The following is a 55,541-nucleotide window of genomic DNA, read 5'->3' as shown; positions in this document are numbered from 1 at the left end:
TTGAAGCGCTGGGTCACGCCCCGGCAGCTCTCCAGCTCCTCGATCAGGCCGATGTGCGGGTAACCGCGCAGGACGCCCTCGTACGGTGAGGCGAAGAAGGCCATGGCGCCGTGGTTGTCCACCGCGTACGGGGCGCCGGCCTCCTCGAGGAACCGCTCCGGGTCGGCGTACGCCTGCACGGTCCGCCCGATCTGCGACTCACCGGTCAGCAGTACGGCGTACCGGGCCACGTCCGCCCCGCACAGCCGCGCGCCGGCCTCGATCAGGCGCGGTCCGGCCCCGGTGAGCATGACCTCCAGGTGCACCGGGCCCCAGAGGATGCCGAGGGCGTCGAGGACTCGGTAGGAGTACTCGGCGACGGCGTGCCAGTCCGCGTCGTCGCGCGGGACCGACGTCATGCCGTTGATCCGATCGCGCACGCCGTTGACCGTGATCTTCTGGTAGCGCCAGACGTCCGTGATCCGGTGCCGGCCCCGGCAGCTGACGGTGTTCACCACGAACTCCACGCCCCGCAGGTACTCCTGGGCGACCACGCCCTCGTTGGGGACGTCGAAGACGCTGTCCCTGGACATGATCCGGTGGTAGGCGGCGACCGACTCCTCGGCGGTGTCGCAGAACGACACCCCGTCGTTGCGCGCGCTGCGCACGGGTTTCACGACAATGCGGCCACCGACGGACCGGTGCCACGCCGCCAGCTCGTGGGGGGAGCCGACGCGCTCCTGCCGGGTGGTCGGCACTCCGGCCGCCCGGAGCGCCTCGATCTGGACGTACTTGTCGCGCCGGGCCTCGCTCAGCGCCGTTCCGTTGCCGGGCAGCCCGAGTGCCTCGTTGAGCCGGTCGGTGAACTCCACCCCCAGCTCGCTGCCCACCACGACGGCCTCGGCGCCGGCCTCCGCCAGCCGCTCGACCATGTGCTCGAACGTTCCGTCGTGGACGAGGTTGTCCCGGTAGCCGGTGAGGTCCGCGGGCCCGTAGGAGGGCGGGACCTGCGGTGTGGACTGGACGCGGACGCAGTCGAGCCCTGCCTCGCGGAACGCCTGCCCCACCTTGTTGACGGCGCCGTAGGGATCGACGAGGGCGATCGTGCGCGGGTTACCCATGGTGTCCTTGCTCCACTTCGTAGAAGCCGTAACCGTCGAGGTAACAGACGGTCTGCAGGTCCTTCTCCACCGTCGCGGCCTCGGCGTGCGCCAAACCGATCACGAGGGGCTCGGTGCTGTCGTCGACGGTGCGGCGAAGCCGCTGTCCGGGGGCGACCCGCAGCGTCATGCCCTGGTAGCTGTCGAGCCGTTCCACCTCGCCGAGCAGTGGGTACGACCTGAGGCGCCCCTCCAGCGGCGAGGCGAGGAACGCCATCGCGGCGTGCCCGTCCCTGCGGTACGGGGTGTCGACGTCGGCGAGGAACGTCTCCGGGTCCGTGTACGCCTGTACGGTGCGGTCGATCTGCGACTCACCGGTGACGAGGGCGGCGTACCGGGCCACGTCCGAGCCGCACAGACGGGCGCCGAGCTCCACCAGGCGGGGACCGTCGGAGGTCATGATGATCTCGAGGTGGGCCGGCCCGTGGGCGATACCGAGGGCGTCGAGCACCCTGTGGGCGTAGTCCCGCAGCCGGCTCCAGCGCGGATCCGACGGCGGCAGCGAGAGGATGCCGTTGATGCGGTCCCGGACACCGTTGACATCGATCTTCCGGTAGCGCCAGGTGTCGGTGACCCGGTGGCGTCCGTCCCGGCTGACGGTGTTGACCACGAACTCCGTGCCCGACAGGTACCGCTGTGCCACCACGCCCTCGTTGCGCACACCGAAGTCGTTGACGGCGCGGCGGATCCGCTCGTAGGCGGCGACGGACTCGGCCGGGCTGTCGCAGACGCTCACTCCGTCGCTGCGGGCACTGCGGACGGGTTTGACCACGATCCGCCCGCCGAGCCGCGCGTGCCACGCCGCCAGCTGCGCGGCGTCCTCGACCGTCAGCTGACCGGCCGTGGGCAGGCCGGCCGCCGCCACGGTCCGGGTCTGCACGTCCTTCGTGCGCCGGGCGTCACTGAGCGCGGTGCCGTTGCCGGGCACACCCATGACCTCGCTCAGGGCGTCGGCGAGTTCGACGCCCTGCTCGGCTCCCGCGATCACCGCGACCGGCCGGTGGCCGGCCAGCAGCGCGGCCGTCGCCTCGACGTCGCCGGTGTGTACGACGTTGTCGGTGTACAGGCCGAGGGCCAGTTCGCTGCGGTAGTGCGCGGGCACGTCGACGGTGCTCTGCACCCGTACGCAGTCGTGACCGGCGGCGTCGAACGCCTTCGCCAGCCGGGCGGCCGACCCGTAGCCGTCGACGACCGCGACAGCGGGACGCCGGATCACGAGCCGTGCCCGGCGACGGTACGCAGGGCGCTCGTCAGCCGCTCCACCAGCTCGATGGCCTCCTCCTCCGCGAGCACGAGCGGGGGCATCAGCACGAGCGTGTTGTTGGTGCTGGTCAGCAGCAGACCGGCGGCCTTGCACGCGTCACGTATCCGCGCCATCTCGCGCTCGCCCGGGCGGCCCGACTCCCGGCGCAGCTCGACGCCGATCATCAGGCCCTCGCCGCGCACGTCGTGGATCAGCGGGATCTCCGCGGCCGCCGCGCGCAGTCGCCGGCGGATCTCCGCCCCGGTCGTCCGCACCCGTTCCAGCAGGACGCCGTCGGCCAGTTCCTCCAGGACGGCCAGGCCGGCGACCATGGCGGCGGGATGGCCGTCGGCGGTGCAGCCGTGCGGGAACGTGTACTCGGGACGGGAGACGGCCTCGTCGAAGACGGCGTCCGAGCAGGCCAGGGCCGCCAGCGGAAAGTACCCGGAGGTGATGCCCTTGCCGAGCACCAGCATGTCGGGCAGGACGCCCTGGGCGGCCATCACCGACATCGCGCCCGTGCGGCCGAACCCCGTGGTGACCTCGTCGGCGATCAAGTGGATGCCGTGCCGGTCGCACAGTTCCCGGATGCGGGCGAGAGCCCCTTCGGGGGCAGGCACGACGTCGGTCCCCATGATCGGCTCCACGATCACGGCGGTGATGTTCTCCGGCCCGCGCCGCTCCACGGCCCGTTCCAGGGCCTCGAGGTCCCAGGGCCGGACATGGTGCACCTCCGGGGCGAGCGGGGCCTGCAGCGCGTGCATCTGGCGTTCGCCGGTGAGCGCACCGGCCAGGCCCCCGGTGCCGTGGTAGCCGTTGGTGAAGGCGAGGACCTTGACGCGCTGCGTCTCGCCGCGGACCTTGCGCACGAAGCGCGACATGAGCACCGCGGCGCTGGTCATCTGCGAACCGGTGCTGCCGAAACGGACGTGGTTGAGAGGGTCGGGCAGTTCGGCGACCAGCCGGCGGGCATAGCGCAGGGAGACCTCGGCCGGCTCGTCGTAGCGGATGATCTGGGCCACCGGCAGCCGGCGGAGCTGTTCGGTGACGGCGTCCACGATCCGGTCGCAGCTGTAGCCGAGGGTCGTGTTCCACATCGCGGCCCGCGCGTCCAGGTACCAGTTGCCGGCGGCGTCCTGGAGGCGGCACCCCTTGCCGTGCACGACGGCGGTGGCGTCGAAACCGCCGTCCCGGACGGTCCGCGGCGTCAGCGAGTTGTGCCAGAGTGCGTCGTGTTCGTTCCTCAGCATGCCAGCGTCTCCAGCCTCTTGCGGTCGAGCTTGCCGTTGTCGTTGAGCGGGAAGCGGTCCACCCGCAGGAACCGTCCGGGGACCATGTAGGCGGGCAGCCGGCCCGCCACCCAGCCGGCCAGGTCCGCCACCGGCACCGCGTCGCCCACGTAGAGGGCCCTGAGGTCGGCACCGTCGAAGACGACCGCGGCGTCCTCGACACCGGGGTGGCTGCCGAGGGCCGCCTCGACCTCGCCCAGTTCCACGCGGTAGCCGTGGACCTGCACCTGGGAGTCCAGGCGGCCCAGGTGCGTCAGCACGCCGTCCTCCTCCACGACCCGGTCGCCGGTGCGGTACCACAGCCGCGCCGCCGGGGAGTCGTGCGTGTCGTGGACGCGGGCGCCGGTGCCGGGCTCCCAGTCGACGAAGCGGCCGGCGTTGTTCTCCGGGTCGAGGTAGCCGGCGAAGCGCTGCACGCCGCGTACGCACAGCTCTCCCTCGCCCGCGGGGCTGCCCGTGTCGTCCAGGACGACGTGCTCCAGGTGCGGCAGGCGGCGGCCGATCGGGACGGAGCCGTTGCGGGTCCTCGGCCAGTCGGCCGGGTCGGCCGGCAGGCGGTGGGCGGTGCAGGTCACGGTGAGCTCGGTGGGACCGTAGAGGTTCTCGACGACCGCCCGGGGTGCGGCCCGGTGCCAGGCGGCCGCCTGTTTGAGGGTCAGCTGCTCCCCCGCGAAGAGACCCCACCGGAGGTCGGGCAGGCACCCCTCCGGCAGTCTGCGCATGCGTGCGGCCAGCGAGACCACCGACGGCACGGAGAACCAGTGCGTGAGCCGGTTCGCCCGGGCGAAGGCGGCCGGGTCCGCGAGGTCCTCCCGCTGCGGCACGACCAGGGTGGCGCCGGCGGCCCACGTGACGAACATGTCGAACACGGACGGGTCGAAGGTCAGGTCGAAGGTCTGGCTCAGCCGGTCCCCCGGGGCGACCTCGTAGCGCTCCACCTGGTGGGCGATGTAGGGGAGCACGTTGCCGTGCGCGATGGGCAGGCCCTTGGGGACTCCGGTCGATCCGGAGGTGAAGAGGATGTACGCGGGGGCCTCGACGGGGTCGGCGGTCGTGGCCGTGGCTCCGCCGGCCGACGCCGTCGGGGCGCGGTGCCCCGACGGTGTGCCGTCCGCCGTCGCCAGGGTGAGCGGGACCGCGCTCTCGCGCGTCAGGTCCCGCAGCGCGGTGTCGGTGAGCACGGTGCGCAGGCCGGCCCGGGCGGCGATCGCGGCGTTGCGCTGCGCGGGGAAGACCGGGTTGAGCGGGACCACGGTCGCGCCGGTGCGCAGCACGGCCAGGTATCCGGCGTACGCCAGGGGCGAGCGGGAGGCCAGCAGCCCGATGCGGGCTCCCGGTGGGACCGGGCCGAGATGGGCGGCGAGGCGTGCGGCGGCCCGGTCCAGCTCCCGGTAGGTGAGGGTCGTGCCGGCCACGCTCAGGGCGGGCCGGTCCGGGTGTTGCCGTGCGCTTGCCGCGAACAGGTCGAACAGCGAGTCAGACATGGCGGACCTCCCGGTCCATGAGGGTCAGCACGCCGTCCGCCGCGTGCAGGCGGTCGTTGCTGTAGTTCAGCGGGGCGGACCGCAGGTCGCGCAGCGTCCGTTCGAGGCCGGTCGGCGAGTCGCGCAGGTAGCCGTGGCGCATGCCCACCAGGTCCGTCAGCTCCTCCGCCGCCGCCGGGCACAGCTCGGAGGCGGTCAGTTTCACGGCGTTGACGAGGAGTTGCACCGGCGCGCTCGTGACGTCCTCGGCCGAGTCGAGGACCGACGCGGCGTACCGGATCAGCGCGTGCACCGTGTCCAGGCGTTGGCGGGCCCGCGAGAGGCGGGTGAGCAGCAGCGGCGAGTCGAGGTCGCGGCGGTGCCGCTCGGCCCGCAGCAGCGTCACGACGCGCTGGAGTGCGCCGTCGGCCGCGCCCTGCCAGCACGCTGCCCAGCCGAGGTGGGCCAGTGGCGCGAAGGTGCGGACCGCGATGTCCCGGAACGCCCCGTGCTCACCGATGACCTGGTCGCGGGGGATCTCACCGGTCAGGTGCAGGGGCGCGCTGTGGGTCGCGCGCATGCCCATCGGGTTCCACTCCCCCCGTACCGTGACGGTGAGCTGGTCGCGCTCGGCGTACACCAGCGACAGCCGGGACGGGGACGCGGCGTCGGGTGCCAGGGCGGTGATGAGGAATCCGTCGGCGTGAGCGCCTCCGGTCACCACGGGGGCGAAGCGGTCCACGCGGAGGACGGTGTCGCCGGAGGCCGTCAGCGAGGACCCGGAGGACAGCAGGTGTCCGCCGGTGGCGGCCTCGGTGGTCACGGAGGCCAGGTAGAGCTCGCCGCGTACGATGCGGGGCAGCAACCGCTCCCGCAGGGGGCCGCCGTCCCGGACGACCGCGGCGACCTGCTGGCAGTGCATGGTGAAGATCATGCCGACGGACATGCAGGTGCGGGAGAGCCGGTTGCTCACGGCCAGCAGGTCGTCCGTGCCTCCGCCGGGGCCGCCGTCCTCGGTGGGCACGAGGAGACCGAGGAGGCCGGTGCGGCGCATGGCCTCCAGCGCCTCGGTGGGGAAGCGCGCCTCGCGGTCGCAGCTCTCGGCGTGGCGGGCGGCCTCCGTCTCGACCTCGGACACGGCGCGTTCGAGGTCGGCGGGCCGCCACGCCGTACGGGGGAGGTCGGTGACGGTCATCCGGGCACCCCGTCGGCGCGCAGGGTCCGCTCGAAGAGGGCGACGAGCGTGTCCAGACGGCTGAGGTTGTCCGGGGTGAGTTCGCTCGCCTCCACCTCGGTGTCGAGTTCCTCCTCGATTCGCTCGACGATCTCCACGATGCGGAAGGAGCTGAACGTGGGCAGGTCGGTCAGTGCGCCGGCGCTCGACAGGTCGGCGTGGTCGGTGCCGAGGACCTCGGCGGTGTGGGCGGTGACGACCGCGCGTACGTCGGGTGTCTCCATGATGTCTCCCGGATCTGGTCAGTCGCCGAGTTCGGCGAAGCCTTCTGCGACGCGGACGAGGGCGTCGGCGACGTGCGGCAGGGCGAGCGGGTCGGGAGCGGCGAGGGCGGCCTCCTGCTCCTCGTCGGTGTCGCCGTAGAGCATGCTGGTGGCGGCCTTGAAGCGCAGGGCGCCGGGGTCGTCGCCGAGATGGTGTCCCGCGAGGACGGCCAGGCCCCGCTCGTCCAGCAGGTGGCGGGCGAGCGCCGCCGATCCGTCGATCCCCCGCCGGGCCAGTGCTGCGCGCCGGGGCTCGAAGTCGGGGTAGACGTAGAACGCCCCGGTGGGCGGCCGGCAGGTGGCTCCCGCGGCCACCGCCGCGGCGTGCACGGCACGGGCCACGGCGCCGTGCAGCCGGGCGCTCGCCGCCAGCCGCTGCCGGATCTCGGGCGGGTCGCCGAAGGCGTACGCGGCGACCTGCTGCATCGGGCCCGACAACGTGGACCACAGGTCGCTGGCGACGGCGACCAGACGGTCGCGCAGGTCCCGCCCCCGTGCGCCGGGGGGCACCCGCAGTCCGCCGACGCGCCAGCCGCCGAGTGCCAGCGACTTGGACAGTCCGGTGGTCACCACGGTGCGGTCGGGCGCCACTTCGGCGGGGCTGAGGAAGGGTGCGTCCGGCCGGTGCATGACGTCGCGGTAGATCTCGTCCGAGACGACGACGAGGTCCTCCGCTTCGGCGATGCGGCACACCCGCTCGACCAGCGCGGCGGTGGCGAGCGTGCCGGTCGGGTTGTCGGGGAGCGTGAGCACGACGATGCGCGGGTCGCCCCCGGTCCGGCGGGCGCGTTCGATGGTCTCCGGCAGGGCGTCCGGGTCGGGGATGCCGCCGCACTCCGCGGGGATCGGGACGCCGTACACCCTCTTCCCCGCCATGCGGGCCTGCGGCTCGTAGGAGTTCCAGCTGGGACGCGGCAGGAGCACGTCCCCGGGCAGGACCAGGTTCAGTGCCATGAGCAGCGGCTTGCTGCCGGGCCCGAGCAGGACCTCGTGCGGCCCGGTGGGCAGGCCGCGGCGCTCGAAGTAGCCGGCGAGCGAGGCGAGCGCGTCCGGCGCTCCGGCCACGGGCCCGTAGGCGTTGCGGTGGGCGCCCGCGCGCAGTTGCTCCACCAGGGGGGCGAAGGCGGGCAGCCGGGACTCGCCGAAGCCGAGGTGAACGACGGACCGGCCTTCGGCCCGCAGCCGTGCGACCTCCTCGTTGAGGGCGAGGTTGGGCGACATCGAGGCGTTCACGGCCGCAGCGCCTCCCGGATGTCCTGGGGCGTGTCCGCCGCGATCTCCAGATCGCTCAGCCAGGTGGCGGTGGGGTCGTAGTGCGCCCGGAAGGGCCGGCCGACCAGGGCGGGGTTGCGGGCCTGCGCCAGCCGCAGCTGGAAGAACCGGCCGTCGCCGAAGGTCTCGACACCGTCCACCACGACCTTGCCGGGCGTGGTGGACATCACCGGGCCGCGTACGGTGCGGGCGAGTCCCGGCAGGGTGCGGTAGGCGGTGTGGAAGATCTCCGTCGCGCGGGCCAGCGGCACCTTGAAGTAGTCGTAGGGGCCGGTGTCGCGTTCGACGAACATGTAGTAGGGGACCGCGCCGAGCGCCAGTTCGGACTTCCACATGGAGGCCCAGGTATCGGCGTCGTCGTTGATGTGCGCGACCATCGGGGCCTGGCAGTAGACCACCGCTCCCGTGGCCCGGATCCGCCGCACGGCCTCGGTCACCCGGGCGGTGTGCAGCTCGCGGGGGTGGGTGAAGTGGGCCATGACGGCGACCTGTTTGCCCGCGGCCACGATCCGTTCGAAGAGACGCAGCAGCGAGTCGGCGTCCGCGTCGGTCACGAAGCGCTGCGGCCAGTAGGCCAGCGACTTGGTGCCGATGCGGACGGTGTCGACGCTGTCCACGCCGAGCAGCGGCTCCAGGTGCCCGGTGAGACGGTCGGTGCTCATCACCATCGGGTCGCCGCCCGTCACCAGCACGTCGCTGACCTCGGGATGCTGGTGCAGGTAGCGGACGAGTGGGTCCGGACCGGGGGCGGCGAATCGCAGGGACGGGTCGCCCACGAACTGCGCCCACCGGAAGCAGTAGGTGCAGAACGAGTGACAGGACTGTCCCTGCGTCGGGAAGTACAGCACCGTCTCGCGGTACTTGTGCTGCAGGCCGGCCAGCCGTTCGCCCTCGTGCACGGGCACGTTGTACTCGCGCTGTCCGGAGGGGTGGGGGTTGAGTCCGGCCCGGATCCGTGCGACCTCGGCGGCCAGCTCGCGCTTCGTCGCCCCGGCGCGCACGAGCGATTCCAGGGAGCGCTCGTCGTCCTCGGGGAGCATGCCCCGCTGCGGGAAGACCAGACGGAAGAGCGGGTCCTGTGCCGGATCCGTCCAGTCGATCAGTTCCTCGAGTACGTACTCGTTGACGCGGAACGGCAGGACGTGTGCCAGCAGTGCGATCCCGTCCCGCAGCTCCGGGGAAAGCCCGTGGCGCCGGACGATGTCATCGATCTGCCGCGGACCGAAGGCGCGGAAGCGGGTAGTGCCGACCGGCTGGTCGAGCATCAGTGTCATACGGGGTCCCTCTGAATTCGGCGGAATAACTGGGCGACGACGGGCCGACCCCAGTCGGCGGTCTTGGCGTCCAGCGCCGGTTACCCGTACGGGATTGGTTGATTCGAGTTCGTTCCCGAAGGCATAAAGACTCCGCATGGAACCGATAAGAGTGCCGAATTACGCCCCTTGACCTGCCTCCATAAATTCCTTGACCGAGGACGATAAGAGTTCTTTATGGCGCGCGAACGGAATTCGTTTGAAAGGCGGGTGGTGCGGCATTCGCTTCTCGTCGAAACCGTTGAGTGCGGAAGGAAAGATCATTGATGATCGGTTGCCCGCGTCGCGGACGCACACCATGAACCGCGCCGATGTCGCCCAGCCGGTGCTCATGCCGATGGGCCGGCCCCGGGCCGGCAGGTGCAGCGTCCTCGTCCACGCCGCCGGCGGTGGTGTCGGGGCCTACACGGGCGTGGGGTTCGCCCTGCGCCGGTCCGGCCCGGTCTTCGCCCTGCGCGGGTACGGACTGGCGCCGGGAGAGGAGCCGGACCGCAGCGTCACCGCCATGGCGGACCGCTACTGGTCACTGCTCACGGAACTCCCCGAGCCGCCGGGGCTGTTGTTCGGCTGGTCGCTCGGCGGCGTCCTCGCCTGGGAGCTGGCCGCACGGCTGGCCGGGGAGGGACGGCGGCCACGGGTGGTGATGGTCGACAGCCCCGCCGCCCGCATCGACCGGGACCCGGCGGCTGCGCGGCGGTGGCGCGAGCGGGTCCGCGCCTCCCTCGCCGCCGACGACAGCGGCGTCCCCGCCGACCGCGTCGCCGCGACCGCGGACGCCCACCTGGACGCCGTCGTCTCCTACCGGGCCGAGGTGCGCCACGACTGCCCCGCACTGCTGATGCCCTGCGCGGACGAGGACAACGACGCCCACCTGGCGGCCTGGCGCGAGGTGGCCACGGATCTGACCGTACGACCGCTGCCCGGCGACCACTTCACCGCCTTCGACGGTGAACGGCTGCCCCTTCTGCTGGACCACCTCAAGAACTTCCTGACGAGCACGGAGGAGCGGCATGCCTGACGGCATCCTGAGCCGGGCCCGCGCGGCGTTCGACGCGGCCCCGCCCGTGGGCGACCCCGCCTACGACCGGTACGCCCGGCTGCTCGGTGAGGAACTCGTGTCGCACTGGCCGCGGATCGCCAGGGCCAACGCGGCGGACGTCGCCGCGGCCCAGCGGCTCGGCATGTCGCCCACGCTGGTGCAGCGGCTGCGCCTGACCGACGTCCACCGGGACCGGATGGCCGAACTCACCGCACTGACCCGGGACGAGCTGCGGACGGTACGGGAGACCGAGGTGCCCGTCTCCGGTGCGGCGCGGCACGTCCACCGCGTCCCCCGGCCCCTCGGCGTCGTCCTGATGGTCTACGAGGCGCGGCCCACCGTCACCGTGGACGGCGCGCTCCTCCCGGTTGCCGTGGGAAACGCGGTGCTGCTGCGCGGCGGCAAGGAGACCGCCGCCACCAACGCCGCTCTCGAACGGGCCGTGCATGCCGCGCTGGTCGGAGCGGGGCTGCCCACCGGCCTCGTCACGGTGCTGGACGACCCGCACCGCCGGCAGCTGCGGGCCCTGCTGCAGCGGCCCGACCAGGTGGACGTGCTCATTCCGCGCGGCAGCCCGGCGCTGGTGGAGCACTGCCGCACCAGTGCCATCCCGCTGATCGCCGGCGGCGGCGGCGTCAACCACCTCTACGTCCACCGCAGCGCCGACCTGGACCTCGCCGTGCGTGCCACGCTGGACAGCAAGCTGCCCGAGCCGGCCGGGTGCACCTCGGTGGAGACCCTGCTGCTCGACCGCACCGTCGCCCGGGACTACCTCCAGGCGCTGGCTCGCGGGCTGGAGGGCCGGGAGACGGACCTGACCCTGCACACGGCTCCCGAACTGAGCGCTCTGGCCCCCTCCTCGCTCAAGACCGAACCCCTCGCCGCGCACGATCTGGGCCGGGAGTTCCTCGACCCGGTCGTGGCCGTCGTGCCGGTCGACGACGAGAACGCCGCGCTGGACCACATCCGCCGCCACGGCTCCGGGCACACGGAGGGGGTCATCGCCCGGGACCCGCACGTGATCGACGCCTTCCGCCGCCGCGCCGACGCCGCGATGGTCGTGGTCAACGGCTCGCTGCGGCTGCACGACGGCCCGACCCTCGGTCTGGGCACCGAGATCGCCATCGCGACCGGCCGTCTGCACGTGCGCGGTCCCGTGACGCTCGGCGCACTGGTCACCCACAGCTACGTCACCGACGGCGCCGGCGCGCTGCGCGGCTGACGTCCCGGCCTCCCGCCTCCCCGAAAGGTGTGCCATGCCCCATGAACTGTCCCTCGACCGGGACGCCGTTGCCACCGTCGTCAAGAAGGTGGTCATCGCCGAGTCCCGGCTGTCCCTCCCGCCCGACCGCGTCGCCGACGACGAACCGCTCGTCGGTGACCTGCTGAACGTCAACTCGCTCGGCTTCGTCGGCATGCTCGTGCGGATCGAGGACGAGCTCGACGTCATCCTCCCCGACGACCTGTTCGTGGGCCGCAGCTTCCGCACCGTCCGGGACCTGATCGACGTGGTGACGGCCGCGGAGGTGGGGCGGTGACGCACGGGATCCCCACGCGCTGGCGCAGCGTCCTCCCCCACCTGTCCCAGCCCCTGCCGCCGGACCGCACCCCGCCCCGCACCGCGGACGCCCCCGGCGAGATAAAGATCAACATCCCGACCGAACTGATCCGGCACAGCGTCTCCGCCCGCGAGTACTGGGACATTCCCGCCCCGGTCGCCGACCGCTACCGGCAGTACCGCCCGACCCCGCTGTGGCGCGCCCGCGGTTTCGAGGAGGCCGTCGGCGCCCGGGTCCCCGTGTACGTCAAGAACGAGGGCGTCAACATCTCGGGCAGTCACAAGCTCAACACGGCGCTGGCGCAGGCCCACTACTACCGCCAGGCCGGCGTCGAGGAGCTGGTCACGGGTACCGGCGCGGGCCAGTGGGGCACCGCCATGGCCGCGGCGTGCGCCCTGTTCGGCCTGCGCTGCCGGGTCTTCATGGTGGAATCCAGCCTTCGCCGAAAACCCTACCGCGGGGTCTTGATGCGCATGCTGGGCGCCGAGGTGCACTCCAGCCCCAGCGGCATGACGAAGGTCTCCGCCAAGGAGGACCTGGCCGCCGGCAACAGCCTCTCGCTCGCCATCGGGGAGGCCGTCGAGTACGCCGCCGACCACGACCGGGTGGCCTTCTGCATCGGCAGCGGCGAGACGTACAGCATCCTGCACCAGTCCGTGATCGGCCTGGAGGCGGAGGAACAACTCGCGGACCTGGGCGCCGAGATCGGCGCGGTCGTCGGATGCGTGGGCGCCGGGTCGAACTTCGGCGGCATCGCGCTGCCCTTCCACGCCACCGCCCGGGCCGCCGGCCGCGAGGGGCCCCGCCTGGTCGCCGCCGAGTCCAGCAGCACGCCGAAGCTGACCCGTGGCGTCTACGCCTACGACAAGACCGACGCCACCGGCAGCGGCCCGATGGAGGCCATGTACACCATCGGCAGCGATTACCGGATACCGGACGCGCACACCGCGGGTCTGCGCTTCCACGGAGCGGCGAAGCTCATCTCCGCGATGCGGCACAGCGGCGACATCGACGCCATGGCGGTCAGCCAGGCGGACGCCCTGGCCGCGGGCCGGCTGCTCGCCCGCCACGAGAGCGTCCTGCCGGCGCCCGAGTCCGGCCACGCCCTGGCGGCCGCCGCGCGCATCGCCGCCTCGCCCGACGCCACCGGCGGGGTCCTGGTGTGCGTCAGCGGACACGGCTACCTGGACCTCGGGGCCTACGAACACTTCCTCGACGGCGGGCTCGAGGACCAGTCCCCGCCCGACGAGGCGCTGGCCCGCGCGGTGGCCGGGCTGACACGGGTGGAGACCCGCCCGTGACCGCCCCCGCGGCCCCGTGCGTACGGACCGGGCTCCTGGACTGCGTACAGGTCAACCTGGCGGTCCTCGCGGACCGCCGGCACGGCCCCGGACGGCACCTCGCGCTGGGAGCGCGCCTGCGCTTCAGGCCGGAGCCCGGCCCCGACGGCCTGCCCACGGTGGATCCCCCGCCGGAGCGGCACCTGCGCGAAGGAGCCGCGCTCGTCGGCCTGCGGCCGGACCTCTTCGCCCACCGCGTTCCCGCCGGCGGACTGCGCGCCATGGCCGAAGGGGCATCCGCGGTCTACGCCGTGGCCGACTCCTACGACATGCCGTGGCTGCCCTATGCGGGCCGGGCGCACATGGAGCACGGCTTCCTGGCCGGCACCCACGGGGACGGAGCCGAGGTCGAGGACGCGTACGACAACGAGACGGCGTGGGGGCCGGCCAGGCCCGGCCGGTGGACCTTCCCGTGGGAGCGCCTGCCCACCGCCTCCTTCGCGTGCACGCTGTCCCCCGTGCCCGGATACCGCCCGCCCCGGCCGGAACTGTGCCTGGACGACGCGGCGGCCTACGTCGAGGCCTACACCGCCCACCCCGACCGGCTCGCCGCCCTGCGCCGGCTGACCGCGGAGACCTGGCTGCTGACACGGGCCCGCCACCTGCACGCCGCGTACCGCGCACACCTCGGCGAGCGGATGGACGCGGAGGACCACCTGCGCCGCTGGGACCGGCTCACCTCGACCGCGTTCATCGCCCAGCGGCGTGCCGAGCGGGGAAAGCCGGCCCCGGCGGCCCTGCTGCCCGAACTGGCGTCCCTGCTCACCGCAGACCGCGAGGTGTTCGCCGTCCGGCCCCACTGACCCCCACCCTGCCGATGCCCACCATCCGAGTGACGGAGACGTTGTGAACCAGCCCTTCATCGACCTGCTGACCCCCTTCCTGCCCCACCTCGGGGACCGCCCCCTCACCGAGGACAGCCGCCTGCACGACCTCGGGATGAACTCCATGAAGGCCATCGACCTGCTCTTCGCCATCGAGGACGGCCTCGGGGTCTCCCTTCCGGACGAGGACCTCAACGACGCCACCTTCGCCACCGCCGGCAGTCTGTGGGCCGCGGTGCAGCGGGCGGGCGCCGCCGAGGGAGACCGCAGGGCGGCGGCATGAGCGTCTCCGCGGTGCGGGAGCCCACCACCGGGGCCGGCTCCCGGCTCGGCGCACTGCCCGCCGACGCGAGCGGCGCCGACCTGTGGCGCGTCCTCGGCGCGGAGAACCGGCTCGCCGGGGTCTACCGCGGCAACGATCCACGCCGGGGCGTCGACACGGCGGCGCTGAGCGCACTGCTGACGGACCTCGACCGGCGCTTCGGCGTCGGTTCGACGCTCGCCGTGACCGTCCCGCTGGCCACGTGCCTGCCGCTGCTGGCCGCCGGGACCGGACCCGCCGCCCGGACGCTGGCCGACAGCCTCGACGGCCGCACCGTCGTGGCCCTCGCGGCCACCGACGAGAACTCCGGCTGCGACCTGGCGGGACTGGACACGTCCGTCTCGTTCGACGGGGAACACCTCCGGCTCGACGGCACCAAGCGCTGGATCACCAACGCCACGACGTGCGGTGCCGTTCTCGTCCTCGCCCGCCACCGGCCGGGCCCCCACTTCACCAACTTCACCTGGGTGCTCGTACCGGCCGACGCGCCCGGCGTACGCGCGGAACCTGCCGGGACGGAACTGTTCGACGGCTCCGGGACCGGTCATCTCACCTTCGACGGCGTCCGGCTCACCCGCGACCATGTCGTCGGGGGCACCGGTCGCGGACTGACCGCCTTCGCGGCCCACATCGCCACCGAGCGGCTGGCCGGCGCCCTGTGGGCGGGGGCGCTGTGCGAGCGGGTGCTGCGCGACACCGCCCGCCACCTGGGACGCCGCGGCGACGGGGACGGCGTCCTGTGGGAGAAGGAGGGGATACGCCAGCGCTGGGCGGGCGCGCTGCTGCGCTCCCGGCAGCACCGTGCCCTGACCGAGAGCCTCGCCGAAGCGGTCGCCGCCCGCCGCGACACCTCGGCCGCGGCGCTGCTCAAGGCGAGCGCCGGCGAGACCGTCGCGCACGTCCTCGACGTGTGTGCCCACCTCCAGGGCGCCCACGGTTTCCGGACCGGTGGCCCGCAGCAGCTGCGGGCGCAGGGCGCCCTGTTCGGGATCGGCGGGGGCACGACCGAGGTCGTTCTCGGCATCGTGGCCGAAACGGCTCCCGAGAGCGGTGCGGAGGAACGGCCATGAGCGTTCTGGAGATCAGCCGGGGAGTGTGGGTGGCCACCGGTGAGGCGCCCGCCGGCCGCCTCACCCCCGGCGACCTCGCCGCGGCACGCGGCCGGCCGGCCTGGCGCGCACACCAGATCCTGCAGGGGCGCGCACTCCTGCGCGGGCTGCTCGCCGAGGTGGCGCCCGGCAGTGCCGCGGAGCCGGTCGTGGCCGGTCACAACGGCAAACCGGTCCTGGCGGGCCGGTCCCGGCCCGGTATCAGCATCTCCCACGACGAGGAGCACACCGTCGTGGCCGTGGCGCACGGCCGCCGCGTCGGGGTGGACGTGCAGGTGCCGCCGAGGCGCGTCGGCCACTCCATGGTGCGGCGGTGCGCCGCACCGTACGCGAACCGTCTGTACCGCATGCCGGCGCACCTGCGGCACACCGTCTTCACCGAGATCTGGACGGTCCAGGAGGCATGCGTGAAGACCGACGGCAGCGGCATCGGCGGCTGCCCCTGGAGCATCGACGTGCCCCCGCACCTCGACCACGGTGACTGGCACGGACTGTGCTGGCGCAAGGTGCGAGACCTCATCGACGTACCCGTGGCCTGCGCCTGGGAGGCGACCCCATGACACCTGCCCTGTCCTGTTACTCCACCGCGCTGGTGGAGTACCTGGGAGGCGCGGCGGCCGAGGACCTGGCGGCGGCGGTGCACCTGTGGGTGCGCACCGACCGGCCGGACGGCGCGCTCGCCTTCTCCCACCACGACCGCGTCGACGGCGGGGTCCTGGTGCACGACCACCGCCCGGACTGGCCGTCGGCCCGTGCCGCGCTCGCCGGCCTGCTCGCCGGCGAGGGGCAGGTGATCGTGTCGGGCAACGCCTTCCACCTGCCCTGGTCGCCGCACCACGGGGTGCGGCGCGTCCCCCACTGGTTCCTGCTGCGGGCCCACGACGCGCAGGGATGGCTCGTGGCGGACCCGTTCCACGCCCTGATGCCCGGCGGTGAGCAACTGCCCTACGCCGGCGTGCTCGACGACGACGCGCTGCGCCGGGCGCTGACCCCGCTGGGGCGGATCGACCCGGCCGTCCGCAACCGGGAGGTGCACGCCCTGGGGGAACCGGTCGACATCGGCCCGACGGACGCCTACCGCTGGCTGCGCCGGGCCACCGCTCCGCCGGCCGGCCTCCCGGCGCCGTGGCCGGGCACCTGGCTGCGCGAGCCGCGGGAGGTGCTCGGGTACCTGCGGGACCGCCTCACTTCCGACGGGGCCCTCCTGGAGCGGCACGTCGACGACCTGTGGGCGGCGTCCCGGCACCAGCTCCACCGGCTGGGGCCGGACCCCGATCCGGACCTGGCGGACGCCTGGACCCAGCTGCCCAAGGCCCTGCGCTTCGCCGCCGACTCGGCGCGGCGCGGACGCCCCCGCACCGGTGTGGCCGAGCGGGCACTCGACGCCGTCGCCGGCCTCACGACCGGCAGGGAGGTGCACCGTGCTCGGGGTTGAGACGACGACGCCCCAGGTGGCCCCGCCGGGCGAGGCGACGGTGGACGGCACGCTCTTCCGCGCGGCGATGTCGGGGCTGGCGAAGTGCGTGTCGGTCACCACCGCCCTGGGACCGGGCGGGCCCGTGGGATGCACCACGACCTCGCTGATGTCGCTGTCCGTGGCACCGCCGAGCGTGCTGCTCGCCTTCGGCACGGGCGGACGCACCCTGAACGACCTGCTCGACGCCGGCCGCTTCGCCGTCAACGTGCTGTCCCGCACCCAGGGCCCGCTGGTCCGGCGCTTCGCCACCGGCACCCCCGCACAGCGTTTCCGGGACACGCCGTACGCCGTGGTCCGGGGCGTCCCGGTCCTGCACGACGCCAGCGTCGTGATGACGTGCGACGTCGCGGAGACGGCAACCGCCGCCGACCACGTCCTGGTCGTCGGCGTCGTGCGTCATCTCACCACCACCCCCGGTTCCCCGCTGGTGCTCGTCACCGGGGAACCGCACATCACCACTCCCCTGCCGGCCGCCCCGAGCGCGGCCGACGACCAGCGTTGACCTGGAGAGACCATGCCAGCGACTTCCGTCCCTGCGGTGACCCACCGGCCCGAGGAACGCTTCGACGAGTTCCTCCTGGCCGCCGCGGCCACGCACCCCGACCATCCCGCCGTGGTGGAGTACGCCGACGGCACGGAACAGGTGACGACCTTCGGCGCCCTGCGCGCGGCCGCCGAGCGGTACGCCGCCGAACTGGACCGTTTCGGCCTGCGGATCGGCGACCGCGTCATGATCGTCTCCGACACGTCCGCCGAGGCCCTCGCCCTCGTGCTGGCGTGTTCCTCGCGCGGTCTGCCCTTCGTCCCGGTCAGCCCGGAGACGCCGGCCGAACGGCGCGAGACGATCGAGCGGCTGGCGGAGCCCCTGCTGTGCCTGAGCGCCGCCGGGGGCCCCGCGGCGGCGGTGGGGCACGGCCGGTTCGGCGCGGGCCGCATCGAGGTGCCGCGTCCACCCCTGCGCCGTGAGCGGCTGCGGCACGCCGTGACGCCGGGCGACATCGCCTACATCATCTTCACCTCCGGCACCACCGGCCGGCCCAAGGGCGTCGTGATGAGCCACCGTGCCGTCGTCGCCTTCTACCGGGGCATGCTCGCCGAGGAGTTCGTGTCGGTGGGCGACCGGGTGGCGTCGACCTCTCCGCTCCAGTTCGACTTCTCACTGCTGGACATCGGCATGGCACTGGGCAGCGGGGCCGCGGTCGTCCCCGTCCCCCGGGCCCTGTTGCGCTGGCCGACGAGATTCCTCAAGGTGCTGCGTGCCACCCGCGCCACCCAGGTCAACGGGGTGCCGTCCATCTGGCGGCAGTCGCTGCGCCACATCCCCGACCAGCTCGCCGGCCTGCCCGATCTGCGGGGAGTGCTCTTCTGCGGGGAGGAGTTCCCGCTGGGGGAACTGCGCCACCTCCAGCGCCTGCGGCCCGGCATCCGTCTGGTCAACTGCTACGGAGCCACGGAATCCATGGCGGCCAGTTTCGCCGAGGTCCCCGATCCACTGCCCGGTGACGCCGCGCATCTGTCCATCGGCAACGGCCACCGGGGCACCGACATCCTCCTGCTGGACCCCGAGGGGGCTCCCGTAAGGGAAGAGGGCGTCGTCGGCGAGATGTACCTGCGCAGCCCGGCGCTGATGACCGGCTACTGGGGGGACGCCGAAGCCACGGACGCGGTCCTCGTCAGGGACCCGCTGGAGCCCCGCTCCGGGCAGCTCCTGTTGCGGACCGGCGACCTGGCCTTCCGGTCCGCCGACGGCGCGCTGCACTTCTGCGGGAGGCGGGACTCCCAGGTGCAGATCCGGGGCAACCGGGTGGAGCCGGCGGAGGTGCAGCGACGGCTGCTGGCCCATCCCCAGGTGCGGGAGGCGGCCGTCGTGGCGTACCAGGGGTCGGACGGCAGCACCGAGTTGAGCGCGTTCGTCGTGCCGGCCGACAGTGGGGCCGGCACGGCCGAGAGTGACCTGCTGGCGTTCTGTCTGCGGTCGATGCCCGCGTACATGGCACCCAGTGTGGTGCGCCTGGTGGCGGATCTCCCCGTCAACCAGCACGGCAAGACGGACCACCGGCGACTCCTCGCCCAGCTCCTCACGGACGCTGCCTGACCGGTGCACGGGCTCCGTGGCTCCGGCAGCGGGGCCCGGAGTCCGTTCAGTGCGCGCTGACCACGTCGGAGGCGGCCTTCAGCACGGCGTCGAGGACCGGGTGCCCGACGTCACCGCGCCGCCACAGGGCCCGGGTGTGGGTGGAGGTGGCGGGTAACCAGTCGACGACCTTGCGGAGCCGGCCGTCGGCGATGTCCTCGGCCACGGACACCTCGGGAAGCAGTCCCACGCCGATGCCGCTCTCCGCCATGCGCTTCACCGCGGTGATGGAATCGAGTTTCAGCGTCCTTCCCGCCTTCAGGGTCGCCTCGGCCTCGTTCAGCAGACCGCCGCAGTGACGGACATCGATGTCGGCCGTGACGAGCATCGACGACACCGCCGCACGGGTGCCCGGTCGTCCCCCGGCCACCAGGGCGAAGGGTTCGGGGCAGAGATCGCGGTGCTCCAGATCCTCGTCCTCGTCCGAGGGGCCGCTTCCTATCATGAACACGCAGTCCATCTGCCCGTTGCGCAGCATGGCGAGCGCTCCCTGCGGAGTGGACAGCCGCAGCGAGACATCCATGTCCGGATAACGCAGGAGCAAGTACTCGATCAACGGGAGCAGTCGGTGGTTGATGAGGCTTTCCGACGCCCCCACGCACAGTCTTCCCTGCGGCCGGAGCGAGGTCTCCGCGATGCGCCGGACACGTCCGCTGAGCCGCACGATCTCACGGGCCGGTGCGACGATGGAGTGGCCTGCCGTCGTCGGCCTGACACCGCCCGGCAGGCGTTCCAGCAGGGTCGCACCGAGCCACCGCTCCAACGCCTTGATGCGGTTGGTCACCGTGGGCTGGGTCACCTGCAGCAGGCTCGCCGCCCGTGTGACGCTGCCGGCGTCCACGGCGCCCAGAAATGCCTCGAGATGCCGCGTGTCCACATGGTCCCCCGTGGTGGTCAACCCATTGAAGAACGAGCCGGCGCCGACGCCGGTCCCTTTGCTGGCTGCGCCGTCCTGTCCTTGCGGTCACGGATTGCATACAAGTGATCGCGATGTCGGCGAGCGTAGCGGCCCCCTTGTCCCTCATCAATGTGTTTGGTATGCGCCTTCACGGGGAGGAGCCTTTTCGCCGACGGCGGATTTCACGCCATTCTGAGGGCAGTGAGCGCGGGGGCACGCAAGCACCGGATCACCGCCCTTCTCCGCGTCGCGGACCGGAATCCCGGACCTGGTCTGCGGAATCCGCGGCCCGGCCGGCAACCGGTGTGCGGGAGGCGGCGCCAATCAAGCCAGGCACTCGACAGGCCGGAGGCCGACGCGCCCTGCCCCCACGCCTCGCCGCCGCTCGGGACGGAGCAGGAGACGATCCGTGGCCCGCCCGGTGACGAGCGGGCAGGTGCCCGCTCCGGTCATCACTGTGGGCCGTGGGAGGCGGTGGCCTTGTCCTGACCCTTGACCGGACCGGCCGGGCCTGCCCGTCCTGAGCCGCGCACACCGGGTAGGTCACTGATACTGGACAAATGGGCAAGCTTCGGCAATACGTCCCGGTGGGCCGGCGGGACGAGCGGGTGCCGTCGGAAGCCGGCCCGAAGGGGCGTCGCGGCTCGGCCGGCCGGCGCGTCCTGTCGATGCTGAATCCGCGCAGCGTCGCGGGTCAGGTCTTCCTGCTGCAACTGGTGGTGGTGCTGCTGCTCATCGTCACGGCCGTGGTGGCCCTCGTGATCCAGGACCGCAACAGCGCGATCCAGGAGGCCGGTGACCGGTCGCTGGTGGCGGCGGAGTCGTTCGCGAAGGCGCCGGGCACGGCGGAGGCTATGCAGAGCGACGACCCGACCGCGGCGCTTCAGCCCCATGCCGAGGCAGTGCGCGAGAAGACCGGCGTCGACTATGTCGTGGCGCTGAGCCCTTACGGTTTCCGCTGGACCCACCCGGACCCGGACCAGATCGGGGAGCACGTCTCCGCCTCCTACGGCGAGGCGCTCGAAGGTGAGCCCCACCAGACCACGTTCGACAGCAGTCTGGGGAAGGCCGTCGATTCGACGGTGGCCGTCTTCGACGAGGAGGGCACCGCGGTCGGCCTCGTCACCGTGGGGGTCACGGTGGACAAGGTGACCAGTGTGGTGCAGCACCAGCTCCCGGTGCTGTTCGCGGCCGGCGGTGTCGCGCTGCTCCTGGCCGCAGGCGGGTCGGCGCTGGTCAGTGGGCGGCTGAGGCGCCAGACCCGCGGTCTGCTGCCGGTGGAGATGACCCGCATGTACGAGCATCACGACGCGGTGCTGCACGCGGTGCGCGAAGGCGTGATCATCACGGACGGCGACGGGAGGCTGCTGCTGGTCAACGACGAGGCGCGCCGGCTGCTCGCCCTGCCGCCGAAGGCCGAGGGCAAGCCGGTCACCGCGCTCGGGCTGAGCCCGGCCCTGTCCGGGCTGCTGGAGTCGGCCCGGGCGGTCACGGACAAGGTCTTCCTCGCCGGGGACCTGCTGCTCGCGGTCAGTCTGCGGCCGGTGGGGCCGAAGGGGGGTGTCGTCGCCACCCTGCGGGACACCACGGAGCTGCGCGCCCTCGCGGGGCGGGCGGAGGTGGCGGGCGGGCGCCTGCGGCTGCTGTACGAGGCGAGTACGCGGATCGGGACGACCCTGGACATGAAGCGCACCGCCGAGGAGCTGACCGAGGTGGCGGTTCCGCACTTCGCCGACTTCGCCACCGTGGAGTTGGTCGAGCCCGTCCTGCTCGGTGACGAGCCGACGGGGGCGCGTACGGAGATGCGCCGCGTCGCGGCCGCGGGCATCCGGGAGGAAGCGCCGCTCAATCCCGTCGGGACGCCCCTGCGCTACGTGTCCGACAACCCCGTGTCCGTGGGCATGACCACCGGCCGTCCGGTCCTGGTGCCGCATCTCGCCATGGCCGAGGGATGGCGCGCCCAGGACCCGGAGCAGACCAGGAAGGTCATCGACTACGGGATCCACTCCATGATCTCCGTGCCGCTCCGGGCCCGGGGGCAATTGCTCGGCGTCGTGGAGTTCTGGCGTTCGGAGCAGGACCCCTTCGAGCCGGACGACCTCTCGCCCGCCGAGGAGCTCGCCACGAGGGCGGCCGTGTGCATCGACAACGCGCGCCGCTACACCCGCGAGCACACCACGGCTGTCACCCTCCAGCGCAGCCTGCTGCCCAGGACGTTCCCCGAGCTGTCCGCCCTGGAGGTAGGGCATCGGTACCTTCCCGCCCAGGCGGGGGTGGGCGGCGACTGGTACGACGTCATCCCGCTGCCGGGGGCCAGGGTGGCCCTGGTGGTCGGCGACGTCGTCGGGCACGGACTGCACGCCGCCGCGACGATGGGCCGCCTGAGAACCGCGGTGCACAACTTCGCGTCACTGGACCTGTCCCCGGACGAGCTGCTCGCGCACCTGGACGATGTGATCACCCGGATCGACCAGGACGCGGCGGCCGAGGGGAACACCGAGACCGTCACCGGCGCCACCTGCCTCTACGCCGTCTACGATCCGGTCTCCGGCCGGTGTGTCCTCGCCCGGGCCGGCCACCCCGGCCCGGCGCTGGTCTCACCCGACGGCTCCGTGACCTTCCCCGACATCCCCGTCGCCCCGCCGCTCGGCGTGGGAGGAGGGCTGCCGGTCGAGACGGCCGAACTCCGGCTGGCCGCCGACAGCCGGCTGGTCCTGTACACCGACGGGCTGGTCGAGGCCCGGGGGCGTGACATCGACATCGGGCTCGGCATGCTGCGGGAGGCCCTGCTCCGTACGGACGGAGCCTCCCCGGACGGCACCTGCCGTGCGGTGCTCGACGCGATGCTGCGCGACGGGTCGACCGACGACATCGCCCTGCTCGTGGCACGGACCCGGCTGCTGGACCCGGACCGGGTCGCGGAGTGGGAGGTGCCCGACGACCCCGCCGCCGTCTCCCGGATCCGGGCCGAGGCCACCGGCAGGCTGGAGTCCTGGGGGCTCGGTGAGGCCGCCTTCACGACCGAGCTGATCCTCAGCGAACTGGTCACCAACGCCATCCGTTACGGGGCGAGCCCCATCAGCCTGCGGCTGCTGCGCGACGGCGACAGTCTGATCTGCGAGGTCGGCGACGGCACCAGCACCTCCCCGCACCTGCGCCGCGCGGCCAGCACCGACGAGGGGGGCCGTGGTCTGTTCCTCGTGGCGCAGCTGTCACGCCGCTGGGGCACCCGGTACACCGACCGGGGGAAGATCATCTGGGCTGAGCAGGCGCTGGACGCCGGGGCCGCCGGCGACCTGGGCGGTCTCCTGATGGCCGACCTGTGAGGGGTGCCTGCGGGGCCACGGGACCGGCGCCTGCCTCACAGGCGCGCCCGTCCGGGGGTGTTCAGGAGCCGTCATCGACGGTGAGGTACGGGATCTTGACGGGATCCTGGCCGAAGGCGGCCCCGAGGTAGACGGCCGACAGTTTGGCGAGCGTCCCGTCGTCGGTCAGCTGCTTGATGACGCGGTCCAGTTCCTCCTTGTCGGGTGCCCCCTTCGGGTACAGGGCGCCGTAGCTCTGACCGGTCCTGTACTGGCCCACGAGGCGCACCCGGTCCTCCTTCTTCTGGGGATACGCCAGCAGGATCGTCGTGTCGTGGACGACCGCGTCGATCCGCCCCTCCTCCAGCGCCGTGACCAGCTCCGGGTCGTTGGCGAACGCGGTCACGGGCTTGGTCGGCTCGATGCGGTTCTCGACGAACTCCTCGCCCGTGGTGCCCTCGGCCACGCCGATGCGGACGTCGCGGATGGTGTTCTCGTCGATCTGCTCGCCGTCCCTGATCAGCAGTCCCAGGGTCGAGGAGAGGTAGGGCGGGGAGAACGCGGCGACCCTGCTCCGTTCGGGGGTGATCGTGATCTGTGCCAGGGCGAGATCGAAGTCGGTGGTCCGGCCGGAGACGACCTCCGGGAAGGGGGCGTTCTTCACCGTCACCCGGTCGAGTCCGGACCGGTAGGCGATGTTGGCCGCCATGCAGTACTCGTATCCGCTCTTCACGGCGTCCGGCGTTTCGCCGTTCCACCAGCCGGGGGCGGGCAGGGTGGTCTTGACCGTGAGGGCGCCCGCCGTCTCGGGCGACAGGTCGAACTCCCCGTACTTTCCTGAGATCGGGCAGTCACCGTAACGGACGTTCTGCGGCTCCGACCCGCCCTGGTCGCACGCCGACGTCACGGCGATGAGCGCCACACTGACAGCCCCGGAGACGATCGCTGCCGCGGCGCGCATCATTGCACCTCCGGTAGGGACATGCTCCTGACGTCACCATAAATCACCCCGCGCGATGTGACCGCCTGAGTCCGGGGGCGGCCCGTGCCCCGGCGGGGTGGTCCGCTCCGGTGACAGTCGCGGGCCGCCGGGCGCGGCCACGCGACGGACCGCCCCGGGCCTGCTCTTGTGTTCATCGCCGCATAGGACGAACAGAGGAGTAGCGCCGTGCCCTCTCAGGGTTCCGACCTCGCGTACACCGTGCCGGGTCTGAGCGCGCAGGACAGCAGCCGGATCGTGACGATGCTGCAGTCGCGCCTGCACGCGCTGAACGATCTTCACCTGACGCTGAAGCACATCCACTGGAACGTGGTCGGCCCGCACTTCATCGCGGTCCATGAGATGCTCGACCCCCAGGTGGACGAGGTGCGGTCCATGACCGACGACATCGCCGAGCGGATCTCCACCCTCGGTGGTGAGCCCAAGGGGACCCCTGGTGCCCTGGTCGACGAGCGCACCTGGAACGACTACTCGATCGGGCGGGCGGAAGCCATCGAGCACCTCGGCGCCCTGGACCTCGTCTACACGGGTGTGATCAAGGACCACCGCGAGGTCATGCAGGCCACCGAGACGCTCGACCCGGTCACCCAGGACATGCTCATCGAGCAGTTGCGGGGCCTGGAGCTGTTCCAGTGGTTCGTCCGCGCCCACCTGGAGTCCAGCGGCGGCAGGCTCAGCACCCGGGGCGCCACCACGGAGAGCGGCGCCGCGGGACAGGCGGCGGACCAGGCGCGCGAGCAGCCCTGACCGGGACGGGACGGGCCGCGGCCCGTCCCCTGCCGTGGATGGTCAGCCGACGGCGCCGCTGACGTACTCGTTCAGCGCCTGGCCCGGCCGCAGGGTGGCGCGGTCCTGGTCGTCGAGATGGAAGGCACCGAAGCCGAGCACCGTGACGGTCTCGCCCCTCTTGAGCCCCTCGGCGATCACGCCGGGGTGCTCCACGGTGCCGAAGAGCGCGTCGACCACCCGCTCCACCTGCTCCGCCGCCAGTTGCCGATCCGCGTCCGCGGTTCGGCGTGCGGCGGCTTCGACCAGGGCGTTCTTGTCCATGGCTTCCCCTTCCGGGTCAGTGTGTGACGGCGTTCCCGTCACCGCGTTCCGCCGCTCGCCGCCCCGTCCGAGGGGCGGACGGCGCGGACGGCGACCGCTCCGGTCCCGGGAGGGCGGCGCCCCGGGCGGGAGCCGCGCCGAACACCTCGCGGAGAGGGTCAGCGGGCACATCGCCCACTCCATCCCGAGCACGACAGCCCCGCCAGCGGGCAGGTCCGCTCGGGGCACACCCGTGCTCCGGGTGCCGGTCGCGGTGCCGCCGGCGCTCGCGGGCCGGCGGCATCCGGCCCGCCTCCGTTCGCCGCGCTACCGCTCCGGAACACCGCTGTGCCGGTACCGCACGGCGAGGGCCGCGATGTCGTCGTCGAGCCTGCCGCGCGCGTAGTGGAACAGGTCCGCGTGGAGCCGGTCCAGCAGGTCGCGGGGCGGCGCCTGGTGGTGCCGGCGCGCCCAGTCCGCCAGCGGGAAGAACTCGCCCGCCCGGTCGCGGGTCTCCGTCACGCCGTCGGTGTAGAGCAGCATTTGGTCGCCCGGCGCGAAGGCGACGGTGTCCACGTGGTAGTGGTCTCCGAGGAGGGCGGAGAGGTTGAGGGGGGTCGAGGTGAGGGTGGGCTCGAGGACCTGGACCTCCTCGCCGCGCAGGAACACCGGGGGCGGATGCCCGCAGTTCAGGATGCTGATGTGTCTGCCGCCGTGCGGGATCTCGACGATCAGGGCGGTCGCGAAGTGCTCGATCTGATCGTCGGCGGGGACACTGGCGCTGTAACGGGACACGGTGCTCTGGATCCGCCGGATGACGGCCCTGAGGTCGGGCTGGTCGTACGCGTTCTCCCGGAAGCAGTTGATCACTGCCGAAGCGGCACCCACCGCCGACAGGCCCTTGCCGCGTACGTCGCCGATGAGCAGGCGGACGCCGTAGGGCGTGTCGGCCGCCTCGTAGAAGTCGCCACCGATCCGTGCCTGTTCCTGGGCCGCCAGGTACAGCGACTCGATCTCGATGCTGCGGATCAGGTGAGGCAGCGGCCGCAGCAGCACCTGCTGCGCCGCGTCGGCGACGAGCCGGACCGCGAAGAGCGTCTCCTCGCGCTGGAGTCGCAGATGGCTCGCGTACGCGGCCGCCAAGGTGACGGCGACGATCGCGGCGGCCGTGTACGGCGTCCCCAGATCGGAGTAGATGAAGCTGAGGCCGATCATGACCAGCAGGCAGAACGTCCCCAGCAGGACCGTCGGAAGCACGGGCCACAGCGCGGCGGCGAGGGCGGGTGCCGCGGGCAGCAGGCGGCTGAAGGCGATCTCCCTCGGTGTGGAGGCCGCAAGCCCGGTGACGAGGATGGTGACGAGCACGGGTGACAGCAGCACGGCTTCCCGCTGGCCGCCGCGGGGACGAGGGCGGCGCCGGAGCCTTCCTGACTGAATCACACACAGGATCTTATCCGGACAATACGGGCACCGGGTCGGTTGCCTAGCTCAGCAACCTGTTCCTGACCGCGGCGAGGACCTCGGCGCGACTGCGCGGGCCGTCGTCCGCGGCGATGAGGTGGTCGCCGATGCGCAGCGAGAAAGTGATCAGACAGCGGGCCTCGACGTCGTCCGCGTCGGGACAGAAGGCTCCGTAGAGCGCCCGCAGGTAGTCCATGCGCCGGTTGTCGGCCCGGCGGAGGCAGCGTGCGACGGCCTCGTCACGCCGCGCCCAGTCGCGGATCGCCAGTTCGACCCCGGCGTCGGTCACGGGGGTCGCGGCCGAGCCCACGTAGTCGAAGAGGCGCCCGAGCCGCTCGCGGGCGTCGCCCGGGTCGCGCTCGATCCGCTCGATGACGTCCTCGGTGACCCCGCGCTCCCAGGTGGCGAGCATCTCCTCCAGGAGGGCGGAGCGGTTGCGGAAGTAGCCGTAGAAGCCGCCCTTGCTGACGCCCAGCGCCTGGGCGAGGACTTCCACCCGGACGCCCTCAGGGCCGCCGGCGGCGAGCGCCCGCAGGCCTTCCTCGATCCACTTGTCCCGCGGGGTCCGGATCGCACCCATACCTCGACTCCCTCCATGCGCCAGGAGCCGAGTATACGGAACCGTATAGAAGGTCTATGCTCGATCTATACGCCACCGTATAGACAGGGGCCTGCCATGAGCGACCTGCGCCTTCCCGCCACCGACCACACCTCCCGCCCCTGGCGGATCCACGAGGTGGCCGACGACTTCCGGCTGGAGGATCTGTGGGCCCTGCCGACACCGGGCGGCCCCGACGACCTGCACCACCTGGTCCAGCAGATGGCGGACGGCAAGGACGGACCGGACGGCGGCAACCCGGTGGGCCGCTTCCTCTTCGCGGTGCGCTGGAAGCTGGGCGCGCTCCTCGGCTGGGACAAGCCGGACTCGGGGGTCGGCGGCCGGGTGGCGACGCTGCGCGATCGGCTGCCGGACGACCTGCGCGACGGCCCGCGGGGGCCCGACCTCGGCACCGCACCCTTCACGTCGGTCTTCCAGACACACGACGAGTGGGCCACCGAGTACGCCAACAAGACCATGCACGGGGTGATGCACATCGGCTGGGTCCCCGACGGGGACGGCGGCTACCGCGGCCAGATGGCCGTGCTGGTCAAGCCGAACGGCCGGCTCGGCTCGCTGTACATGCTGGGCATCAAACCGTTCCGCTACCTGGGCGTCTACCCGGCGCTGCTGCGGTCGATCGGCCGGGAGTGGCGGGAGAACGCCGCGCGCAGGGCGTCACGCGACTGACCGTGTGCGCGTCCCCTGTCGGTCACCGTCGCCCCCTGTTCCGGTTCTCACCGGGCGTCGCGGGCTTGCCGGGCGGTGCGTGGAACGCCCGAGGTCCGGTCTCGTTCCTCAGGTCGGCGGAATCCTTGGACGGGCCGCCCGGAGTGCCGCGCGAACCGGGGTGCGACGTCGGGACAGCGGTGCCACGTGCGGCCGCGTCGGTGGCCGGTTTCCGGCTCGGTTGCGCCGCGGCGGAGCCCGGATCACGCTCGGACGCCGCGTCACGGGGGGCCTCGGACGGGGCGCCGGGGAGGGACGAGGAGGGTGCCACCGGTGTGGTGTCCCTGCTCTCGGCGGCGGTCTGCGGCGGGTCGGCCGGCGCCGAGTGGCGGCCCGCGGCCTGCGGGGCCTTCGCGCCGGGCGCCTGGTGGGAGGAACTGTCGGAGACGGCGAGGGCCGTGGTCAGGACGGCAGCGAGCGCGGCGGCTCCGCCGGCCACCAGGGCGTGGCGCCGTGAGGCCGTGGTTCCCGGCCTGGCCGGGCCGGCCGCGGGCAGCGGGTTCCGGTGCGTGGGTTCGGCGTCCCGCGCCGGTCGCGGGCGCGGTGCTGCGTTCAGGATCCGCGCGGCGGACGGGACGGACATGGGCCTCGCCGCACCGGCCAGCGCGGCCAGTGCCCTGGCGCACTCATGTGCCGACGGGCGCTTCCCGTCGTCCAGCGCGGTCATGTTCCGCAGCAGGTCCGCGAAGTCCTCGGGCAGGGAGTCGGGCAGTTCGGGCCGACGGTGCAGCCGTGCGATCGCGGCCTCCAGGGGGCCACCGCCGTACTCGAGCCTGCCGGTGAGGCATTCGAGCAGGACGAGACCGAGGGCGTAGATGTCGACCGCCTGGCTGACGGGCTGGCCGAGTACCTGCTCGGGGGACAGATAGGCGGCCGTGCCGATGAGCGTGCCCGTGGCGGTGTGGGTGGTCGCACCGATCAGCTGGGATATGCCGAAGTCGGTGAGGTGGGGCTGCCCGGACGGATCCAGGATGATGTTGGACGGCTTCACGTCACGGTGAATGACGTCCGCCTCGTGTGCGTGGGCCAGTGCGTTGGCCAGTCCGGCGCCGAGCGCGGCCGTCTCCGCCGGAGACAGAGGGCCTTCGGCGATGCGGGCTCTGAGCGTGGGGCCCTCGATCAGCTGCATGACCAGATAGGCGCGGTTGTTGTGCTGTCCGGCGTCGTACACGGTGACGAGCCCCGGGTGCTGCAGCCTGGCCAGGATGAGCGCCTCGCCGCGGAAGCGCGCCTCCATGTCGCCGTCGGCGCCGGGCCGGAACATCTTGACGGCCACCGGTCGTCGCAGACGCAGGTCGAGACCCCGGTGGACGTCGGCGGCGCCACCCGAGCCGATGACCGCGTCCAGGCGGTACCGCCCGGCCACTACATCGGCATAACACCGGGTGGCCAGTGCCACGGCCGACTCGCGGAGCCTCATTTCATCTCCCACTGCTTCGAAGAGGAATCCGTACAGGCGCTCGTTCCCGACGGGTTGCCGGTCACGCGTACCCGGTTGAGGACGGGCGACGCCTGCGATCGCCGAGCCGGTCGCAGCCGCGGCCTGTGACACCGCCGCGCGAAGGACATCGCCCGGCGCACTTGAGTCACCGTCAGCGGCGTGCGGGCCAGCGGCTGCGGGACCACCGTGGGACGGGCCGACGGGGAGTACGCCGACCCAGGGCACGGTGGTGTCGGCGCGTCACCCGTGGACGGCCGCACCCGTGATCACTTCGGTGGGGCCGCTCCCCCACGGCCTGCCGCACCGGCCCACCTCAGACCGCCCGGCCGGGGCGCACGCCTCCCGGCCCGCGGGGAAACCCGTTGCGGACGCACCGCGTCGGACTGTCTGATGGGTCGGTCACCGACCAGGGAGGGACCATGAGGGCGTCGCTGCCCACCCCCTCGTTGCGCACCGCTCGTCTTCGGCTGCGCGCGTTCGACGACGCGGACGCGGACGACCTCTTCGCCCTGCACAGCAGCGCCCGCATCCTGCGCTACTGGGACTCGCCACCGTGGACCGAACGCTCGCGCGCCGAGCGGTTCATCGCCATATGCCGGCGGATGGAGCAGGAGGGCACCGGGGCGCGATGGGCCGTGGATCGTGTCTCCGACGGGGCGTTCATCGGCTGGTGCACCCTGAACAGCTGGAATCCGGACTTCCGCAGCGCCTCGCTCGGTTACTGCTACGACGACGCGACGTGGGGCCGGGGCTACGCGACCGAGGCCGCGCGCGCCCTGCTGGGGTGGGCGTTCGACACGCTGGACCTCAATCGCGTGCAGGCCGAGGCCGATACGCGCAACGCGGCTTCCGCCCGGGTGCTGGAGAAGCTCGGCTTCGTGCGGGAGGGGACGCTGCGCGAGGACTGCGTCGTCGACGGCGAGGTCTCCGACTCATGGGTCTACGGGCTGCTCAGGCGGGAGTGGCAGCCGTCGGCCGGGCCGGTTCCCACCCGGTGAGTGCCGTCGCCCGGCACCTCGTCAGCCCCGGAGGGTACCGAGCCAGTCGGTCAGCAGGCGGTTGACCTGGCCGGGGCGCTCCTGCTGCACCCAGTGGCCGCAGTCGTCCAGGAGGTGGGAGGCCGACAGGCCGGGGAGGGTGGTGGGGTAGGCGTCGATGGCGTCGGACATCCAGGTGGTGGAGGCGTCCAGGGCGCCGCCGATGAACAGGGACGGCTGCTTGATCGGGGCTCCCCGGTGCGGGGCGAGGTCTTCCCAGTCGCGGTCCATGTTGCGGTAGCGGTTGAGCGCGCCGGTCGTCCCGGTGCGCTCGAACTCCCCGGCGTAGACGTCGAGGTCCCGCTCCGTCAGCCAGGCCGGGAGAGTGCCCGCGGGGAAACGGTCGCGCATCCGGCCGCCGCGGGCCACGAAGTGCGGGTCCGGCTCGCCGTGGGCGGGCATGGTGTCGGCGGACAGGGCCGCGTAGAGGCCCGCGAGCCAGCCACGGACGTCGGGCTCGATCTCCGACTCGGCGCGGCCGGGCTCCTGGAAGTAGGAGACGTAGAACTCCTGCTCCGGGCCGCCGATCCGGTCGAAGACGTCGGTGGGGCGGGGGCCGCCGGGCGGCGCGTAGGGGACGCTGAGCAGGCCGACGGCGCGGAAGACGTCGGGGTGGAGCAGAGCGGAGGCGGCGGCGATGTTCGAACCCCAGTCGTGGCCGACCACCACCGCGCTGTCCTCACCCAGGGCGCGCACCACGGCGACGTTGTCCGCCACCAGGTCGAGCATCCGGTAGGCCTCGACCGCCGGAGGCTTGGAGGAGCGGCCGTAGCCGCGCACGTCGATCGCCGCCGCCCGGTAACCGGCGGCCGCGAGGGCGGGGAGCTGGTGACGCCAGGAGTACCAGGACTCGGGGAAGCCGTGCACGAGCAGGACCAGTGGTCCGGTGCCCTGCTCGACGAGGTGCAGGCGCCCGGCCGGGGCTTCGACGGTGCGGTGGCGCAGCTCGGTGTTCGTCTCGGTCCGCACGGGCCTCTCCTCGGTTCGCGGGGGACGCGGGTGTCCGTCGATCATGCAGTCCGGCTCCCGCCCCACGCGATGGGCTTTGCCGGTCCGGCAAAAACTCAGGAGAGGGCGGGGTGTGGCCGCGTTCCGGCCGTCGCCGTCGGCGCCGGGAGGCCCGGCGGCCTACTGTGCCGCGTTCCCGTTCCCGTTCCCGTTCCCGTTCACCGACAGTGAACTGGTGCATCTGAGATCACCCGTCGGTAGGCTCCAGCACCTCCAGGGCGCCGGTCTCCGTGTCGAAGCTGCGCAGGGTGGTGAGCCGGACCGACAGCGGCGGCGCCGGCAGCAGTTCGGGGACCCGGCGGCCGGCGAAGGCACCGGGCCGGCGGGTGCGGCCGAGGGTGACGTGAGGGCTCCAGCGCCCGGGGGCGTGGAAGGGGTTGAGGGTTCCGGGCGGGCTGTCCGAGGCCACCGCCTCCCACACCCGGCGGTGCAGACCGGCCAGCCCGGCGTCGAGCTCCAGCGACCAGGCCAGGACCGAGGTGGGCCGCTCGAAGCGGACGACGCCGGTGAAGCGCACCGGTAGCGGCAGAGCGGCGGCCACCTCGGCGAGTTCCCAGCGAATCGGGGCGGTCAGCTCCGGGCAGGTGGCCAGGGTCAGGTGCGGGCTGTTGGTCGGTGAACGGTGGCGTGCCTGACTGGGCAGCCCGGCGTCCGCGAGGCGCCGCCAGGCCTCCCGGACCGCCAGCTCCGCCGCTTCGTCCAACAGGAGCTCGACCGTGCGCACCGGCGCAGCCTACCGGCGCTCGGTGAGTGAGCAGGCGACGGCAGGGCGGCCGTGTCGTCGCGCAGTCCCCGGTACGTCCGGTGCTGCTGACCACGACTGCGGGCAGGGTCACTACGGAAACCCGTCCGCGTCGCACCGCTCCGGCAGGCCGCGGGCCAAGCGGCTCGTGGCGGCAGCCTTCCGGGCAACCGCCATGGGCACTCGCCTCTCGGCCCTGCGGGGCGCGGGCGGAGTGCGGTCGGGGTGCGACAAACCCTCAGATCACTCTCAAGCTCAGGTTTAGGGTGAGGCTCAGGCTCCCGCGCAGGACCAGGCCGACATGCCCTGGAGGTCCGCGAGACGCTCGGCGACCGCGATCTGCTCCGCGCGGGTGGCCAGGTCGGCGCGGGGCGCGTACTTGAGGCCACCGGCCGCCTTCCAGCTCGACTGGGTGAACTGCAGGCCGCCGTAGTGGCCGTTGCCGGTGTTCGCCTTCCAGTTGCCGCCGGACTCGCACTGGGCGATGGCGTCCCAGTCGGCTCTCGGGGCCAACGGCTGGGAAGCCACCGCCTGTTGCGTGGCGGTGCCGAGCGCGGCCACGGTGAACAGGACCACCAGGGCAGCACGGACCCGGCCACCGGACGCCTTGCCCCCGGTCTTCGCACATGCGCTTTCGCTGCTAGTCATGCAGACACTGTTACGGCACGACGGGGGGCGGCACCACGCAGGCGGTCGCCTCCCTCCACCAGACGGGGGACAGAAAACCGCTCACGGGTGCAGGACGATCTTGCCCACGTGTCTCCTGGTGGCGAGTTGTTCCTGCGCCCGCGCGGCCTGGTCCAGGGGGAACGCCGCCGCGATGACGGGCCGGACCTCGGCCCGGCGGGCCATGTCCATGAGCAGGGCGAAGTGTGCGGGGGTGTGCATCGAGGAGCCGATCACCTGCGTGTTGTGCAGGTAGAGGCGGCGCACGTCGAAGGCCACGTCGTGACCGCCGAGGGCGCCGGCGACGACCCAACGTCCCCCTTCCCGCAGCAGCGGCAGACCGTCGGCGACCGTTCTCCCGGCGACGACGTCGAGCACGACGTCGATCCCGCCGGGGGCGGCGGCGCGGACTTGCCCGATCAAGTCCCCCGTGCGGTCGAGGACTTCGTCCGCGCCCGCCGCGCGCACCGCGTCGGTCTTGGTGCCGCTGCTGATGGCCAGCACCCGCGCTCCCCGCGCACCGGCGATCTGCACCGACGCGAGGCCGACCCCGCCGGACGCTCCCGAGACGAGGACCGTCTCGCCCTTCCGCAGCCGGCCCCGCTCGATCATGCCCAGCGCCGTGCCGTAGGCCGTCGGCAGCGCGGCCAGTTGGTCGTCCGTGAGGGGGGAACGCGTCATGTCGTGCACGCGTTCCACCGGTGCGGTCACGTACTCGGCGTATCCTCCGTCGCGTTCGCTCCCCATCAGGCCCACCGGGTTCGCGTGCGGCCCTTCGGCGTCATAGATCGCGGGGTCCACGACCACGCGGCAGCCGAGAAGCCGCGGCTCCACACCGGCGCCGAGCGCCACGACGGTGCCGGCCACGTCGGCGCCCTGGATGCGCGGGAAGTCGACCGGCCCCCGCCAGCCCGACAGCGCCTGCGGATCGTCCGGACTGCCGTAGGCGCCCTCCCGGGTCCACAGGTCGGTGTTGTTCAGCGCCACGGCACTGACCTCGACCAGCACCTCGCCCGGCTGCGGCGCGGGCACGGCCACGTCGACCGACTCGAGGTTCTCCGGCCCGCCGTGCGCCCTGATCCGGACCGCACGCATCAACTCGGGTACAGCCGCCACTCGCGCCTCCTCACGGACGGGGTGCCCTCGCCCCGCGCGGCCGCCGACCGGGTCGTCGGCCGCGTCGCTGCGGGGTGGTTCCCGACCGTAGGGGTTTCTCCTACGGCTGGAAGTATTCCGACATCAGACGGCTGATCCAGTGCGGCTGCCTGATGTGCTCCGGGTGGAACTCCCTCATCGCCGGCTTGAGGTCGATGACCGGGGTGCCGGAGACGGCGTCGAGGCCCAGCACGGTCAGTTCGCGGCCGTGAACCGATTCGACGGCGCAGGTCGTCACGCCGATGCGGTTGGGTCTGCGGGGGCCGCGACCGGCGAAGACACCGACGGGTGGCAGGTCGGGACGACCGCGGTAAGGGCGGGGTTCGCGGTAGTCGTCCTGCTCCGGGAACTGGTCGAAGACGAAGAGGACCTCCACGTGGGAGAAGCCCTCCAGGCCCTGGAGGCAGGCCCCTCCGAAGCGCTCGTCGACGGTGATCGTGCTGCGGACGGCGCCCCAGTTGTCCGTGTGCCGGACATCCGTCCGATCGTTCCGGACCGTACCTATCGGCGTGATCTCGAAGCTCGGCATGGCCAGAGGCTATCCTCGCGCCCCTCCTCGGGGCCCTCCTCGCGGCGTCGGGTCGGCGTCATCGGGGGGTTTCGCCGGCGGGCTGCAGTGACGGGAGCGGTTCGGCACTCGGCTGACCGCCGTCGGCAGGCGTCGGCCGCACCGGCCGCTCACCGGCGGAGCGCGGATCGCGTCGGAGTGAGGGCAGCATCAGCTGCCACCAGTCGGAGAGGCGGCCGGTCAGAGCGGCGGGGCCCTCCAGTGCCTCCGTGAGGGTGCAGAATCCGAAGAAGGACCGGACCAGGGTGCGGGCGGTGGGGGCCGGACGGACGCCGGCGGCCAGCTGCCCCCCGGCCCGGGCTTCGGCGAGCAGACGGGTGGCCGCGGTCGTCCAGAGGACGAAGGGGTCGGGAAGATCCGCGTTGATGGTGTGGCGTTCCGCCCAGAGGCGGGCGCCCGCACGTGTCAGGGAGTCCTCGGCGAGGGCGCGGGCGATGTCGTAGCTCAGCGCGACGAGGCGCTCCAGTGGCGGCACGTTCCGGTCGGCGTAGCGCGTGAGGAGGCCCGGCCAGGTGGCGAAGCCGTCCTGGACGACGGCCAGGGCGATGCCTTCCTTGCTGGCGTAGTGGAAGTAGACGGATCCGCTGGTTCGTCCGGACCGGGCGCTTATGTCGTTGACGCTCGTGCCCGCGTAGCCGTGCTGGGCGAAGAGGCAGGCGGCTGCCTCCAGGAGGGATCGGCGGGTTGCTCTGGCCCGTTCCTGCAAGATCTCGTGCACCTCAGCTCGGCTCCGTAGTGAACGACCCAGAATGTAGTGCGCCCGCGTACGCCTGGAGCAATCGAAGGGCAGCCTCGCGCGGTAATTGAACATTTCTTTCGAGTCTGAACACCCGCGAGTGGTAATTGGCTTCTCAGGGGTCGTTACCGATTCGCCCGACGACGCCGTCACCGCAGGACGGCGTCCGGTTCTCTGCCGCGCACACATTCCACAACTCGGTTGCACGCAGCGGCCGGTGACACCACGTCTGAGGACTCACGAGCAGTTGTCCGCAGTGGCCGCTTACACCCTGACCGTCCGATGGTCGAGTACTCGATGTGGTGATTGCGTCCCTTTTCCGGGCCTAAATATCGTAGCCGTCGCAATGTTTTCTCTTTGCGGCTGATGCCCTGGAATGCGAGCCGCCTTGCCGGTGGAACCGTCGCGGGAACGGCGACTTTCCCCGCGGCCCGTCATCGGAGGCCACACCGCCTCACCCCGCCTTGCCACCGCGGTCCGGCCACGCACGTGACCGCGTCTTCTTCCCCCAGGAGGCCACCATGACGCCGACGCTCCGAACCCTGTCGAACTGGTCGCCCGAGGCCGTCGTCTTCGACTGTGACGGCACGCTGATGGACACGGAACGTCATTGGCAGGATGCGCGTAACCGTGCCTTCCGCGAGTTCGGGCTGCTGCCTCCGCCGGGATTCGCCGAGCGCGCCAAAGGCGTGCACTACGTCGACTGCGGCCGCCTGATGGCCGAGGAGACGAACAAGCCCGAGCTGGCCGTGGAACTCACCGCGGCGCTGCTCGGGCACTTCCTGGCCCTGGTGTCGGAGGACCCCCTGACGATGCCGGGCGCCTCCGAGTTCGTGCGCGCGCTCTCCGGACGGCTGCCGCTGGCCGTGGCCAGCAACTGCCCGCTGGAGGTGGTGGAGGAGAGCCTCGGCCGCGCCGGACTGCGCCGGCACTTCGGCCACGTCGTCGTGCCCACGGTGCCGCCGGAGGAGCCGGACGCACCACCACGGGACGGCGAGCGTCCGCAGGTGGTACGGCCCAAACCGTGGCCCGACGTGTACGCCACCGCGGCGCGTCTGTGCGGAGTCCTCCCCGGAGCCGCGCTGGCCGTCGAGGACTCCCTCACGGGGGTCGAGTCGGCATGGCGTGCCGGCCTGCGGGTGCTCGGCGTGGGGCCGCTGCCGGACGGTGACGACACCGGGCACGCCAATGCCTGGGTGACGGCGCTGGACGGCCCGGAGGTGCAGGAGTGGATGCGGGGCTGGCCGGCAGGCGCGTCGTCGGGCACCGTACCGGATCACCAACGCGGGGACTCACTCTAGGAGTTGCTGCCGTGCTTTCGCTCCGGAGCGACACCGGGGGGACTGCCCGCGGGTACCGGCGCTCAGGTGGGCGGCGTCTCCGGTCGGTCGGTATCCTGCTTCCCGTGGGACTGCGGTTCGAGACGCGCCGCTCCGACTCGCCCTGGGTCGACGCCGTGTGGACCTGCGCGAGCGAGCGGGTCACGGCGATGACCTCCGTCGCGGGGGTGCGCCTGGGCCTGGTGTTCTGGGAGCAGGACGGCAGGGCTCACGCGGACGTCACCGGTCCCGGGACGCGGGCCGGGACGGCACCGGTGCCGGAGGGCGCGACCTTCACGGGCATCGAGCTCGCCGTCGGGACGTCGTTGCGAGCCGTCCCCACAGCGGCGCTGGTCGACGGCGGCATCGTCCTCCCCGACACCACGCGACGGGCCTTCCGGCTGGACGGGGCGCGCTGGCCGACGCCCGGCCCCGACGACGCGGAAGCGCTGGTCGAGCGGCTCGTCCGGGCCGGGATCCTGGTCCGGGACCAGCTCGTCGCCGAGGTCCTGGGCGGTCACGGCCCGGCTGCGTCGGGGCGCACGGTCGAGCGGAGGTTCCGCGCCGCGACGGGCCTGACGCGGGGCGGCATCAGGCATACCGAGCGGGCCCGTACGGCGGCGGAGATGCTGGCCGCCGGCGACCGGGCCGCCGATGTCGCCGCCGGTCTGGGCTACTTCGACGAACCGCACCTGGCCCGGGCGTTGCGCCGCTACGTCGGACGCACCGCCGGGCAGCTGCGTGACGGCACCGGCGGCGCGATCGGGCTGGACGTGGCTCAGCAGGTGACGTCGTAGATCATCTTCATGATGCCGTTCGAGTAGCTCTCCGACTCCCGCAGGGTGAGCATCTGCTTGTCACGGTCGGCCCGGCCGAACAGGCTCTTGCCCGCGCCGAGCAGTACGGGGAAGACGAGCAGGTTGTACTGGTCGATCAGACCGGCGTCCGACAGCCGCCGGGCCAGTTCCGCGCTTCCGTGGATGAAGATCGCGCCGCCCTCGCCGTCCTTGAGCGCCGCGACGTCCTCGGTCGAGCGCAGGATCGTCGTCGGTCCCCACCCGTCGACGAGATCGTCGTCGCTCAGCGTGGTCGACACCACGTACTTGGGCAGTTCCTTGTAGCCGGCGTGGTCCTCCGATCCGGGCCACACCGGGGCGAAGGCCTCGTAGCTGCGGCGGCCGAACATCAGCGCCGTGGTGTCGGTGAGCTCCTCGCCCTTGAGCGACCATGCCTCCGGGACGAACTCGAGGTCCTTGAACACCCAGCCGCCGCTGCGGTGCTCCTCCCCCGGACCGCCGCCGGGCGAGTCCACGACGCCGTCGAGCGACATGAAACCGGTGTAGACCAGGTCACGCATGGTGCTGTCTCCTTGTGCCTTCGCGGACTGCCGGTCTCACCCTAGGCCGCGGCCGCGGCGGCCGTCTTGGACGAAAACGACAGCCGGCGCGGACGGACCCGCACGGGACCCCGCACCCCTCGCGGGGTCACGCCTCGGCGAGCAGGGGGTCGAAGGGTGTCGAGCGCCGACGCCCCGACATGAAGGACAGGAAGTCCCCGATGAAGGCACTGCGGGTGCAGGCGCCCCCGGAGACGGCGGTGTCGCGGTGGAACGCGGTGCGGAACAGCGTCCGGTACTCGTCCGCGTCGATGTGCTGGTCGCCGTCCCTGTCCGTGACGTCGAAGAGGACCTCGGCGACCCTGATCAGCGCGGGACCCGCCAGGGAGGGCACGGCGGCGGCGTACTCGGCCGCGCTGACGCGTCCGTCGCCGTCGGTGTCCAGCGCGGCCTGCAGCTCCCGCCACCAGTCGGCGTAGGCGTCGTAGAGCCGTGTCTCCTCGGCTTCCGCGAGATCGAGCCGGGTGGACATCTCACGCGCCATGGCGGCCAGGTCCGGCCAGTTCAGGTATCCGTCGCCGGTCTGGTCGAGCACCTCGCGGAAGAACTCCTCGGCGCTGCGTTCGGTGCCGGTCCGGGAGGCGGGGCGCGGTTCGGACGGCAGCGGGGTGACGAGCCGGATCAGGGCGCCGGCGCGACGCATCCGGTCGTGCAGGGCGGTGACGGCACGGGCCCGCGGGTCGTCGCTGTCGGGCGAGAGAGCCAGCACGTCGAGGACGGCGTCGGCCCGGAGCCAGCCGTCCGGCAGGAATCGGGCCAGACCGGCGGTCACATAGGCCCCCTGCATCAGGGTCCGGGCGCCGGGCATCTCCGGGAGACCGGCACGCCGGCGGAAGGGTTCCGGGAGCGAGGCGACGGTGACCGCCCCGATGAGCGGTCCGGCGACCGCCCGGCCGGTGGCCCACAGGGTGGGCAGTCCGCTCAGCAGCGCCGGAGCGGGCAGGTGGTCGAACAGCTTGTAGAGGATGATCCGCATCGCCTCCGTGTTCTCCAGTTCCTCGGCCACCACCCGGTCGTAGTAGAGCCAGAACGCGGAGAGGGTGGGCGGCAGGTGGCCGGCCTTGTCCCCCATCACGGCCAGGTACGCCTGGAACTCGGCGTACAGCCGTTCCATGGTGTGCTGTTCAAGCGGCTGTCCGCTCAGTCGGCACATGGTCACGGTGCTCTCGAACAGGGTGGCCACCACCCAGGCCCGTACCGCCGGGTCCATCGCGTCGTAGGGCCGGCCCCGCGGGTCGGTGCCGCTGAGCCGGGTGTGGAGGCGGTTCAGCCGCGCGGCCTCCCTGAGCCGCGTCGGTTCGTCGTCACCGAACATGCGGTGCAGACTGCGCAGGGTGTTGCGCAGCCGTCGCCACGGGTGCATGACGAACGTGGAGTTCTCGATCAGCGCGGCGCCGACCTGCGGATGCGCCGCCTCCAGCACGGTGGCCCGGATCAGGGCCGGCGCCCAGCGCGGATCGTCGAAGAACTCCCGGAACTGCGAGCCCTGTCCGGACGCCGGCTCCTGCTCGCCGGGGTGTCCGCCGTCTGCGGTGGTCACGTGGTGGGGTCTCCGTTCTGTTCGGGCAGCACGCCGCCGAAGCGGCGGTCGCGCTGTCGGTAGCGGTGCAGGCACGCGAGGAAGTGCGGGGCGCGGAAGTCGGGCCACAGCACGGCCGGGAAGATCCATTCCGCGTAGGCCACCTGCCAGAGCATGAAGTTGGAGATGCGGTGTTCACCCGAGGTACGGATGACCAGATCCACGTCCGGGGTGTCCGGGAAGGGCAGGTGCGCGGCGAAGCTCCGCTCGTCCACCGTCTCGGCCGGCACCCCCGCGCGGATCAGTGAACGCGCCGCCGCGACGATGTCCCCGCGCCCGCCGTGATCGAACGCGACGGTCAGTGTCATGCCCCGGTTGTCGCCGGTCAGTGTCGTCACGTCGGCGAAGTCGCGGGTCAGTTCCGGGGGCACTCTCGGGTCTCCCACCCCGAGGAACCGGCAGCGGATCCCCCGCGCGTGCAGCAGGGGCGCGTGCTTGCGCACCACGCTGCGCACCAACCGCATCAGATAGTCGACCTCGGTGTGCGGGCGGCTCCAGTTCTCGGTGGAGAAGGCGTACAGGCTGAGCCACCGCACGCCCGCGGACCGGGCCGCCTCGATGACGTCGATGACGGCCGCCTCCGCCGCCCGGTGGCCCGACGTGCGCGGCAGCGACCTCTCGACCGCCCACCGTCCGTTGCCGTCCATGACGCACGCCACGTGCCGGGGCACCTCGCGCGGACGGCCCCCCGCGGCGCACCGCGCCCCGGATGCGGGACCGGTCCCCGTCCCGCCCACCGTGTGCCCAGTCCCCACACGGGCCCCTTTCACCGCCGCCGTCCGGCACGACGGGCGTCGTGCCGGATGCAGGCTGCCCGCGCCCGAGCCCGGGTACGGCACCGGCGTCCCGCTTTCACCCTGGGAAACCTTGCCCGAATAGAGCCGTGTCGCCCGTGTATCCGGATGGCGGTCGTGCGGCGGGGGCCCGGCACGCGCGGAGCACGAACCGGCCGGCTCCCGCTGAACGCGAGGAGCCGGCCGGTTCGTGGTGGCCCGCGGAGGCGGGGCGGGTGTCAGTGCGCGGTGCCCGGGTCCTCCGGCCGGACGCGTCCCCGCCAGCCGCCGGTGGTGCCGCCGCCCTCCACGTAGTCCTTGAAGCGGCCCAGGTCTCCCTTGACCCGTCGGCCGATCAGGCCGAGGGCGTCGGCGCCCTTCTCGGCCACGCCGGTCGGCTCGACCTCCATCGTGAGCTCCACGCGGGTGTGCGTGTCGTCGAGGGGTTCGAACCTCACCGAGCCGCGCTGCCGGGTCTCGCCGTCGACGGTCCGCCAGGTGATCCGGTCGTCCACGAGCTGGTCAACGATTTCCGTGTCGAACTCGCGTCGCACCCCACCGATGCTGGTGATCCAGTGGTTGTGCCGCTCGTCGAGCTGCCTGACCTCCTCGACGCCCTCCATGAAGCGCGGGAAGTCCTCGAACTGCGTCCACTGGTCGTAGGCCCTGCGGAGCGGGACCTCCACGTCGACCGTGTCCTTGACCGTGCTCATCGATCCCTCCTGGTCCGTTCTTCGTGAGGCCGGCGGGCATGCGGCCGGCCTCGGATGCGTGTGCACGGCGTCGGGTACCCGCGATGTCCGGGGTGAAAGGTCCCTCCTCCCGCGACCCTGCGCGAACCGCCTCCCGCGCGGAGCGCTGTGCCGTGGCGTGGTCCGCCGGGCGGTGGGACGCTGGAAGTGGTGCTGTGGGCCGCTTCCCGATCTCGCCCGGAGGGATGGTCATGGCCAAGCGTCTGGTCGTCTGCTGCGACGGCACATGGAACTTCGCGGATCAGCCGAGCAAGACCAACGTCGCCAAGGTGGCTCTGTCCGTGCGCCCGGGAACCGCCGGCGGGAAGGAGCAGCGCGTCCACTACCACAGTGGCGTCGGCACCCGTCAGTGGGAGCGGCTGCGCGGCGGGGCCTTCGGAGTGGGGCTGTCCCGGAACGTCGTGGACACCTACCGGTTCCTGGTGGAGACGTACGAGCCCGACGACGAGTTGTTCCTCTTCGGCTTCAGCCGCGGTGCGTTCACCGCTCGCAGTCTGGCGGGACTGGTGCGCAACAGCGGCATCCTGCGCAGGGACCACGCCCACCGGATCCCGGAGGCCTGGGCCCTGTACCGGGACCGGATCGAGCAACCGAACGGCGCGGCGGCCACGTTGTTCCGCCGTTCGTACGCCAGGGACGCGGAGATCGCCTTCGTCGGGGTGTGGGACACGGTGGGCGCCCTGGGCATCCCGGTGCCCGACGCGACGTGGGCGCGTCCGGCGGTGGACCGGTTCAACCGCCGGTGGGCGTTCCACAACACCGAGCTGAGCAGCTGGGTCAGGGCGGCCTTCCACGCGCTGGCCGTCGACGAGCAGCGGTCGGCGTTCCGGCCCGCCCTGTGGCACCAGCTTCCGGGTGCCGCCGCGCGGGGCCAGGAGCTCAAGCAGGTGTGGTTCGCCGGTGTCCACTGCGACGTCGGCGGCGGCTACCAGGAGACGGGGCTGTCCGACATCGCCCTGCTGTGGATGGTCGATCAGGCCCGCAGGCACGGGCTGGAGTTCGACGACGAGGTGCTGGGCACGGAGGGGCCGGAGGTGATGAGGCCTCAGGAGAGTGGCGCGTTCCGCGTACGGCCGGACGCCGCGGGCGTCCTCCACACGTCGCGGGCGGGCATGTACCGACTGGCCGAACCGCTGCACCGGCCGCTCGGGGAGGCGGTCGACGGCAACGGCGACCCCGACGGCAACGAGTTCCTGGCCGTGCCGGCCAAGGAGCGCCACGACCGCGACGCGGAGTACCGGCCGGCGCAGCTGGAACGCTACCTGGCCCGGCAGGACCGGGTCCGGCTGGAGCCCGTCCTGCTTCCGGGCCTCTCCGCGGGACTGCCGCCGCTGCCTGCGGCGCCGTCCGGGAAGGGAGCGCCGGCCGACGCCCGCAGGCGTCACGGCGCGAGGTGACGCGCCGGCCCGGCGGGCTCCGTGTGCCGGGGCCGCATATTCCTTTGCGCGGCCTTCTCGCGGCGTGGTTGGCTCACGTCCATGACCTGGTTGCCCCCTGATTTCGTCCACCCGCCGCACGTCGGCATCCCCGACGGTGGAGGCCACCGGCTGCGGCCGATCAGTGGCGCGGACGCGCCGTTGGACTATCCGGCGGTGATGGGTTCGCGGGAGCGGCTGTGGTCGGTCTTCGGCCCCGCCTGGGCCTGGCCCCCGGCGACGATGTCGTACGAGGCGAACCTCGCCGATCTGGAGCGGCACGCGGCGGAGATCGAGGCCCACGAGTCCTTCAACTACACGATCGAGACCGCGGACCGCTCGGCCCTGCGCGGGTGTGTCTACATCGACCCTCCGGAGAAGGAGGGCGCCGACGCCGAGATCTCGTGGTGGGTGGTGGACGACGAGGTGGGCGGCCCGCTCGAGCGGGCTCTGGCCGCGTTCGTACCGCACTGGATCGCCGAGGACTGGCCCTTCGAGCGGCCGCGCTTCATCGGCCGGGACCTCTCCTGGGACGAGTGGCTGAAGCTGCCCGACCTTCCCTGAGCGGGAGTCCGTACACCCCCGGGCCGGCCCGGGTGTCGCGGCCCGGACGCGGGGCACGGGGCCACGCCCCTCATGCCCGGGCCGGGGCTGCCGGGCGGAGGGGGAACAGGACGAGCGGGGTCGCCAGCAGGAGCAGGCCCGCCAAAACGAGGGCCGGGCGAGGGCCGAACAAGCCTGCACGGGCCGAGCGGTACCGCCGCGGCCGCGCCCACGGCGGCTCCCGCGCCGGCGAGGGCGGCGACCTGGGCCGGACCCGCGTGCAGCACCTGGATGGCGATCAGGGGGAACCCGCCGAAGGCGAGCCACGCGCCCAGGGCGCTCGTGCCGTGCGCCGCCCAGAGCCACGCGAACTGCCGCTCCGGCCCTTGCCCGTCGCTCATGTGCGGCGTCCCCTCGGCCCTCGTCCGTCCGGCCCTTCTGCGACCGGAGCCATCCAACCCCCACCCGGCCGCGAGCGGGCGGGCGGGCGGGGGCGGGGGCGGGTCGCGGGAGCGGGGCGGGCGGGGGTCAGTGGCCGGACACGACTCCCGAGAGTTCGTTGGTGCTCTTGGGCAGGGTCACCGAGGCGACCTTCTCACCGGACTCGATGTCGACGGCGTGCAGCTTCCGCTTGCCGGGTTCCGAGACGTACGCGGTGTGGTCGCGGACGAACAGGGTGGGCCGGGGCTGCTGCCAGTCGAGGGGCTCCTGCCAGGCGCCGACGACACCGATCTTCTTCTCGACCTTGCCCGTCTCCGGGTCGATGACGTGGAGGGTGCCGTCGGTGCCGAGGACGAGTGCCTCACCGTGGGGACCGCGCCCGAGGGAGCGGAAGGAGTAGCTGGTGCCCAGGTCGACCAGGCGCAGCTTCGCCGTCTCGGTGTCGATGAGGGAGACGCGGGTGGGGCGTTCCAGTTCGGCGTCCGGATCGCTCTTGTAGTCGCCCAGCAGGACCGGCGACTCCTCGCTGCCGGCCTGGTTGCCGATGCGGCCGTAGTCGTCGGGTGCGTCGATCTTGGTGAACTCGCCGTCCTTGTAGAGGAGGACACCGTCCTCGCAGCCGACGGCGACGGCCTCGCCACGGGCGGCGGCCTCACCGTGCACGCCGGGGCACTTCTCGTTGCGGGTGATCTCCTTGTCGTTCTTGTCCAGGACGAGTGCGCCGGTGCGCTTCTCCTCGGTGCCCAGGGTGGTGAGGAGTTCGCCGTTGCTCAGTTCGAGGGCGACGCCGTGGTGGGCTTCGGCGGTGGTGTAGGTGCGGCCGGCCGGCTTGGTGCCGCGGCTCAGGGCGGCGGGGTCGAAGACGTTGACCTCGCCGGTGCCGTCGGTGAACAGGGTCGTCCTCCCGGCGTGACGGACGACGTGACCGGGTTTGGCGCCCTGGTAGGTGATGTCGGTGAGGGACTGCCCGGTGGCGTCGAGGACCCGGAAACCGCTGTCGGTGGAGACGATGACGTGGTCGTCGTCCCCGGCGGGGTTGACCCGGTTGAATCCCGGCAGCTCGATGGTTCCGGCGAGTTCGAGGCTGGTGCCGTCCAGGATGTACAGGCCGCCGTCGAAGGTGGCGACCAGCGGGTCCTTGACCGGGGCGGCGGGGGTGGCGCGCGGGCTGCCCTTCGCCGCCTTCGCGTCGGTGGAGGCACCGTCCCCTCCCCCGCAGGCGGTCAGGACGGCGGACACCGCCAGGGTGAGGGCGGTGGCGGTGACGACCCTGCTGCGTATCGGACTGTTCACTGTGGGTGATCCTCTCGGTGCGTGCGTACTGCGTACGTGGGTGGGTGGGGTCGGGCGGCCGGTCGTGCCGGTGGGGGCGTGCCGGCCCCGTTCAGCGGCCGGTGAGGCCGTCGGTCATCGCGGTAGTGTTGGCGCGCATCATCCGCAGGTAGGTGTCGGCGCCCTCACCCCGCGCGGTGAGGGATTCCGAGAACAGCGGGACGACCTCGACGCGGCCCCCGAGTTCGTCGCGCAGCACCTCGGCCAGGCGGGTGGGCTGGGAGGAGTCGGCGAACACCGTGCGCACTCCGGCCTCGCGCACCGCTTCGGTGAGCGAGCGCAGGTCGGAGGAGCTGGGGGAGGCCAGGGTGGTGCCGCTGGGGACGACCGCGCCGATCACCCGGAAGCCGAAGCGGTGGGCGAGGTAGCCGAAGACGTGGTGGTTGGTGACCAGGGCACGCCCGTCCTCGGGTATGCGGTCGAAGGACTTCTCCATCCACGCGGTGAGGGCCGCGAGTTGCCCGTCGTAGCGGGCGGCGTTGCGGCGCACCGTCTTCTCGTCCGCGCCGTCGACGTGCTCGACGACGGCGTCGGCGATGAGTCCGGCGGCTGTGCGCATGCGGTCCGGGTCGGTCCAGAAGTGCGGGTCCGGCTGCCCGGCCTCCTCCTCGGGGCCCCCGTCGGCGGGGGCCCGGAAGGTGAGCGGGTCGACGGCCCTGCCGACCTCGAGGGTGGTGACCCCGGCCTCGCCGGCCGCCGCCACGTGCCGCAGGACGTTCTCCTCCAGGCCCAGCCCGTTGAAGACCACCAGGTCGGCGTTCTCGAGTCCGGCGGCCTGGACGGCCGACAGGCCGAAGGAGTGCGGGTCGGCACCGGGCTGCATCAGCACGGTGACGTCGGCCTGGTCCCCGACAATCTCCCGGGTGACGTCGCCGAGAATGTTGGTCGTCACCACCACGTCGGGCCGGTCGTCGCCGCCGGTGCAGGCCGTGGCCGTACCGGCGCAGGCGAGGGCGACCAGGGCCCACAGCAGGCGGCGCAGGCGCACGGCGGTGCGCTTCCGTGTCGTCATCGTCCGGTCTCCACCATCAGCCGCGGTTCCAGGTCCAGGTCGAAGGTGCGGGCGACGCGCAGCCCGTCGTTGTAGTCGATCTCGTACACGCGTCTGCCGGCGGGGTCGTTGAGGTAGGCACGGCTGCGGTCGACCTCGAGCACGGGTCCGCTCGCGCCGTTGTCCGCCGCTCGTCGCGGGGCCAGGAGTCGTTCGGTGCGGGCGGTGCGCGCGCCGGTGGCGACGTCGTAGCCGTGCAGGGTGCCGTCGGTCTCCAGGACGAGCAGCGGCGCGCCCTCGCCCGCGGTGTTGGCGGCGACCACGGGTCCGGTCTCCACCCGCCTCCAGGTGCGGTCCGTGACGTCCAGTACCCACACGGCACGGTCCCCGGCCGGCGCGGTGAGGGTGTCGCTCCCTGCCCGGTGCCGGAAGGACACGGCCCGTTCCCGGGCGGGCACGTCACGGCCGTAGGGGATCCGCTCGGCGGTGAACCGGCCGTCGTCCTCGCGGACCAGCAGGGCCCCGTCGGCGCAGCCGAAGACGACACCGCGCCGGGTGACCGCGTCTCCCGCCGGGTCCTCGCAGGTGACGCGCAGGGACACGGAGCGCCCGCCGGCACGGTCGAGGACCACGGCCTCGGGAGCACTCGTGCCGTCACCGGCGAGGGTCAGCAGGTGTTCCGCGTACGGCACCACCGGCGCGGCGTACGTCCCGGGTAGCGTGCGGGGGGTCCCGACGCCGCCCTTCTCCAGGTCGGCCCGGGCGTGGAGGACGGCCCGGCCGTCCTCGCCCGTCACGGCGGTCAGGGCGGTGTCGCTGCGGACCCGCGCGCCGGCGCCGGCGGACATGCGGCCGACGTCGCGTATCGCGGCGCGGTAGTAGTGCACGTGATCGCCGTGGTCCACCATCCAGGCGCCGCCGTCGAGCACATGGGTGCCGTCGGCGGCGTGGAAGTAGCCGAACCGGCCGTCCGTGGTGAGCCGCGCGGTGCCCGGCCTCAAGGCGGTCCGGTGCGTCTTCCCGGTGATCAGGTCCAGTACCCGGGTCTGTCCGGTCCCCGGATCGCTGAGCAGCAGCCGGGACTGCTGCTCGGCGGACTCCTGTGCTCCCGCGACGTACCCGTGCGGCGTGGCGGACGCCGTGGTCGCGGCAGGCGGGCCGTCGTCGTTCCCCGCGCATCCGGCGGTGGTCAACAGGGCCAGGGCCACGAGCACGGCCGGGGTTCTGGCAGTGGGGTTCCTGCGGAGGGACAAGTTCATCGCCTCAGGTCCTTCTCAGTCGGTCGTCGCCGGACGGGCGCCGGGCGTGCGTACGGGGCGGTGGAGGAGGCCGGACACCAGGTGGGACAGGAAGAACTGGCATACGGCGAGGAAGGAGACCGTCGCCCCGGCGGCCGTGCCCAGGTGCCAGGAGAGGAGCAGGCCGGAGAACGTGGCGGTCACGCCGAGCAGCGCGGCCAGCGCCATCACGCCGCGCACGCTCCGCGCCCACGGCAGCGCGGCCGCCGGCGGGGCGATGAGCAGTCCGAGCACCAGGAGCGTGCCGACGATGTGGAACGACGCCACGATGGCCAGCGCCAGCAGTCCGAGCAGGACGGCGTGGGCCAGGCGGGGGCGCAGGCCCAGCGTGTGGGCCTTGCGCGCGTCGAACGCCAGGGCGGTGAAGGCCCGATGGCCGAGCACCGACACGGTCAGGGCGAGTACCAGCGCGCCGCCGAGCAGCATCAGGTCCGTCGCGCGGACGGCCAGGACGTCGCCGAAGAGGAAGCCGGTCAGATCGACGGCGAAGGACTGCGAGCGGGAGACGAGGACGACGCCGAGCGACAGCATGCCCACGAAGAGCAGGCCGATGGCGGTGTCCTGGGACAGGCGCGGTGTGCGGCCGAGCACGGTGACTCCGGCGGTGATGACGGCCGCGCTCAACAGCGCCCCCAGCAGCAGGTTGCCGCCCAGCAGCGCGGCCAGGGCGACCCCGGGCAGCAGTCCGTGGGACATGGCGTCACCGAGGAACGCCATCCCTCGGAGCACCACCCAGGTGCCCGCCAGGGCACAGATCGCCGACACCAGAATCCCGCCCCACAGGGCCCGTTGCACGAAGGCCGCCTCGAAAGGGCCTGTCAACCACTCCATGGTCGCACACACTACAATGACAATCATGTTCAATAAACCGCGCCCCTCCCCCGCCGCCATGGACCCGGGAACGGCGGTCCGTGCGACCGGGCTGTCCGCGGGCTACGCCGGCCATCCGGTGCTCCACCAACTGAACTTCGACATACCGGCGTTGGCGGTCACCGCGCTCGTCGGCCCGAACGGCAGCGGGAAGTCCACCCTGCTCGGCGCCCTGGCCGGTGTGATCCGGCCCACGGCAGGCGCGCTGCACCGGGCCGGCAACCGGCCGCCGGCGTTCGTGCCGCAGCGCGGGGCGGTCGGCGACGCCCTGCCGCTGACGGTCCGGCAGACCGTGGAGATGGGCCGCTGGAGCGACCGCGGCCCCTGGCGCCGGCTGACCCGGCGGGACCGCGCCGCGGTGGACACGGCCATGGACCGCCTGGGCGTCACCGGCCTTGCCACGCGTCAGCTGGGCGAACTGTCGGGCGGGCAGAGGCAGCGCGTCCTCATCGCCCAGGGGCTCGCCCAGGAGTCGGAGCTTGTCCTCCTCGACGAGCCGACCACGGGTCTGGACCCCGGAGCCAGGGAGCGCACGGCGGCGTTGCTGGCCGGCCTGGCCGCCGACGGCGTGACCGTCGTGCACGCCACGCACGACCTGGAGTCCGCGCGCTCGGCCGACTTCTGCATCGCGCTTCGCGAGGGGCGGCTGGCGGGAAACGGGCGCCCGGAGCGGGTACTGACGCCCTCGACGCTCGCCGGGCTCGGGCAGCCCGCCTGAGCCCCGGCCCGCCTCACCCGGCTCGGGCGGTCCGTCTGAGCCCCGGTTCGCCTAGCCGGGGCCGTGGGCGGGACGGTCAGGCGGGGGCGGCCTCGACGGGCACGCGCGCGCCGGCGAGCCTGAGCAGTCCGGCACCCCGGGCGTGCGCGGCGACGAGCAGGCGGCCCGCGGTCACGTCGCGGGGCGGGGTGACCCTGTGGCGCACGACGGCCGACGCACCGGCCGCGAGCGTCGCGGGAACCGTGCCGGTCCGGTCGACCGTCCAGCCGGACGGGGCGGTCAGTGCGGCGGCGAGGCCGTCGAGCGGGCCGCCGCTGTCGTTCCGCAGGGTGACGACGACATCGGCCGGGCCGCCCCGGACGAAGGTGGCGCCCGGAGGGGGCGGGGTGACGGTGGCGGTCAGCGCGGGGGGCGCGCCGGCCGCCGGGTCGGTGACACCGGGACGGCCATGGGGCGTGCGGCCGGTCATGCGGCGCAGGAACACCGGGTCGTCCCGGTCGACGACCGCTATGTCGTACCAGCCGTGGCGCGCCGTGCGCAGGGGCACGGTGCGGGACGCTCCGGGCCGCAGGGTGACGGCCAGCACCCGGTCGCGGGGACCAGCGGAGTACACCGACTCGCCGACGAGCAGCCTCCGGGTGGTGGAGGTCGGGTTGGAGCACACGATCCTCAGGTGCCCGGCGGCGGGGCCGGCCGCCAGATGGGCCTCGGCGCCGGTGCCGGTACCGCGCAGCTCCCACAGGGACCAGCCGGGGCCGTGCACCTGGAGGTCGTAGCCGTCGTCGCCGCGCGCGACCGTGTGGGCCGCTCTCCCGTGCGCGGGGACGGTCCAGGTGTGCGGGGAGGATCCGTCCCCGGGGTAGGCGGTGAAGCAGGCGCCGGTGGCTCCGTCGTTGGCAAGCCGGAGACGCACGCCGGTGCGGGTGAGGCCGGGCCGCAGGGACAGGCGGTACGGGGACGGGCGGGTGCGGCGGGTGCCGGGCTCCTGTCCGGGCAGCGACTGCTCCCTCGGCGGTGCGGGGTTCCAGCGGCCGACCGGCGCGGGTACGGGGCCGGGCCGCTCGACCTCGGGCCGCCGGTGGGTGCGGTGGAAGTCGAAGGCACCGGTGATGTCGCCGAACACGCTGCGGCGCCAGGCACTGATGTGGGGCTCCCGGACGCCGGTCCACCGCTCCAGGAACCGGATGACCGAGGTGTGGTCGAACGCCTCGGAGGTGACGAAGCCGCCCACCGTCCAGGGCGACACGATCGTCATCGGCACGCGCGGACCGGGCCCCACCGGACGACCTCCGTACCAGTCGTCGTCGTTGCCGGACGCGGGGCGCGGCGCGACCGGTGCCGGCACGTGGTCGAAGTAGCCGTCGTTCTCGTCGAAGGTGATGAACAGGACCGTCTTCGACCAGGTCTTCGGGTCGCCGGCTACGGCGTCGAGCAGGTCGTGGACCAGGCGGGCGCTGCCGGCCGGGGTGGAGGTGCTGGGATGCTCGGAGAGTGCCGCCGTCGGGACGATCCAGCTGACCTGCGGCAGGGTGCCGTTGTCGATGTCGGAGCGGATACGGCGGACGAGGGTGTCCGGTTCGGAGCGGTGGGCGCCGCGCAGGAAGAGCCGGCGTTCGGCAGCGGTGAGGGCGTCGACGCCCCGCTGGAACTCGGCCAGTTCGGCCGTGCGCTGCTCGGGCGTCTTGCGCAGCAGGCTGTCGTAGAACTGCTCGGTGGTGGCGTACCGGGCGGTGACGTGCGCGAGGATCTTGCGGCCGATCTCCTTCCAGGGCCGGAAGTACTCCACCGCGTTGTCGGTGAAGTTGTCCCACTCCTGGTAAATCTGCCAGGAGACACCGGCTGCCTCCAGGCGTTCGGGGTACGTCGTCCAGGTGTAGCCGGGGTGGTCATGGGCGTAGGCGGCGTTGGTGACGGCCCGCCCGCCCCCGCCCGGTTCATGGCCGGTGGTGCCGGTCCACAGGTAGTTGCGGTTGGGGTTGGTCGAGCCGTACACCGAGCAGAAGTAGGAGTCGCAGAGGGTGAAGCGGTCGGCCAGTTCGTACTGGAGCGGGATGTCCGCGCGGTCGTAGAAGGCCATGGTGCTCGGTGTCTTGGCGGCGACCCAGTCGTTCCACCAGCCGTCCGAACGGGCCTGGGTGGCGTCGTCGAAGCCGTGCGCGAGGGCACCGAGGTACTGGATGTCGCTCTCCGGGCGGCCCACGTCCACCGCCGCGCGCCGCGCCGAGAACGGCAGTACCGCACCGCCGCCGGGCCGCGGCTGCTCGAAGACCCCGGTCCCCGACGGGAGACGCAGGGACGTGCGGTCGGCGAACCCGCGCACTCCCCTCAGTGTGCCGAAGTAGTGGTCGAATGAGCGGTTCTCCTGCATCAGGACGATCACGTGCTCCACGGCGCGCAGTCCGCCGCGCGGCATCGGTGCGGCCATCGCCCGGTGCAGCGACGGGGGCAGGAAGGAGAGCGCGGCCCCACCGGTGAGGGTGCCGAGGACCGTACGGCGGGAGACATCGGACATGCGGGGGACGCTACGGCCGTCCGTCCCCGCCGCATAACCCCGCGGGACGGGTTTTCGCCGGCCGTTCACCGGACGGCACCGGCCGTTCCGCGGGGCGACCGCTGGGGGGCGGGTGGTGTCAGCGGCGTCCGGTGGCGCAGAGCTGCTGGTCGATCAGGGTGTTCACGGCCCGCATGGTGCCCAGGTCGGGGGCGGAGCCGTCCCCGGTCGCCTCCACGACGACCACGTGGCGGCCGTCCTCGCTGACGCCGTCACGGGTCATGTAGCCGGGGATGTCCCCGGCGTGGCCGTAGTAGCCGCCGCCACAGGTGAGGTCGACCCGCATGAGGCCGAGGCCGTAGCGCGCCCCGGGCCAGACGTCGTCCAGTTCCGCGGCCCGTACGGTCCGCTTCATCTCGGCCAGTTGGGCGGGACCGAGCAGCCTGCCCTTCATCAGCGCCGAGTAGAACCTGGTGAGGTCACCGGTGGTGCTGATCATGCCGCCGGCCGCGCCGGCACCGCTCGGGTTGAACAGGGTGACGTCGATCGGTGTGCTCCCGCCGAACGCCGAGTAGCCCTTCATGTGCCGGCCCGGGATGCCGGGGTGGGTGACGGGCGCGTAGGTGTCACGCAGGCCCAGGGGGCGGATGACGCGACGGGTCACCTCGTGCTGCCAACTGCGTCCGGTCGTCCGCTCGATGATCATGCCGGCGAGGGTGTAGTTGGTGTTGGAGTACTCCCACCTGGTGCCGGGGGCGGAGTTCGGCGCGTGCCGCATCGCCAGGGCCACGAGCCGGGTGTCCGTCCAGGTGTCGAAGCGTCCCGCGCGGAAGGCCGCGGCGTCGGAGAGCACGGGGAAGTCCGCGGTGTAGTTGAACAGGCCGCTGGTGTGGTTCAGCAGCTGCCGGACGGTGATGCGGCTGCCGTCGTTGCCGTTGCCGGACACCACTCCGGGCAACAGGTCCTCGACCGTGTCGTCCAGTGACAGGCGTCCCTCACCGGCCAGTTGCAGCACGACCGTGGACACGAACGTCTTGGTGGCGCTGGCGATGCGGAACTTGTCGTCGGGGTGTGGCGCGCGCCCCGTCCTCCGGTCGGAGACACCGGCGGTGGCGTGGCGGACGCCCTGCGGCGAGGTCGACCGGGCGAGCACGCCCACGGTGCCCGTCCGCTGGACGGCGTCGGCCTGCTGCCGCAGGGTGTCGGTGGCCGGCCCGGTCGCGGTCGTGGCCGCGCCGGCCGCCGGTGTCATCAGGCCGAGACCGGCGAGCGCGGTGGCCAGGGCGGTGGTCACGAGGCGGTGGAAGAGAGGACCGCGGGGGTGGGTCCTGGTGGCTGTGGACATGGTCGTCCGGCTCCTTGGAGGTCGGTGGCACACCGTCGGTCCGGTGTGCTCCCAACGTAGGAAGGAGCCCCGTACGGCACGATGGGGCAGGCGGGCCGGTCGGGGGTACAGCCTGCGCCACCCTGCCCCGGGCGGTCGCTAGTGGGGGAAGGTACGCGGGGGCCGGGTCACCGTGTCCTCGCGGAACTCCGCGATGCGGGAGTGGACCTGGCGCATCAGGTGGGTGTCCTCGATGCGGTCCAGGTAGAGACAGCGAGCGGCCAGACCCGGCAGGTCGAAGGCGAAGTACAGGGACATCAGCGGGTTCACGAACAACTCGCTGCCGCGGGTGCGGTCGGTGAAGCGGACGTCGCCGAACGAGCCGCGCACGGCTGCCGCGACGGAGCCGTTCACGATGCTGGGACGGTCCGGGGTGTGCTGCTGCGCGTGCGCCACGGCGTCGAGGTACAGCGCGCCTTCGCGGGTGGCGCGCGACAGCGAGAACGCGCCGAGGTAGGCGCCGTCGCGTTCCAGGGCGGCGATGTTCTCCAGTACCTGTACGTGGTTGACGCCGTGGTGGGCGTCCACTCCGAACCCGACCGACACCACGAGGCGGTGGGGTATGTCGTCCAGCCCGGCGAGGGCCGCCACACTGACGAGGTCCTCCTCCGGTGTGCCGAGGCCCGCTTCGTCCCCGCGCAGCAGGATGTCCGTGCCGCCGTCGACCAGGACCACGGCGTCGATGCCGTGCAGGTCGGTCAGTGCCCGGTATGCCGCACGCAGCGGGCGCACGCCGGTCTGCGGGAAGGCGTACACGGTCGACGGGTAGCCGAGTCGCCGCAGCCACTGGGCGAGGGTCCGCTCGGGGAAGTAGCTCTGGTGCGGGGCCGACCGGGGCGTGACGACGGCCAGGTCGTCGGCGGCCCAGTCCTCGGCGGGCAGTCCGGCCAGTGCGCTGAAGGACAGGTTCGCCAGGTGCACCTCCTTGCCCTGGTGCAGGAGGGAGAGCGCCAGCGGCAGCCCTGAATAGATGTCGAAGCCGCCGCCGGCGCCCGCCACGAGGATGCGACCGGAGCCGGCGAGCCGGTCGAAGAGCGGGTTGGTGTGGAGAGACGTCACGGCGTCATTGTCCTGCACGATCCGCGGCCGGACCGCCGTGTCCGCCCGGGCCCGCGGGAGCGGTGCCACGCGGGGCGCGAGGGTCAGAACGGCAGCTTGCCACGCGCCCGGCGGCCCGCCGAGCCGCTGCGGGAGACCGCGCGCGAGCTGGACCGGAAGGGCTTGCTGAACAGGCGGCCGAGCGGGCCCGGAGCCTTGGAGCCGGCCCGGGAGCCGACGCCGAGGGTCCGCTGCGTGCCGTTCTGGGGGTGTCGCGAGAACCGCGGGAGGAGGAAGGCGAGGACAGCGATGACCACGCAGACAGCGATGATGCCGACGACCATCATGGGGGTCTCCTGGTGAAGTCGGGGTGCCGTATCGGCACGTTCGTGTGGCACCTCGTTCCCCGTTCTTCCGGGAGCACGCGTCCGCGCCGCCGACTGCTTGGGCGGCGCCCGGTCCGGCGGCTCACCTCACGCCCGCCCGCTCCCGGCGGCGAGCGCCGAGCGCATGTGGCGGAGGCGGTCCAGCGAGCGCCTGCGCATCCACAGGACCCACACGCAGAGACCGGCCACCCCAAGCGCGGTGACCAGCGGAAGGACCAGCGTCCCGGTCACGATGCCGAGGACGAGCACGGCCACCGCGACGAAGCCCATGGCCGCGAACCAGTAGGGCATCCACCGGCGGGCCCCTTCCATCTGGCGCAGCTGCACGTCGACCAGGCGGCGCATCGCCTCCCGTTTCCCGGGTTCCGCGGGAACCTCACGGTGGCGGACCCCCCGGTTGAGGCGGGCGATCTCGCCGGGGTCGGCACCCACCGCACGAGCGAGCCGGCGGCGCTGCAGAGCGAGGAACGTGACGGCGACGGCGCCGTAGAGCCCGCCGTGGAGGAACCACGAGACAGGTGGCTCGTCCCTGCGGAGCAGGGCTCCCATGGCGACGCCCACGACGAGGAGCAGGATCGCTTGCGCGGTCAGACTGCGGTCGAGCCAACGCTTGAAGGCGCCCATGGCGCGTACCCCCTGGAGGATGGACAACTCACCTGTGTCCACCCCGGATACCCCGCGCCGCGCACTTCACCGACGGTCCGTCAGGTCAGGCCGAGGCCTCGACGGCGGTCTTGATGCGTCGGGCGAAGGCGGGGGCGTCCTTGCGTGCGGCGCTGCCTGCGAGGGGAAGCAGCGCCTTGCCCAGGCCGTGCCCTTCGAGGACGTTGAAGAGCCGTACCCGGGTGCCGCCGTCGGCGGTGGGTTCGAGGTCGTAGCCGCCCTCGCCGGCGGTGACGGAGTTGTGTGACACCTCGTGCCAGCGGATGCGGTGGGGCGCGGACAGCTCGCTGATCTCGAAGTCCCGCCGGGAGCGCATGCCGGCGTCCTTGACCGTGCTGTGGAAGACCGTTCCCACCCGGGTGTCGCCGTCGGGGCTCTTGTCGATCCTCAGCACCCGGGGACTGAACTCCGGGTCGTGGCGGCCGTCGGCGAGGTAGGCGAAGACGTTCTCGATGGGCCGGTCGATGTCGACGACGACCTCGAACTGGGTGCTCATGCTCTCTCCCTGGGTGAGCGGGCCGAGCCGCGGCGCCCTGGGAGGGCGGAGGTGATGGGGGTCCGGGCGGGAGGGCGCGGCCCAAGGTGCTCCCTCCACCCTAACCGGACGAGTGTGTTCCGGTCAGGTCGTGCGCGCTCCCCCATCACCTTCGGTCACTTATGTGTCACGGTACGGGACCGCGGCGGGCGTCAGGGCAGGGTCCATTTCTGGTTGGGTCCGGTGTGGCAGGTCCACAGGTGGACCGGCGTCCCGTCGTTCCA

54 protein-coding genes and 1 pseudogene (1 of these 55 running past the window's edge) are annotated in these 55,541 nt (G+C 72.7%); 20 read left to right on the top strand and 35 right to left on the bottom strand.

Annotated features, from left to right (window positions below):
• The 8 genes in view from IE118_RS27735 to IE118_RS27705 are tightly spaced (at most 18 nt apart) and all read right to left on the bottom strand, a layout consistent with a single transcriptional unit that may run on beyond the window.
• Positions 1-1,100, bottom strand: partial view of an ATP-grasp domain-containing protein gene (locus tag IE118_RS27735; protein WP_189560810.1) — the 5' portion only. It extends 154 nt beyond the left edge of the window; 1,100 of the gene's 1,254 nt are visible here — the first part of the coding sequence; it begins with the start codon at positions 1,098-1,100; its stop codon lies off the left edge, out of view.
• Positions 1,093-2,355 carry an ATP-grasp domain-containing protein gene (locus IE118_RS27730; RefSeq protein WP_229846955.1) on the bottom strand — a complete coding sequence of 421 codons (1,263 nt, stop codon included), beginning with the start codon at positions 2,353-2,355 and terminating at the stop codon, positions 1,093-1,095. Before IE118_RS27730 ends, IE118_RS27735 begins: the two co-directional genes overlap by 8 nt.
• Positions 2,352-3,632, bottom strand: a complete 1,281-nt coding sequence (locus IE118_RS34175; protein WP_229846954.1) for an aminotransferase family protein — start codon at positions 3,630-3,632, stop codon at positions 2,352-2,354. Before IE118_RS34175 ends, IE118_RS27730 begins: the two co-directional genes overlap by 4 nt.
• Positions 3,626-5,155, bottom strand: coding sequence for an amino acid adenylation domain-containing protein (locus IE118_RS27725; RefSeq protein WP_189560808.1), 1,530 nt, complete (start codon positions 5,153-5,155; stop codon positions 3,626-3,628). Before IE118_RS27725 ends, IE118_RS34175 begins: the two co-directional genes overlap by 7 nt.
• Complete coding sequence (locus IE118_RS27720) at positions 5,148-6,329, bottom strand: acyl-CoA dehydrogenase family protein (protein WP_189560807.1); 1,182 nt, start codon at positions 6,327-6,329, stop codon at positions 5,148-5,150. The genes IE118_RS27725 and IE118_RS27720 overlap by 8 nt, the downstream gene beginning before the upstream one ends.
• Entirely contained in the window at positions 6,326-6,592 is a 267-nt protein-coding gene (locus IE118_RS27715) for a phosphopantetheine-binding protein (RefSeq protein WP_189560806.1), read from the bottom strand. Before IE118_RS27715 ends, IE118_RS27720 begins: the two co-directional genes overlap by 4 nt.
• Before the next feature lie 18 nt (positions 6,593-6,610).
• Complete coding sequence (locus tag IE118_RS27710; protein ID WP_189560912.1) at positions 6,611-7,852, bottom strand: pyridoxal phosphate-dependent aminotransferase; 1,242 nt, start codon at positions 7,850-7,852, stop codon at positions 6,611-6,613.
• An 8-nt stretch (positions 7,853-7,860) separates the two neighbouring features.
• Complete coding sequence (locus IE118_RS27705) at positions 7,861-9,177, bottom strand: KamA family radical SAM protein (protein WP_189560805.1); 1,317 nt, start codon at positions 9,175-9,177, stop codon at positions 7,861-7,863.
• A gap of 337 nt (positions 9,178-9,514) precedes the next feature.
• On the opposite strand from IE118_RS27705, the gene IE118_RS27700 reads away from it, so the two are divergent.
• Genes IE118_RS27700 through IE118_RS27650 form a run of 11 tightly spaced genes read left to right on the top strand, consistent with a single transcriptional unit; the run spans position 9,515 to position 18,981 of the window.
• Entirely contained in the window at positions 9,515-10,234 is a 720-nt protein-coding gene (locus IE118_RS27700; RefSeq protein ID WP_189560804.1) for a thioesterase domain-containing protein, read from the top strand.
• Entirely contained in the window at positions 10,227-11,477 is a 1,251-nt protein-coding gene (locus IE118_RS27695; RefSeq protein WP_189560803.1) for a glutamate-5-semialdehyde dehydrogenase, read from the top strand. The genes IE118_RS27700 and IE118_RS27695 overlap by 8 nt, the downstream gene beginning before the upstream one ends.
• Before the next feature lie 34 nt (positions 11,478-11,511).
• Complete coding sequence (locus tag IE118_RS27690; RefSeq protein ID WP_189560802.1) at positions 11,512-11,793, top strand: acyl carrier protein; 282 nt, start codon at positions 11,512-11,514, stop codon at positions 11,791-11,793.
• Positions 11,790-13,115: a TrpB-like pyridoxal phosphate-dependent enzyme gene (locus IE118_RS27685; RefSeq protein WP_189560801.1), complete on the top strand. Its 1,326-nt coding sequence runs from the start codon at positions 11,790-11,792 to the stop codon at positions 13,113-13,115. The genes IE118_RS27690 and IE118_RS27685 overlap by 4 nt, the downstream gene beginning before the upstream one ends.
• The gene (locus IE118_RS27680; RefSeq protein WP_189560800.1) at positions 13,112-13,957 is read left to right on the top strand and encodes an acyl carrier protein; all 846 of its coding nucleotides are present in this window, start codon (positions 13,112-13,114) and stop codon (positions 13,955-13,957) included. Before IE118_RS27685 ends, IE118_RS27680 begins: the two co-directional genes overlap by 4 nt.
• Before the next feature lie 43 nt (positions 13,958-14,000).
• A complete protein-coding gene (locus IE118_RS27675; RefSeq protein WP_189560799.1) occupies positions 14,001-14,261 on the top strand; it encodes an acyl carrier protein in 261 nt (86 codons plus the stop codon).
• The gene (locus tag IE118_RS27670; protein ID WP_189560798.1) at positions 14,258-15,370 is read left to right on the top strand and encodes an acyl-CoA dehydrogenase family protein; all 1,113 of its coding nucleotides are present in this window, start codon (positions 14,258-14,260) and stop codon (positions 15,368-15,370) included. Before IE118_RS27675 ends, IE118_RS27670 begins: the two co-directional genes overlap by 4 nt.
• The gene (locus tag IE118_RS27665; RefSeq protein WP_189560797.1) at positions 15,367-15,969 is read left to right on the top strand and encodes a 4'-phosphopantetheinyl transferase family protein; all 603 of its coding nucleotides are present in this window, start codon (positions 15,367-15,369) and stop codon (positions 15,967-15,969) included. The genes IE118_RS27670 and IE118_RS27665 overlap by 4 nt, the downstream gene beginning before the upstream one ends.
• Positions 15,966-16,844 carry a hypothetical protein gene (locus IE118_RS27660; RefSeq protein WP_189560796.1) on the top strand — a complete coding sequence of 293 codons (879 nt, stop codon included), beginning with the start codon at positions 15,966-15,968 and terminating at the stop codon, positions 16,842-16,844. Before IE118_RS27665 ends, IE118_RS27660 begins: the two co-directional genes overlap by 4 nt.
• On the top strand, positions 16,831-17,388 hold the full coding sequence (locus IE118_RS27655) for a flavin reductase family protein (RefSeq protein WP_189560795.1): 558 nt from the start codon (positions 16,831-16,833) through the stop codon (positions 17,386-17,388). Before IE118_RS27660 ends, IE118_RS27655 begins: the two co-directional genes overlap by 14 nt.
• A 12-nt stretch (positions 17,389-17,400) precedes the next feature.
• Positions 17,401-18,981 carry an AMP-binding protein gene (locus tag IE118_RS27650; RefSeq protein ID WP_189560794.1) on the top strand — a complete coding sequence of 527 codons (1,581 nt, stop codon included), beginning with the start codon at positions 17,401-17,403 and terminating at the stop codon, positions 18,979-18,981.
• Between the two features lie 46 nt (positions 18,982-19,027).
• Here the strand turns inward: IE118_RS27650 and IE118_RS27645 are convergent, their stop codons facing one another.
• Positions 19,028-19,918, bottom strand: a complete 891-nt coding sequence (locus tag IE118_RS27645) for a LysR family transcriptional regulator (RefSeq protein WP_229846953.1) — start codon at positions 19,916-19,918, stop codon at positions 19,028-19,030.
• 560 nt (positions 19,919-20,478) lie between these two features.
• On the opposite strand from IE118_RS27645, the gene IE118_RS27640 reads away from it, so the two are divergent.
• Positions 20,479-23,244, top strand: coding sequence for a SpoIIE family protein phosphatase (locus IE118_RS27640; protein WP_373298320.1), 2,766 nt, complete (start codon positions 20,479-20,481; stop codon positions 23,242-23,244).
• A gap of 61 nt (positions 23,245-23,305) precedes the next feature.
• On the opposite strand, the gene IE118_RS27635 is transcribed toward IE118_RS27640, so the two are convergent.
• Positions 23,306-24,184: an ABC transporter substrate-binding protein gene (locus IE118_RS27635; RefSeq protein WP_229846952.1), complete on the bottom strand. Its 879-nt coding sequence runs from the start codon at positions 24,182-24,184 to the stop codon at positions 23,306-23,308.
• 207 nt (positions 24,185-24,391) lie between these two features.
• Between IE118_RS27635 and IE118_RS27630 the strand changes: the two genes are divergently transcribed.
• Complete coding sequence (locus tag IE118_RS27630; protein WP_189560792.1) at positions 24,392-24,970, top strand: Dps family protein; 579 nt, start codon at positions 24,392-24,394, stop codon at positions 24,968-24,970.
• Positions 24,971-25,012: 42 nt separating this feature from the next.
• Here the strand turns inward: IE118_RS27630 and IE118_RS27625 are convergent, their stop codons facing one another.
• The 3 genes from IE118_RS27625 to IE118_RS27615 all read right to left on the bottom strand — a co-directional run bounded on the left by IE118_RS27625 (position 25,013) and on the right by IE118_RS27615 (position 27,293).
• Entirely contained in the window at positions 25,013-25,273 is a 261-nt protein-coding gene (locus tag IE118_RS27625) for an HU family DNA-binding protein (RefSeq protein WP_189560791.1), read from the bottom strand.
• A 306-nt stretch (positions 25,274-25,579) separates the two neighbouring features.
• Positions 25,580-26,632, bottom strand: coding sequence for a PP2C family protein-serine/threonine phosphatase (locus IE118_RS27620; RefSeq protein ID WP_229846951.1), 1,053 nt, complete (start codon positions 26,630-26,632; stop codon positions 25,580-25,582).
• Positions 26,633-26,735: 103 nt separating this feature from the next.
• A complete protein-coding gene (locus IE118_RS27615; protein WP_189560789.1) occupies positions 26,736-27,293 on the bottom strand; it encodes a TetR/AcrR family transcriptional regulator in 558 nt (185 codons plus the stop codon).
• A gap of 96 nt (positions 27,294-27,389) precedes the next feature.
• Between IE118_RS27615 and IE118_RS27610 the strand changes: the two genes are divergently transcribed.
• Positions 27,390-28,001, top strand: a complete 612-nt coding sequence (locus tag IE118_RS27610) for a DUF2867 domain-containing protein (protein ID WP_189560788.1) — start codon at positions 27,390-27,392, stop codon at positions 27,999-28,001.
• A 22-nt stretch (positions 28,002-28,023) separates the two neighbouring features.
• Here the strand turns inward: IE118_RS27610 and IE118_RS27605 are convergent, their stop codons facing one another.
• Positions 28,024-29,460 carry a serine/threonine-protein kinase gene (locus IE118_RS27605; RefSeq protein ID WP_189560787.1) on the bottom strand — a complete coding sequence of 479 codons (1,437 nt, stop codon included), beginning with the start codon at positions 29,458-29,460 and terminating at the stop codon, positions 28,024-28,026.
• Positions 29,461-29,900: 440 nt separating this feature from the next.
• On the opposite strand from IE118_RS27605, the gene IE118_RS27600 reads away from it, so the two are divergent.
• Positions 29,901-30,479: a GNAT family N-acetyltransferase gene (locus IE118_RS27600; RefSeq protein ID WP_189560786.1), complete on the top strand. Its 579-nt coding sequence runs from the start codon at positions 29,901-29,903 to the stop codon at positions 30,477-30,479.
• Positions 30,480-30,500: 21 nt separating this feature from the next.
• Here the strand turns inward: IE118_RS27600 and IE118_RS27595 are convergent, their stop codons facing one another.
• From IE118_RS27595 to IE118_RS27570, 6 genes are all read right to left on the bottom strand, one after another.
• The gene (locus tag IE118_RS27595) at positions 30,501-31,532 is read right to left on the bottom strand and encodes an alpha/beta hydrolase (protein ID WP_373298321.1); all 1,032 of its coding nucleotides are present in this window, start codon (positions 31,530-31,532) and stop codon (positions 30,501-30,503) included.
• Positions 31,533-31,713: 181 nt separating this feature from the next.
• Positions 31,714-32,250: a 2'-5' RNA ligase family protein gene (locus IE118_RS27590; protein WP_189560784.1), complete on the bottom strand. Its 537-nt coding sequence runs from the start codon at positions 32,248-32,250 to the stop codon at positions 31,714-31,716.
• Between the two features lie 291 nt (positions 32,251-32,541).
• Positions 32,542-32,916, bottom strand: a complete 375-nt coding sequence (locus IE118_RS27585; protein WP_189560783.1) for a transglycosylase family protein — start codon at positions 32,914-32,916, stop codon at positions 32,542-32,544.
• A gap of 81 nt (positions 32,917-32,997) precedes the next feature.
• Complete coding sequence (locus tag IE118_RS27580) at positions 32,998-34,029, bottom strand: zinc-binding dehydrogenase (RefSeq protein ID WP_189560909.1); 1,032 nt, start codon at positions 34,027-34,029, stop codon at positions 32,998-33,000.
• Positions 34,030-34,150: 121 nt separating this feature from the next.
• Positions 34,151-34,618: an SAM-dependent methyltransferase gene (locus IE118_RS27575; protein WP_189560782.1), complete on the bottom strand. Its 468-nt coding sequence runs from the start codon at positions 34,616-34,618 to the stop codon at positions 34,151-34,153.
• 58 nt (positions 34,619-34,676) lie between these two features.
• Positions 34,677-35,375 (bottom strand): ScbR family autoregulator-binding transcription factor, encoded by a 699-nt coding sequence (locus IE118_RS27570; RefSeq protein ID WP_189560781.1) that lies wholly within the window; start codon positions 35,373-35,375, stop codon positions 34,677-34,679.
• A 539-nt stretch (positions 35,376-35,914) separates the two neighbouring features.
• On the opposite strand from IE118_RS27570, the gene IE118_RS27565 reads away from it, so the two are divergent.
• Entirely contained in the window at positions 35,915-36,694 is a 780-nt protein-coding gene (locus IE118_RS27565) for an HAD family hydrolase (protein ID WP_189560780.1), read from the top strand.
• 104 nt (positions 36,695-36,798) lie between these two features.
• On the top strand, positions 36,799-37,509 hold the full coding sequence (locus IE118_RS27560) for a helix-turn-helix transcriptional regulator (protein WP_189560779.1): 711 nt from the start codon (positions 36,799-36,801) through the stop codon (positions 37,507-37,509).
• On the opposite strand, the gene IE118_RS27555 is transcribed toward IE118_RS27560, so the two are convergent.
• The 4 genes from IE118_RS27555 to IE118_RS27540 all read right to left on the bottom strand — a co-directional run bounded on the left by IE118_RS27555 (position 37,491) and on the right by IE118_RS27540 (position 41,173).
• Entirely contained in the window at positions 37,491-38,069 is a 579-nt protein-coding gene (locus IE118_RS27555) for a dihydrofolate reductase family protein (RefSeq protein ID WP_189560778.1), read from the bottom strand. The genes IE118_RS27560 and IE118_RS27555 overlap by 19 nt on opposite strands.
• Before the next feature lie 127 nt (positions 38,070-38,196).
• Positions 38,197-39,648, bottom strand: coding sequence for an oxygenase MpaB family protein (locus IE118_RS27550; RefSeq protein ID WP_189560777.1), 1,452 nt, complete (start codon positions 39,646-39,648; stop codon positions 38,197-38,199).
• On the bottom strand, positions 39,645-40,358 hold the full coding sequence (gene uppS, locus IE118_RS27545) for a polyprenyl diphosphate synthase (protein ID WP_268248976.1): 714 nt from the start codon (positions 40,356-40,358) through the stop codon (positions 39,645-39,647). Before uppS ends, IE118_RS27550 begins: the two co-directional genes overlap by 4 nt.
• A 341-nt stretch (positions 40,359-40,699) precedes the next feature.
• Positions 40,700-41,173 (bottom strand): SRPBCC family protein, encoded by a 474-nt coding sequence (locus IE118_RS27540; protein ID WP_189560775.1) that lies wholly within the window; start codon positions 41,171-41,173, stop codon positions 40,700-40,702.
• A 230-nt stretch (positions 41,174-41,403) separates the two neighbouring features.
• Here IE118_RS27540 and IE118_RS34525 point away from each other — a divergent pair, with 230 nt between their 5' ends.
• Both IE118_RS34525 and IE118_RS27530 read left to right on the top strand, forming a co-directional pair.
• Positions 41,404-42,609, top strand: a complete 1,206-nt coding sequence (locus tag IE118_RS34525; protein WP_189560774.1) for a T6SS phospholipase effector Tle1-like catalytic domain-containing protein — start codon at positions 41,404-41,406, stop codon at positions 42,607-42,609.
• Positions 42,610-42,690: 81 nt separating this feature from the next.
• Complete coding sequence (locus IE118_RS27530; protein WP_189560773.1) at positions 42,691-43,191, top strand: GNAT family N-acetyltransferase; 501 nt, start codon at positions 42,691-42,693, stop codon at positions 43,189-43,191.
• Between the two features lie 179 nt (positions 43,192-43,370).
• Here the strand turns inward: IE118_RS27530 and IE118_RS34165 are convergent.
• The 5 genes and pseudogenes from IE118_RS34165 to aztB all read right to left on the bottom strand — a co-directional run.
• Positions 43,371-43,571: pseudogene (locus tag IE118_RS34165) on the bottom strand (MFS transporter); the annotation flags it as partial.
• A gap of 127 nt (positions 43,572-43,698) precedes the next feature.
• Complete coding sequence (aztD, locus tag IE118_RS27525) at positions 43,699-44,904, bottom strand: zinc metallochaperone AztD (protein ID WP_189560772.1); 1,206 nt, start codon at positions 44,902-44,904, stop codon at positions 43,699-43,701.
• Positions 44,905-44,995: 91 nt separating this feature from the next.
• Positions 44,996-45,955 carry a zinc ABC transporter substrate-binding protein AztC gene (gene aztC / locus IE118_RS27520; protein ID WP_189560771.1) on the bottom strand — a complete coding sequence of 320 codons (960 nt, stop codon included), beginning with the start codon at positions 45,953-45,955 and terminating at the stop codon, positions 44,996-44,998.
• On the bottom strand, positions 45,952-47,193 hold the full coding sequence (locus IE118_RS27515; protein WP_189560770.1) for a hypothetical protein: 1,242 nt from the start codon (positions 47,191-47,193) through the stop codon (positions 45,952-45,954). The genes aztC and IE118_RS27515 overlap by 4 nt, the downstream gene beginning before the upstream one ends.
• Before the next feature lie 15 nt (positions 47,194-47,208).
• Complete coding sequence (gene aztB, locus IE118_RS27510) at positions 47,209-48,063, bottom strand: zinc ABC transporter permease AztB (protein WP_189560769.1); 855 nt, start codon at positions 48,061-48,063, stop codon at positions 47,209-47,211.
• Positions 48,064-48,079: 16 nt separating this feature from the next.
• Here aztB and aztA point away from each other — a divergent pair, with 16 nt between their 5' ends.
• Positions 48,080-48,820: a zinc ABC transporter ATP-binding protein AztA gene (gene aztA, locus IE118_RS27505; protein ID WP_189560768.1), complete on the top strand. Its 741-nt coding sequence runs from the start codon at positions 48,080-48,082 to the stop codon at positions 48,818-48,820.
• 76 nt (positions 48,821-48,896) lie between these two features.
• On the opposite strand, the gene IE118_RS27500 is transcribed toward aztA, so the two are convergent.
• The 6 genes from IE118_RS27500 to IE118_RS27475 all read right to left on the bottom strand — a co-directional run bounded on the left by IE118_RS27500 (position 48,897) and on the right by IE118_RS27475 (position 55,278).
• Positions 48,897-51,332: a phosphocholine-specific phospholipase C gene (locus IE118_RS27500; protein WP_189560767.1), complete on the bottom strand. Its 2,436-nt coding sequence runs from the start codon at positions 51,330-51,332 to the stop codon at positions 48,897-48,899.
• 118 nt (positions 51,333-51,450) lie between these two features.
• A complete protein-coding gene (locus IE118_RS27495) occupies positions 51,451-52,656 on the bottom strand; it encodes a serine hydrolase domain-containing protein (protein WP_189560766.1) in 1,206 nt (401 codons plus the stop codon).
• Between the two features lie 138 nt (positions 52,657-52,794).
• Positions 52,795-53,754 carry a DUF1152 domain-containing protein gene (locus IE118_RS27490; RefSeq protein ID WP_189560765.1) on the bottom strand — a complete coding sequence of 320 codons (960 nt, stop codon included), beginning with the start codon at positions 53,752-53,754 and terminating at the stop codon, positions 52,795-52,797.
• 83 nt (positions 53,755-53,837) lie between these two features.
• The gene (locus IE118_RS27485) at positions 53,838-54,080 is read right to left on the bottom strand and encodes a DUF6411 family protein (RefSeq protein ID WP_189560764.1); all 243 of its coding nucleotides are present in this window, start codon (positions 54,078-54,080) and stop codon (positions 53,838-53,840) included.
• A 126-nt stretch (positions 54,081-54,206) separates the two neighbouring features.
• Positions 54,207-54,770: a hypothetical protein gene (locus tag IE118_RS27480; RefSeq protein WP_306430375.1), complete on the bottom strand. Its 564-nt coding sequence runs from the start codon at positions 54,768-54,770 to the stop codon at positions 54,207-54,209.
• 58 nt (positions 54,771-54,828) lie between these two features.
• A complete protein-coding gene (locus tag IE118_RS27475; protein WP_189560763.1) occupies positions 54,829-55,278 on the bottom strand; it encodes an SRPBCC family protein in 450 nt (149 codons plus the stop codon).
• Between the last annotated feature and the right edge of the window lie 263 nt (positions 55,279-55,541).

Source organism: Streptomyces pilosus, assembly GCF_014649835.1.
GTDB lineage: Bacteria > Actinomycetota > Actinomycetes > Streptomycetales > Streptomycetaceae > Streptomyces > Streptomyces pilosus.
This window is presented reverse-complemented; position numbering and strand designations above follow the sequence as displayed.

Excerpts from the sequence above, each read along its gene's own strand:
- IE118_RS27575 (WP_189560782.1), bottom strand. The coding sequence starts at position 34,618 with ATGCCGAGCTTCGAGATCACGCCGATAGGTACGGTCCGGAACGATCGG.
- IE118_RS27695 (WP_189560803.1), top strand. The coding sequence starts at position 10,227 with ATGCCTGACGGCATCCTGAGCCGGGCCCGCGCGGCGTTCGACGCGGCC.
- IE118_RS27690 (WP_189560802.1), top strand. The coding sequence starts at position 11,512 with ATGCCCCATGAACTGTCCCTCGACCGGGACGCCGTTGCCACCGTCGTC.
- IE118_RS27650 (WP_189560794.1), top strand. The coding sequence starts at position 17,401 with ATGCCAGCGACTTCCGTCCCTGCGGTGACCCACCGGCCCGAGGAACGC.
- IE118_RS27500 (WP_189560767.1), bottom strand. The coding sequence starts at position 51,332 with ATGTCCGATGTCTCCCGCCGTACGGTCCTCGGCACCCTCACCGGTGGG.
- IE118_RS34175 (WP_229846954.1), bottom strand. The coding sequence starts at position 3,632 with ATGCTGAGGAACGAACACGACGCACTCTGGCACAACTCGCTGACGCCG.
- IE118_RS27610 (WP_189560788.1), top strand. The coding sequence starts at position 27,390 with ATGAGCGACCTGCGCCTTCCCGCCACCGACCACACCTCCCGCCCCTGG.
- IE118_RS27640 (WP_373298320.1), top strand. The coding sequence starts at position 20,479 with ATGGGCAAGCTTCGGCAATACGTCCCGGTGGGCCGGCGGGACGAGCGG.
- IE118_RS27495 (WP_189560766.1), bottom strand. The coding sequence starts at position 52,656 with ATGTCCACAGCCACCAGGACCCACCCCCGCGGTCCTCTCTTCCACCGC.
- IE118_RS27725 (WP_189560808.1), bottom strand. The coding sequence starts at position 5,155 with ATGTCTGACTCGCTGTTCGACCTGTTCGCGGCAAGCGCACGGCAACAC.
- IE118_RS27615 (WP_189560789.1), bottom strand. The coding sequence starts at position 27,293 with ATGGGTGCGATCCGGACCCCGCGGGACAAGTGGATCGAGGAAGGCCTG.
- IE118_RS27540 (WP_189560775.1), bottom strand. The coding sequence starts at position 41,173 with ATGAGCACGGTCAAGGACACGGTCGACGTGGAGGTCCCGCTCCGCAGG.
- IE118_RS27555 (WP_189560778.1), bottom strand. The coding sequence starts at position 38,069 with ATGCGTGACCTGGTCTACACCGGTTTCATGTCGCTCGACGGCGTCGTG.
- IE118_RS27720 (WP_189560807.1), bottom strand. The coding sequence starts at position 6,329 with ATGACCGTCACCGACCTCCCCCGTACGGCGTGGCGGCCCGCCGACCTC.
- IE118_RS27485 (WP_189560764.1), bottom strand. The coding sequence starts at position 54,080 with ATGATGGTCGTCGGCATCATCGCTGTCTGCGTGGTCATCGCTGTCCTC.
- IE118_RS27715 (WP_189560806.1), bottom strand. The coding sequence starts at position 6,592 with ATGGAGACACCCGACGTACGCGCGGTCGTCACCGCCCACACCGCCGAG.
- IE118_RS27660 (WP_189560796.1), top strand. The coding sequence starts at position 15,966 with ATGACACCTGCCCTGTCCTGTTACTCCACCGCGCTGGTGGAGTACCTG.
- IE118_RS27580 (WP_189560909.1), bottom strand. The coding sequence starts at position 34,029 with ATGCGTGCGGTCCGGATCAGGGCGCACGGCGGGCCGGAGAACCTCGAG.
- IE118_RS27530 (WP_189560773.1), top strand. The coding sequence starts at position 42,691 with ATGACCTGGTTGCCCCCTGATTTCGTCCACCCGCCGCACGTCGGCATC.
- IE118_RS27625 (WP_189560791.1), bottom strand. The coding sequence starts at position 25,273 with ATGGACAAGAACGCCCTGGTCGAAGCCGCCGCACGCCGAACCGCGGAC.
- IE118_RS27515 (WP_189560770.1), bottom strand. The coding sequence starts at position 47,193 with ATGAACTTGTCCCTCCGCAGGAACCCCACTGCCAGAACCCCGGCCGTG.
- IE118_RS27605 (WP_189560787.1), bottom strand. The coding sequence starts at position 29,460 with ATGAGGCTCCGCGAGTCGGCCGTGGCACTGGCCACCCGGTGTTATGCC.
- IE118_RS27705 (WP_189560805.1), bottom strand. The coding sequence starts at position 9,177 with ATGACACTGATGCTCGACCAGCCGGTCGGCACTACCCGCTTCCGCGCC.
- IE118_RS27565 (WP_189560780.1), top strand. The coding sequence starts at position 35,915 with ATGACGCCGACGCTCCGAACCCTGTCGAACTGGTCGCCCGAGGCCGTC.
- IE118_RS27595 (WP_373298321.1), bottom strand. The coding sequence starts at position 31,532 with ATGATCGACGGACACCCGCGTCCCCCGCGAACCGAGGAGAGGCCCGTG.
- aztC (WP_189560771.1), bottom strand. The coding sequence starts at position 45,955 with ATGACGACACGGAAGCGCACCGCCGTGCGCCTGCGCCGCCTGCTGTGG.
- aztB (WP_189560769.1), bottom strand. The coding sequence starts at position 48,063 with ATGGAGTGGTTGACAGGCCCTTTCGAGGCGGCCTTCGTGCAACGGGCC.
- aztA (WP_189560768.1), top strand. The coding sequence starts at position 48,080 with ATGACAATCATGTTCAATAAACCGCGCCCCTCCCCCGCCGCCATGGAC.
- IE118_RS27670 (WP_189560798.1), top strand. The coding sequence starts at position 14,258 with ATGAGCGTCTCCGCGGTGCGGGAGCCCACCACCGGGGCCGGCTCCCGG.
- IE118_RS27600 (WP_189560786.1), top strand. The coding sequence starts at position 29,901 with ATGAGGGCGTCGCTGCCCACCCCCTCGTTGCGCACCGCTCGTCTTCGG.
- IE118_RS27635 (WP_229846952.1), bottom strand. The coding sequence starts at position 24,184 with ATGCGCGCCGCGGCAGCGATCGTCTCCGGGGCTGTCAGTGTGGCGCTC.
- IE118_RS27475 (WP_189560763.1), bottom strand. The coding sequence starts at position 55,278 with ATGAGCACCCAGTTCGAGGTCGTCGTCGACATCGACCGGCCCATCGAG.
- IE118_RS27665 (WP_189560797.1), top strand. The coding sequence starts at position 15,367 with ATGAGCGTTCTGGAGATCAGCCGGGGAGTGTGGGTGGCCACCGGTGAG.
- IE118_RS27585 (WP_189560783.1), bottom strand. The coding sequence starts at position 32,916 with ATGACTAGCAGCGAAAGCGCATGTGCGAAGACCGGGGGCAAGGCGTCC.
- IE118_RS27700 (WP_189560804.1), top strand. The coding sequence starts at position 9,515 with ATGAACCGCGCCGATGTCGCCCAGCCGGTGCTCATGCCGATGGGCCGG.
- IE118_RS34525 (WP_189560774.1), top strand. The coding sequence starts at position 41,404 with ATGGCCAAGCGTCTGGTCGTCTGCTGCGACGGCACATGGAACTTCGCG.
- IE118_RS27710 (WP_189560912.1), bottom strand. The coding sequence starts at position 7,852 with ATGTCGCCCAACCTCGCCCTCAACGAGGAGGTCGCACGGCTGCGGGCC.